50 protein-coding genes, 2 tRNA genes and 1 other RNA gene (1 of these 53 only partly in view) are annotated in these 57,502 nt (G+C 70.9%); 41 read left to right on the forward strand and 12 right to left on the reverse strand.

Going from position 1 to position 57,502, the window contains the following annotated elements; genetic code table 11:
* Positions 1–95: 95 nt before the first annotated feature.
* The 7 genes from AB0310_RS15045 to AB0310_RS15075 all read left to right on the forward strand — a co-directional run bounded on the left by AB0310_RS15045 (position 96) and on the right by AB0310_RS15075 (position 7,914).
* Positions 96–1,418: an ABC transporter substrate-binding protein gene (locus tag AB0310_RS15045; RefSeq protein WP_315637825.1), complete on the forward strand. Its 1,323-nt coding sequence runs from the start codon at positions 96–98 to the stop codon at positions 1,416–1,418.
* Positions 1,419–1,528: 110 nt separating this feature from the next.
* Complete coding sequence (locus AB0310_RS15050) at positions 1,529–2,866, forward strand: carbohydrate ABC transporter permease (protein ID WP_187662184.1); 1,338 nt, start codon at positions 1,529–1,531, stop codon at positions 2,864–2,866.
* Positions 2,866–3,834, forward strand: coding sequence for a carbohydrate ABC transporter permease (locus AB0310_RS15055; RefSeq protein ID WP_187662183.1), 969 nt, complete (start codon positions 2,866–2,868; stop codon positions 3,832–3,834). Before AB0310_RS15050 ends, AB0310_RS15055 begins: the two co-directional genes overlap by 1 nt.
* Positions 3,835–4,018: 184 nt before the next feature.
* Positions 4,019–5,389, forward strand: coding sequence for a cystathionine beta-synthase (locus tag AB0310_RS15060; protein WP_268776699.1), 1,371 nt, complete (start codon positions 4,019–4,021; stop codon positions 5,387–5,389).
* 54 nt (positions 5,390–5,443) lie between these two features.
* Complete coding sequence (locus tag AB0310_RS15065) at positions 5,444–6,604, forward strand: cystathionine gamma-synthase (RefSeq protein WP_366237543.1); 1,161 nt, start codon at positions 5,444–5,446, stop codon at positions 6,602–6,604.
* A 47-nt stretch (positions 6,605–6,651) separates the two neighbouring features.
* Positions 6,652–7,293, forward strand: coding sequence for a phosphatase PAP2 family protein (locus AB0310_RS15070; RefSeq protein ID WP_232089083.1), 642 nt, complete (start codon positions 6,652–6,654; stop codon positions 7,291–7,293).
* Positions 7,294–7,311: 18 nt separating this feature from the next.
* Positions 7,312–7,914: a GNAT family N-acetyltransferase gene (locus AB0310_RS15075; protein WP_187662180.1), complete on the forward strand. Its 603-nt coding sequence runs from the start codon at positions 7,312–7,314 to the stop codon at positions 7,912–7,914.
* A 52-nt stretch (positions 7,915–7,966) separates the two neighbouring features.
* Here the strand turns inward: AB0310_RS15075 and AB0310_RS15080 are convergent.
* Positions 7,967–8,054 (reverse strand) — tRNA-Ser (locus tag AB0310_RS15080).
* Positions 8,055–8,219: 165 nt separating this feature from the next.
* Here AB0310_RS15080 and mpaB point away from each other — a divergent pair.
* The 11 genes from mpaB to trhO all read left to right on the forward strand — a co-directional run bounded on the left by mpaB (position 8,220) and on the right by trhO (position 17,826).
* Positions 8,220–9,287, forward strand: a complete 1,068-nt coding sequence (gene mpaB, locus AB0310_RS15085; RefSeq protein ID WP_366237544.1) for a daptide biosynthesis RiPP recognition protein — start codon at positions 8,220–8,222, stop codon at positions 9,285–9,287.
* Positions 9,284–11,713 (forward strand): daptide-type RiPP biosynthesis aminotransferase, encoded by a 2,430-nt coding sequence (gene mpaD, locus AB0310_RS15090; protein WP_366237545.1) that lies wholly within the window; start codon positions 9,284–9,286, stop codon positions 11,711–11,713. Before mpaB ends, mpaD begins: the two co-directional genes overlap by 4 nt.
* Positions 11,714–11,718: 5 nt before the next feature.
* Entirely contained in the window at positions 11,719–11,853 is a 135-nt protein-coding gene (mpaA1, locus tag AB0310_RS15095) for an MpaA1 family daptide-type RiPP (RefSeq protein ID WP_259951368.1), read from the forward strand.
* Positions 11,854–11,897: 44 nt separating this feature from the next.
* Positions 11,898–12,023: an MpaA2 family daptide-type RiPP gene (gene mpaA2, locus AB0310_RS15100; RefSeq protein ID WP_257721411.1), complete on the forward strand. Its 126-nt coding sequence runs from the start codon at positions 11,898–11,900 to the stop codon at positions 12,021–12,023.
* Positions 12,024–12,033: 10 nt separating this feature from the next.
* Positions 12,034–12,153 (forward strand): MpaA3 family daptide-type RiPP, encoded by a 120-nt coding sequence (mpaA3, locus tag AB0310_RS15105; RefSeq protein ID WP_292788270.1) that lies wholly within the window; start codon positions 12,034–12,036, stop codon positions 12,151–12,153.
* Positions 12,154–12,221: 68 nt separating this feature from the next.
* Entirely contained in the window at positions 12,222–13,034 is an 813-nt protein-coding gene (mpaM, locus tag AB0310_RS15110) for a daptide-type RiPP biosynthesis methyltransferase (protein WP_366237546.1), read from the forward strand.
* Positions 13,031–14,716, forward strand: a complete 1,686-nt coding sequence (gene mpaP, locus AB0310_RS15115; protein WP_366237547.1) for a daptide biosynthesis intramembrane metalloprotease — start codon at positions 13,031–13,033, stop codon at positions 14,714–14,716. Before mpaM ends, mpaP begins: the two co-directional genes overlap by 4 nt.
* Positions 14,713–15,435 (forward strand): ATP-binding cassette domain-containing protein, encoded by a 723-nt coding sequence (locus tag AB0310_RS15120; protein ID WP_363446815.1) that lies wholly within the window; start codon positions 14,713–14,715, stop codon positions 15,433–15,435. Before mpaP ends, AB0310_RS15120 begins: the two co-directional genes overlap by 4 nt.
* Positions 15,432–16,160: an ABC transporter permease gene (locus AB0310_RS15125; RefSeq protein ID WP_366237548.1), complete on the forward strand. Its 729-nt coding sequence runs from the start codon at positions 15,432–15,434 to the stop codon at positions 16,158–16,160. The genes AB0310_RS15120 and AB0310_RS15125 overlap by 4 nt, the downstream gene beginning before the upstream one ends.
* Positions 16,157–16,888, forward strand: coding sequence for a hypothetical protein (locus tag AB0310_RS15130; RefSeq protein ID WP_366237549.1), 732 nt, complete (start codon positions 16,157–16,159; stop codon positions 16,886–16,888). Before AB0310_RS15125 ends, AB0310_RS15130 begins: the two co-directional genes overlap by 4 nt.
* A 29-nt stretch (positions 16,889–16,917) precedes the next feature.
* Complete coding sequence (gene trhO / locus AB0310_RS15135; RefSeq protein ID WP_366237550.1) at positions 16,918–17,826, forward strand: oxygen-dependent tRNA uridine(34) hydroxylase TrhO; 909 nt, start codon at positions 16,918–16,920, stop codon at positions 17,824–17,826.
* 18 nt (positions 17,827–17,844) lie between these two features.
* Here trhO and AB0310_RS15140 read toward each other — a convergent pair whose 3' ends face one another.
* From AB0310_RS15140 to AB0310_RS15155, 4 genes are all read right to left on the reverse strand, one after another.
* A complete protein-coding gene (locus AB0310_RS15140) occupies positions 17,845–20,112 on the reverse strand; it encodes a transglutaminase TgpA family protein (protein ID WP_366237551.1) in 2,268 nt (755 codons plus the stop codon).
* Positions 20,099–21,289, reverse strand: a complete 1,191-nt coding sequence (locus AB0310_RS15145) for a DUF58 domain-containing protein (RefSeq protein WP_366237552.1) — start codon at positions 21,287–21,289, stop codon at positions 20,099–20,101. Before AB0310_RS15145 ends, AB0310_RS15140 begins: the two co-directional genes overlap by 14 nt.
* Positions 21,290–21,299: 10 nt before the next feature.
* Positions 21,300–22,289, reverse strand: coding sequence for an AAA family ATPase (locus AB0310_RS15150; RefSeq protein ID WP_187662170.1), 990 nt, complete (start codon positions 22,287–22,289; stop codon positions 21,300–21,302).
* Between the two features lie 109 nt (positions 22,290–22,398).
* The gene (locus AB0310_RS15155; protein WP_366237553.1) at positions 22,399–25,332 is read right to left on the reverse strand and encodes a DEAD/DEAH box helicase family protein; all 2,934 of its coding nucleotides are present in this window, start codon (positions 25,330–25,332) and stop codon (positions 22,399–22,401) included.
* Between the two features lie 65 nt (positions 25,333–25,397).
* Between AB0310_RS15155 and ffs the strand changes: the two genes are divergently transcribed.
* From ffs to AB0310_RS15235, 16 genes are all read left to right on the forward strand, one after another.
* Positions 25,398–25,494: signal recognition particle sRNA small type (gene ffs / locus AB0310_RS15160), an RNA gene on the forward strand.
* A gap of 48 nt (positions 25,495–25,542) precedes the next feature.
* On the forward strand, positions 25,543–26,151 hold the full coding sequence (locus AB0310_RS15165; RefSeq protein ID WP_366237554.1) for a rhomboid family intramembrane serine protease: 609 nt from the start codon (positions 25,543–25,545) through the stop codon (positions 26,149–26,151).
* On the forward strand, positions 26,148–26,846 hold the full coding sequence (locus AB0310_RS15170) for a hypothetical protein (RefSeq protein WP_366237555.1): 699 nt from the start codon (positions 26,148–26,150) through the stop codon (positions 26,844–26,846). Before AB0310_RS15165 ends, AB0310_RS15170 begins: the two co-directional genes overlap by 4 nt.
* Positions 26,847–26,908: 62 nt before the next feature.
* Positions 26,909–29,038 (forward strand): phosphate acetyltransferase, encoded by a 2,130-nt coding sequence (pta, locus tag AB0310_RS15175; protein WP_366237556.1) that lies wholly within the window; start codon positions 26,909–26,911, stop codon positions 29,036–29,038.
* Entirely contained in the window at positions 29,035–30,255 is a 1,221-nt protein-coding gene (locus AB0310_RS15180; RefSeq protein ID WP_366237557.1) for an acetate/propionate family kinase, read from the forward strand. The genes pta and AB0310_RS15180 overlap by 4 nt, the downstream gene beginning before the upstream one ends.
* A 99-nt stretch (positions 30,256–30,354) precedes the next feature.
* Positions 30,355–31,113 (forward strand): beta-phosphoglucomutase family hydrolase, encoded by a 759-nt coding sequence (locus tag AB0310_RS15185; protein ID WP_187662165.1) that lies wholly within the window; start codon positions 30,355–30,357, stop codon positions 31,111–31,113.
* Positions 31,110–33,617, forward strand: a complete 2,508-nt coding sequence (locus AB0310_RS15190) for a glycoside hydrolase family 65 protein (RefSeq protein ID WP_366237558.1) — start codon at positions 31,110–31,112, stop codon at positions 33,615–33,617. The genes AB0310_RS15185 and AB0310_RS15190 overlap by 4 nt, the downstream gene beginning before the upstream one ends.
* A gap of 126 nt (positions 33,618–33,743) precedes the next feature.
* Complete coding sequence (locus AB0310_RS15195) at positions 33,744–36,026, forward strand: DNA polymerase III subunit gamma and tau (protein WP_366237559.1); 2,283 nt, start codon at positions 33,744–33,746, stop codon at positions 36,024–36,026.
* Entirely contained in the window at positions 36,026–36,619 is a 594-nt protein-coding gene (recR, locus tag AB0310_RS15200) for a recombination mediator RecR (RefSeq protein WP_025104255.1), read from the forward strand. The genes AB0310_RS15195 and recR overlap by 1 nt, the downstream gene beginning before the upstream one ends.
* Positions 36,616–37,530, forward strand: a complete 915-nt coding sequence (locus AB0310_RS15205; RefSeq protein ID WP_366237560.1) for a DMT family transporter — start codon at positions 36,616–36,618, stop codon at positions 37,528–37,530. The genes recR and AB0310_RS15205 overlap by 4 nt, the downstream gene beginning before the upstream one ends.
* A gap of 81 nt (positions 37,531–37,611) precedes the next feature.
* Positions 37,612–38,892: an aspartate kinase gene (locus AB0310_RS15210; protein WP_025104257.1), complete on the forward strand. Its 1,281-nt coding sequence runs from the start codon at positions 37,612–37,614 to the stop codon at positions 38,890–38,892.
* Positions 38,893–39,237: 345 nt separating this feature from the next.
* Complete coding sequence (locus tag AB0310_RS15215) at positions 39,238–40,308, forward strand: aspartate-semialdehyde dehydrogenase (RefSeq protein WP_268776716.1); 1,071 nt, start codon at positions 39,238–39,240, stop codon at positions 40,306–40,308.
* A 46-nt stretch (positions 40,309–40,354) separates the two neighbouring features.
* Positions 40,355–41,827, forward strand: a complete 1,473-nt coding sequence (locus tag AB0310_RS15220) for a malate:quinone oxidoreductase (RefSeq protein ID WP_366237561.1) — start codon at positions 40,355–40,357, stop codon at positions 41,825–41,827.
* Between the two features lie 9 nt (positions 41,828–41,836).
* Entirely contained in the window at positions 41,837–42,490 is a 654-nt protein-coding gene (locus tag AB0310_RS15225) for a thymidine kinase (protein WP_366237562.1), read from the forward strand.
* Positions 42,491–42,648: 158 nt separating this feature from the next.
* Positions 42,649–43,371, forward strand: a complete 723-nt coding sequence (locus AB0310_RS15230; RefSeq protein ID WP_259951383.1) for a FadR/GntR family transcriptional regulator — start codon at positions 42,649–42,651, stop codon at positions 43,369–43,371.
* 10 nt (positions 43,372–43,381) lie between these two features.
* The gene (locus AB0310_RS15235) at positions 43,382–44,659 is read left to right on the forward strand and encodes an alpha-hydroxy acid oxidase (RefSeq protein ID WP_259951384.1); all 1,278 of its coding nucleotides are present in this window, start codon (positions 43,382–43,384) and stop codon (positions 44,657–44,659) included.
* Positions 44,660–44,744: 85 nt separating this feature from the next.
* Here AB0310_RS15235 and AB0310_RS15240 read toward each other — a convergent pair whose 3' ends face one another.
* The 5 genes from AB0310_RS15240 to AB0310_RS15260 all read right to left on the reverse strand — a co-directional run bounded on the left by AB0310_RS15240 (position 44,745) and on the right by AB0310_RS15260 (position 49,708).
* Positions 44,745–45,512, reverse strand: a complete 768-nt coding sequence (locus AB0310_RS15240; RefSeq protein ID WP_187662156.1) for an HAD-IIB family hydrolase — start codon at positions 45,510–45,512, stop codon at positions 44,745–44,747.
* Positions 45,509–45,985 carry a VanZ family protein gene (locus tag AB0310_RS15245; protein WP_366237563.1) on the reverse strand — a complete coding sequence of 159 codons (477 nt, stop codon included), beginning with the start codon at positions 45,983–45,985 and terminating at the stop codon, positions 45,509–45,511. The genes AB0310_RS15240 and AB0310_RS15245 overlap by 4 nt, the downstream gene beginning before the upstream one ends.
* Positions 45,986–46,053: 68 nt before the next feature.
* Positions 46,054–46,130, reverse strand: a tRNA-Pro gene (locus AB0310_RS15250).
* Between the two features lie 84 nt (positions 46,131–46,214).
* Entirely contained in the window at positions 46,215–47,156 is a 942-nt protein-coding gene (locus AB0310_RS15255; protein ID WP_187662154.1) for a metallophosphoesterase, read from the reverse strand.
* Positions 47,147–49,708: a transglycosylase domain-containing protein gene (locus AB0310_RS15260; RefSeq protein WP_259951387.1), complete on the reverse strand. Its 2,562-nt coding sequence runs from the start codon at positions 49,706–49,708 to the stop codon at positions 47,147–47,149. The genes AB0310_RS15255 and AB0310_RS15260 overlap by 10 nt, the downstream gene beginning before the upstream one ends.
* Before the next feature lie 89 nt (positions 49,709–49,797).
* Here AB0310_RS15260 and sp36 point away from each other — a divergent pair, with 89 nt between their 5' ends.
* Together sp36 and AB0310_RS15270 are read left to right on the forward strand one after the other, a co-directional pair.
* On the forward strand, positions 49,798–50,022 hold the full coding sequence (sp36, locus tag AB0310_RS15265) for a Sp36 family protein (RefSeq protein ID WP_060921874.1): 225 nt from the start codon (positions 49,798–49,800) through the stop codon (positions 50,020–50,022).
* Positions 50,019–50,477 (forward strand): RidA family protein, encoded by a 459-nt coding sequence (locus tag AB0310_RS15270; RefSeq protein ID WP_187662153.1) that lies wholly within the window; start codon positions 50,019–50,021, stop codon positions 50,475–50,477. The genes sp36 and AB0310_RS15270 overlap by 4 nt, the downstream gene beginning before the upstream one ends.
* Before the next feature lie 98 nt (positions 50,478–50,575).
* Here the strand turns inward: AB0310_RS15270 and acs are convergent, their stop codons facing one another.
* On the reverse strand, positions 50,576–52,543 hold the full coding sequence (gene acs / locus AB0310_RS15275) for an acetate--CoA ligase (RefSeq protein ID WP_187662152.1): 1,968 nt from the start codon (positions 52,541–52,543) through the stop codon (positions 50,576–50,578).
* Between the two features lie 398 nt (positions 52,544–52,941).
* Here acs and AB0310_RS15280 point away from each other — a divergent pair, with 398 nt between their 5' ends.
* From AB0310_RS15280 to AB0310_RS15300, 5 genes are read left to right on the forward strand one after another with little or no spacing between them, the layout of a single operon-like run.
* Positions 52,942–53,946 carry a TadA family conjugal transfer-associated ATPase gene (locus AB0310_RS15280; RefSeq protein ID WP_280568348.1) on the forward strand — a complete coding sequence of 335 codons (1,005 nt, stop codon included), beginning with the start codon at positions 52,942–52,944 and terminating at the stop codon, positions 53,944–53,946.
* The gene (locus AB0310_RS15285; RefSeq protein WP_366237564.1) at positions 53,940–54,839 is read left to right on the forward strand and encodes a type II secretion system F family protein; all 900 of its coding nucleotides are present in this window, start codon (positions 53,940–53,942) and stop codon (positions 54,837–54,839) included. The genes AB0310_RS15280 and AB0310_RS15285 overlap by 7 nt, the downstream gene beginning before the upstream one ends.
* 38 nt (positions 54,840–54,877) lie before the next feature.
* Complete coding sequence (locus AB0310_RS15290; RefSeq protein ID WP_366237565.1) at positions 54,878–55,006, forward strand: hypothetical protein; 129 nt, start codon at positions 54,878–54,880, stop codon at positions 55,004–55,006.
* Between the two features lie 38 nt (positions 55,007–55,044).
* Positions 55,045–56,640 carry a recombinase family protein gene (locus AB0310_RS15295; RefSeq protein ID WP_366237566.1) on the forward strand — a complete coding sequence of 532 codons (1,596 nt, stop codon included), beginning with the start codon at positions 55,045–55,047 and terminating at the stop codon, positions 56,638–56,640.
* 40 nt (positions 56,641–56,680) lie between these two features.
* Positions 56,681–57,247: a hypothetical protein gene (locus AB0310_RS15300; protein ID WP_366237567.1), complete on the forward strand. Its 567-nt coding sequence runs from the start codon at positions 56,681–56,683 to the stop codon at positions 57,245–57,247.
* 29 nt (positions 57,248–57,276) lie between these two features.
* Here the strand turns inward: AB0310_RS15300 and AB0310_RS15305 are convergent, their stop codons facing one another.
* Positions 57,277–57,502 carry the final stretch of a hypothetical protein gene (locus AB0310_RS15305; protein ID WP_366237568.1) on the reverse strand. It continues 680 nt past the right edge of the window, so the window shows 226 of its 906 coding nt (coding positions 681–906); its start codon lies off the right edge, out of view; the stop codon is at positions 57,277–57,279.

Raw genomic sequence — 57,502 nt, forward strand, 5'->3', positions numbered from 1 at the left:
GAACCCGAGTAGGTTGGCCTGGAATCGGTTCCCCAATGGTTGCGGCGATTGCTCTCCTTGGGCGGACTGAAGATCCACCTGAAGAGGAGAAGTACATGGCTTTGTCACAGCGATACCGCCTGCTCGCCCCCATCGCACTCGTCGGCGTCGCGTCTCTCGCGCTCGCCGGCTGCGCCGAGGGCGGGGGCGACGAGGGCGGAGAGACCAAGGACACCGTCCGGATCTCCGGCGGCATCACGGGCGTCGAGGCCGACGACCTGAACGCGTCTTTCGAGCAGTTCACGAAGGACACCGGTATCAAGGTCGAGTACACCGGCGACAAGGGCTTCGAGGGCAACATCGTCACCAAGGTGACGGGTGGAGACGCCCCGGACATCGCGATCGTCCCGCAGCCCGGTCTGCTCAAGACCCTCGTCGACACGGGCAAGGTCATGCCGGCCCCCGAGGCCGTCGAGTCCGCCGTCGACGAGAACTGGTCCGAGGACTGGAAGAAGTACGGCACGTTCGACGACACCTTCTACGCGGCGCCGATGCTGGCGAACCTCAAGGGCTACGTCTGGTACTCGCCGAAGCAGTTCGCCGAGTGGGGCGTCGAGGTCCCGGAGACCTGGGACGACATGATCGCCCTCACCGACACGATCGTCGAGAAGACCGGCGGTCCGGCCTGGTGCGCGGGCTTCTCCTCCGAGGCGGCATCCGGCTGGCCGGGAACGGACTGGATCGAGGACCTCGTCCTGCGCCAGTCGGGCCCCGAGGTCTACGACGACTGGGTGGCCGGCGACGTGAAGTTCACCGACCCCGAGATCAAGCAGGCCTTCGACGCCGTCGGTGAGATCCTGCTTAACCCGGAGTACGTCAACGCCGGCTACGGCGACGTCAAGAGCATCAACTCGACCGCCTTCGGTGACGTCGCCAACGCGGTGGCCAAGGGCGACTGCGCACTGACCCACCAGGCCTCGTTCCTGTCGGCGAACTTCCTCGACACGGAGACCGCGGACGGCAACGTCCCCGAGGTCGCACCGGACGGCGACGTCTACGCGTTCATCATGCCGGGCGAGACCGCGGGCGAGCTCCAGGTCGAGGGCGGCGGCGAGTTCGTCGCGGCGTTCTCGGACGACGAGGCCACCCAGAAGGTGCTCGAGTTCATGGCATCGCCCGAGTTCGCCGACGCGCGTGTCGAGCTCGGCGGCGTCATCTCCGCCAACAAGAACGCCGACCCGAGCCTCGCTTCGAGCGAGTTCCTCCAGGAGGCGATGACCATCATGCAGGACGACGCGACGACCTTCCGGTTCGACGCTTCCGACCTGATGCCGTCGACCGTCGGCTCGGGCTCGTTCTGGAAGGGGATGGTCGACTGGATCGACGGCAAGGACACCGACACGGTGCTCTCCGACATCCAGGCCGGCTACGAGAACTGATCGCCTCGACGCGATCTTCGTAGGCAGAGCGGGGCCGGGCTGCACAGCCCGGCCCCGCTCCACCGATCCGTACTGCGCGGGAACCCAGCACGATCCAGAAGGGGACGTTCATGTCGCACGCGACCATCGAGAAACCCGTCGAGGCTGACGCGCCGCCGACGACGCATGGCACCGACGAGAAGGGGAGGAAGGCCACGCGGACGGTCCTCGCGATCGGCTTCGTCGTCGTCGCCGCCCTCGCTCTCCTCCTCGTCTTCACCGCCCCGACCGAGGAGTCCTCGCGGATCACGATCGGGTTCTCGCTCAACAGCTTCTTCCTGTGGCTGGGCGGTCTGAATCCGTTGGTGCAGATCCCCGCCGTGCTGCTCGTGTTCGGCGTGGTCGTGGCGATCATCCTCGTGCTGATCGAGTTCGCGCCCCGCCCCGGTCGCGGCTACTCGATCATGCGGCTGGTCGCGTGCCTCGTCATCCCGGTGCTCGCCCTGCTGCTGCTTCGTCCCTACGCGAACGCCGTGGTGTACGTCGTCGCGATCGCACTGCTCGTCGGTGCGCTCCTCTTCTTCGCCGACTTCCGCGCCCGACAGGGAGCCGGTTACCTGTTCCAGCTCGTGCTGTTCATGGCTCCCGCGGCGATCATGCTGCTGCTGGGCCTCATCTACCCGGCGATCTCGACGATCTTCAAGTCCTTCTTCGACAAGTCGGGGAACCAGTTCGTCGGACTCGAGAACTACATCTGGGTCTTCACGAACCCGGTCGGTACGTCGTCGGTGATCAACACCATCATCTGGGCGCTGCTCGCTCCGGTGATCTCGGTGGTCATCGGTCTCGCGTACGCCGTCTTCATCGACCGTGCGCGCGGTGAGAAGTTCCTGAAGGTGCTCGTGTTCATGCCGGTGGCGATCTCGTTCGTCGGCGCCGGCATCATCTGGAAGTTCATGTACGACGCCCGCCAGGGCGACCAGATCGGTCTCCTCAACGCCATCGTCACCGCTTTCGGCGGCGACCCCGTGCAGTGGCTGGCCATCAAGCCCATCCTCAACACGCTCATGCTGCTCATCGTGTTCATCTGGACCCAGACCGGCTTCGCGATGGTCATCCTCTCCGCCGCGATCAAGGCCGTGCCGATCGAGCAGATGGAGGCGGCCGAGCTCGACGGCACGAACGCCTGGCAGCGCTTCCGCAACGTGACGGTGCCCGGCATCCGGTCGTCGCTGATCGTCGTCCTCACGACCATCACGATCGCCTCGCTGAAGGTGTACGACATCGTCGCCGTGATGACCGGCGGTCGTGACGAGACCAGCGTGCTCGGTTTCGAGATGGTCAACCAGCAGCAGCGGTTCCAGAGCTACGGGCACTCGTCGGCGCTCGCCGTCGTGCTGTTCCTGTTCGTGTTGCCGCTGATCGTCTACAACGCCCGATCGATGGCCAAGCAGAGGGAGATCCGCTGATGAGTGCAACCCAGGCCACCGTCGTGGACAACCGCACCAAGCGCCAGGTGGCGCGCGACACGCGTCGTAACGAGGCGACCGCCCACAAGAAGCTGACCTCGAAGGGGGCGACGATCGCGGCCGCGGTCATCGCGCTCTTCTGGACGATCCCGACCTTCGGCCTCTTCGTGACATCGTTCCGCCCGGGCGCCGACACGCAGAACAGCGGCTGGTGGACGGTCTTCTCCAACCCGGAGTTCACGTTCGACAACTACGTGCAGGCGTGGAACTCGGGCGGGACCTCGACGACCCTCGCGACCGCGTTCATCAACTCGCTGGCCATCACGATCCCGGCCACCGTGTTCCCGATCGTGATGGCGGCGCTGGCCGCGTACGCGTTCGCATGGATCGACTTCAAGGGTCGGAACATGCTCTTCATCTTCGTGTTCGCGCTGCAGATCGTGCCGCTGCAGATGGCCCTCGTACCGCTGCTGAGCCTGTTCTCGGACGGGCTGACGATCAACGACGTGCCGATCTTCCCCGGGTTCGGGCTGAACGAGGTGCAGTACAGCTTCGCCCGCGTCTGGATCGCGCACGCGATCTTCGCGCTGCCGCTGGCGACGTTCATGCTCCACAACTTCATCTCCGAGATCCCGGGCGAGATCATCGAGGCGGCCCGCGTCGACGGTGCCGGACACGGACAGGTGTTCTTCCGGATCATCCTGCCGCTGGCGGCTCCGGCGATCGCGTCCTTCGCGATCTTCCAGTTCCTCTGGGTGTGGAACGACCTGCTGGTCGCGACGATCTTCGCCTCGCCCGGCGCCCTGCCGATCACCCAGGCGCTGAACTCGCTCTCCGGGACCTGGGGCAACAAGTGGTTCCTGCAGTCCGCGGGAACGTTCATCTCGATCATCGTCCCGCTGATCGTGTTCTTCGCCCTGCAGCGCTTCTTCGTCCGCGGCCTGCTGGCCGGCGCGACGAAGGGCTGACCCTTCGACGGGCTCATGCCCTTCGACGGGCTCATGCCCTTCGACGGGCTCAGGGGCCCAGGCCCTTCGACGGGCTCAGGGCCCTTCGACGGGCTCAGGGACCCAGGTTCTGGGTCGCTGAGCCTGTCGAAGCGCGGGTGAAACACAGCCCCGGCGGCGGGATCCCGCGCCGTACCCTGAACAGATGAAGTACGCAGACTCCATTGTCGACCTCGTCGGCGACACGCCCCTGGTGAAGCTCCAGCACGTCACCGAGGGCATCGCGTGCACGGTGCTCGTGAAGCTCGAGTACCTGAACCCGGGCGGGTCGGCGAAGGATCGGATCGCGGCCCGGATCATCGACGCCGCCGAGGCCGCGGGGGACCTGCAGCCCGGCGGGACGATCGTCGAGCCCACGAGCGGTAACACCGGCGTCGGGCTCGCCCTCGTCGCCCAGCAGCGCGGCTACCGCTGCGTCTTCGTGCTCCCGGACAAGGTGGGCGAGGACAAGATCGACGTGCTCCGCGCGTACGGCGCGGAGGTCGTCGTGACCCCGACCTCGGTCCCGGCTGACAGCCCGGAGTCGTACTACAGCGTGAGTGACCGGCTGGCACGGGAGATCCCCGGGGCGTTCAAGCCGAACCAGTACGAGAACCCGAACGGGCCGCGCAGCCACTACGAGACGACGGGACCGGAGATCTGGCGGGACACCGACGGCCGGGTCACCCATTTCGTCGCCGGCGTGGGGACGGGCGGCACGATCACCGGCACCGGCCGCTATCTGCGCGAGGTGTCCGACGACGCGGTGCGCATCATCGGCGTCGACCCCGAGGGCAGCGTCTACAGCGGCGGCACCGGTCGGCCCTACCTCGTCGAGGGCGTGGGCGAGGACATCTGGCCGGGGGCGTACGACCCCGCGGTCCCGCACGAGATCGTCGCGGTCGGCGACGCGGAGTCCTTCGCGATGACGCGGCGCCTCGCCCGCGAGGAGGGCATCCTCGTCGGCGGCTCCAGCGGCATGGCCGTGGTCGGCGCGCTGCGGGTGGCGAAGGACCTCCCGGCGGACGCGGTCATGGTCGTGCTCCTCCCGGACGGCGGGCGCGGCTACCTGGGCAAGATCTTCAACGACGGGTGGATGCGTTCCTACGGTTTCAGCGAGGTGGAGGAGGGGGAGACGGTCGCCGACGTGCTCGCGGCCCGGTCCTCCCGCCACGGCCTTCCCGACCTCGTGCACGCACACCCCACCGACACGGTGCTCGAGGCGATCGGCATGATGACGGAGTACGAGGTGTCGCAGCTCGTCGTCCTCAGCGCCGAGCCGCCGGTGATGATGGGCGAGGTCGTCGGCACCGTCGACGAGAAAGGCCTGCTCGACCTGCTCTTCCGTGGCGACGCCGAGCCGAGCGACGCCGTCGGCGCGCACGTGGGGGAGCGGCTGCCGCTGATCGGCATCCATGCGCCGGTCGCGCAGGCACGGGCCGCGCTCGCCGACGCCGACGCCCTCCTCGTCACCGAGGACGGCAAGCCCCACACGGTGCTGACCCGGCAGGATCTGCTCGGCTACCTCTCGCGGTGACGCGGGACGTAACAGGCCGGGACCCGTCGGAGGACCCGGACGTAGGCTGAGAGCATGTCCGACCACGCCCACGCCTTCGCCACACGAGCCATCCACGCCGGACAGGCGCCCGACCCGATCACCGGGGCGATCATCCCGCCGATCTATCAGGCGTCGACGCACGTGCAGGACGGCATCGGAGCGTTCCGCGAGGGCTACGAGTACAACCGCGCGGGCAACCCGACGCGCTCCTCCTTGGAAACGCAGCTCGCCGCTCTCGAGGGCGGGGTCGGGGCCCTGTCGTTCGCCTCGGGGCTCGCGGCGGAGGACGGTCTGCTCCGCGGCATCCTCAAGCCCGGCGACCACGTGCTCCTCGGCAACGACGTGTACGGCGGCACCTACCGTCTGCTCACGAAGGTGCTCGCGCCGTGGGGGATCGACACGACCACGGTCGAGCTCTCCGACGTCGAGGTGATCCGGGCGGCCATCCGTCCCGAGACCCGCATCGTGTGGCTGGAGACGCCGAGCAACCCGCTGCTGAAGGTCATCGACATCGCACTCATCGCCGAGGTGGCGCACGCGGCCGGGGTGCTCGTCGTGGTCGACAACACGTTCGCCTCGCCGGCTCTGCAGCAGCCGCTCGCGCTCGGCGCCGACCTCGTCGTGCACTCGACGACGAAGTACCTCGGCGGGCACTCCGACGTGCTCGGCGGCGCCGTCGTCTTCGGCGACGACCGCTTCGTCGAGGCCGTGAAGTTCCAGCAGTTCGCGGTGGGCGCGGTCTCGGCGCCGCTGGATGCCTGGCTGACGACCCGGGGCATCAAGACCCTCGCCGTGCGGATGCGGCAGCACTCCGAGAACGCGCAGGCGATCGCCGAGTGGGCGCAGGCACGGCCGGAGTTCGCGCAGGTCTTCTACCCGGGCCTCGCCTCGCACCCCGGTCACGAGATCGCCGCGCGGCAGATGAGCGGCTTCGGCGGGATGCTGTCGCTGGGCCTCGCCGCGGGTGCGGACGCTGCCCGGGCCTTCGCCGAGAGCACGACCGTGTTCCAGCTCGCCGAGTCCCTCGGCGGCGTGGAGTCGCTCATCGGCTACCCGCCGGAGATGACGCACGCGTCGGTCCGCGGAACCGAGCTCGCCGTCCCGGAGAACGTCGTGCGTCTCTCCGTCGGCATCGAGGACGTGGCCGACCTCATCGCGGATCTCGAGGAGGGGCTCGCCCGCATCGCCCGCTGACCGGCACGCCGACCCGCGATCGCGGGGGCGTCCGTCACAATGGGACGATGAATCGACGGATGCTGCTGTGGTGGGGCGTCGCCTGCCTCCTCCTGGCCACTGCCCTCGGCGCTCTCGTCGTCTTCGTGTATCCGCAGACGCCGGGCCTCGACCAGTGGTGGAACGACACGATCGCCGCGGTCCGCGCGGACTGGATGCTGAGCTTCGCCCTCGCGCTGAACTGGATCGGCGGCGGCTGGGTCGCCATCCTCGCCGTGCCGCTGGGGACGATCCTCGTCCTGCTGCTCCTGCGGCGATGGCGGGGTGCGCTGTTCGCCGCGCTCTGCTTCCTCGTCAGCGCGGGCGCCGTGCAGCTCCTGAAGAACATCTTCGGCCGTGCCCGACCGCACGACATGCTCGTCGTGAGCGATTACGGCTCGTTCCCGTCCGGCCACACCGCGAACGCGGCGACCATCGCCCTCGTGCTGTGGGTGCTCTTCCCGCGGGTGTGGGTGGCGATCGTGGGGGCCGCATGGATCGTGCTCATGGCTCTGTCGCGCACCTTCCTGTCGGTGCATTGGGCGACGGACACGCTCGGGGGTGCGTTCGTCGGGGCCGGGGTCGTCCTCGTGCTGGCGGCCTGGCTGGTGCCGTGGGTGCGACGCGACGTCGAGGCGACCGCACGCGCCGATAGGCTGAGCGGAACCTGACCTGCCCGAGGAGCCTCCGTGTCGCGTATCCGTCCCTACCGTCCGACCGATCGCGCGGCGATGTTCGAGATCTGCCTGCGGACGGCCGACGCCGGGGGAGACGCCACCGGGGTGCTGTCCGATGACGAGCTCTGGGGGAACCTCTTCGCGGTGCCGTACGTCGAGCGGCACCCGGACCTCGCCTGGGTCGTGGAGGCGGAGGACGGGCGCACCATCGGCTACATCGTCGCCACCGACGACACCGACGCGTTCTACGCCTGGTTCCGTGATGAGTGGTGGCCCACCCTTCACGCGCGCTATCCGCGGTCGGCCGACCCGCAGACACGCGAGCAGAAGCTGATCGAGTACGGGTACACGAGGGAGCCGGGCGTCGAGCCGAACGCGGCGGAGTATCCGGCGCATCTGCACATCGACCTGCTGCCGGAGACCCAGGGGCAGGGGCTGGGGCGCGGTCTCATCGAGACGCTCTTCGCCGAGTTGCGCCGACGCGGTGTCCCGGCCCTGCATCTGGGGATGGACCCCGCGAACAGCGGCGCGGCCGCCTTCTACGAGCGGCTCGGCATGACCCGGCTGCCGTCCGGACCGGGTGGTCTGACGTACGGGGTGCGCTTCGACGGCTGACGGCACCCGAAACGAGAGAAGACCTCCGCGATGCGGAGGTCTTCTTCGTCTGTGGCGGTGACGGCGGGATTCGAACCCGCGGTTGCTTGCACAACACACGCTTTCCAAGCGTGCTCCTTCGGCCGCTCGGACACGTCACCAGGGAACAACCTGTCCATCCTATCCGATGTCCCGCCGACCTCGTGACATACCGGCGATCACCGGGCGCGGCGGTGAAAGCTGTTATATTGCACGTCACCAGAGGTCTGGATATCTTCATATGAAGACGCAAAGGCGTCAGACGGATCCGGTTCTCTGGGGGGATCATGGGGACGAGTGCGACGACGGCACGACGCGACGAGGGACCGACGGGCGAAGACCCGCTCCTCGGCCCGCACGCCCTGCGGGCGTGGGTCACGGGAGCGCGGGAGGCCCGCACCCGCGTGTTCCTGCGGGAGGCCGAGGCGGGGGCGGAGGCTGTCGCTGCGGCGGCAGGGCCCGAGGATGTGATCTTCCAGCCCCTCGAATCGACGTCGCGGCCGGGGACGGCGAGGATCGTCGGTTACAGCGGAACGCTCGCCGACCTCGGCGACGAGTTCTTCCTGGGGGAGCGCGGCGTCGAGCTCCAGGACTACATCGCGGCCTCGTTCGTCCAGATCATCGGACCGACGGCCGTGCGCTTCTTCGACGAGGCGAGCTGGCGCGCCTTCCTCGACGACGCCGATCTCGCCCGCAGCACCGGGGTCTTCGCCGCCGCGATGCTCGACCCCCGGGTGCTGCTCGCGGGTCGCCACGTTCTCGCGCGGCCACACGAGGTGGAGACTCCGAGCGCCCTGCGCATCGACGCGGACGGTGGCGTGCACCTCGGGCTGCAAGGGCAGGAGATCGGTCACGTGCGCGACCTCCCCGCCGTCCTCGGGCAGGCCCTGCCCGAGGCATCGGCGCTGGGCGGCGTGCCCGGCTCGGCCGACCTCATCACCGAACTCGACGCCCGGCTGTGGATCGGCCGGTACCTCGATGCGGCCGATCTCCGGAAGATGCTCCGCCTGCCGAACGGCACCGGCCGGATCGCGGGCTTCGGATGGACACTCCTCGACGACGGCCTGGCGGATGCGGAGCCCGAGGCCACCGATCCGTTCCTGCTCGACACCGCCGAGGGGTTCCTGCTCGCCGATGTCGGGACGCGGCGCCGGCACCTGCTGTCCCCGCTGACCGCCACCGTGGTCGACGCGATCCAGACCTCACGGACGCGCGGGCTTGCGGCGGCTCGCGTGGCACGGGCGTGCGGAGTGCCCGACGCGCATGCGCGGCGACTCTGCCTCGAGGCGCTGGAGGTGCTCGGCCTCCATCTCGGCCGTCCGGTCGAGAGCGGCCAGAGCGGCGGCACCCGATGAGCGTGCCGCACGCGCTGTGGACATCCATGCTCCCCGCCGACACCGCCTTCCCTCCGGATCGCGTGGCGGTGGGCGCCTCCGGGCATCGGATCTCCTACGCCGACGGCTCCCACCGTCTGTGCGCGACGAGCGGGCTGTGGAACGTCCCCCTCGGCTTCGGCAACCCCCGGGTCGCCGAAGCGGTGAACAGGGCCGCGCACGACGCCTCGTATCTGTCGCTGTTCCGCGCACCGCACCGGTACGCCGAGGATGCCGCCGACGCCCTCATCGCCCTCGCGGGTTCCGAGCGCTACCGCCGCGTGATCTTCTCCACATCGGGCGGGGCGGCCAACGATGCCGCGATGAAGCTCGCGCGGCAGTACTGGGCGCAGCAGGGCGCGGGCTCTCGATCCCTCGTCGTCGGTCTCCGCGGCAGCTATCACGGCACGATGTACGGCAGTCACGTGCTGAGCGGCGACGACCTGCTGCAGTCCGTCTACGGCGTCGACCGGCGGACGGTGCGGCACGTGTCGCACTCCGACGACGGGGAGGAACTCGCGGCGCTGCTGGAGCGCGAGGGGTCCCGCGTCGCCTCGGTCGTGGTGGAGCCGGTCCTGGGCAGCGGCGCCCACGCCCTGTCCGACGCCTTCGTCCACCGTCTCCTGGAGCTGCGGGAGCGGCACGGGTTCCTGCTGGTCGCGGACGAGGTCGCGACCGGCTTCGGCCGCACCGGCTCGCTGTTCGCCACCGACCGCTGGGCGTCCGCTCCGGACGTCCTCATCCTGTCGAAGGCGCTGACGAACGGCGCGATGGGGGCCGCCGTGCTCCTCGTCGGACACCGCATCGCGATGGCCTACGCGCGCGGCGGGTGGACCTTCGTCCACGGGGAGACGCAGGCGGGCACGCCGGCCTGCGCCGCGGCGATCCTCGCCGTGATCGACGAGCTCCGCCGTATCGACGTCGAGGCGACCGCCCAGGCACTGGCGACCGCGCTGCACCGCCTCGCCCGGAGCTGGCAGGACGAGGGCATCGTCACCGATGTCACCGGCTCCGGCTGCTTCGTCGGCCTGGGGCTCCGCCGGCCCGACGACTCCCCGCTCTCCGGCACCGAGGTCCTGGAGGTGGTGTCCGCCATCTCCGACAGCGGCGTCGTGGTCCACCCCGGGTCCGAGCTCCTTCCAGCTCATCCCCGCCTACGGCTTCTCGCCGGCGGAACTGGCCGAGACCGATCGTGCCGTGCGGGCCGGTCTGGCGCGCGTGCGGGAGGCGGCGGCATGAGCGCGCCCTTCGCCGGCCGCGTCCCCACACTGTGGCACGGGCCCCGCGCCCGAGAGACGACGGGGCGTCTGACGGCGGGGCGGGACACGCTCGTGATCGCCGACGCGGCCGTCGCGCACACCTTTCCGACCGCACAGCAGGTGCGGAGGATGACGGTGGACGCCTCCGCGGTGGACGAGGTCGGGGTCCTCCTGATCGCCGACGAGATCATCCGGCGCCCGCCCGAGGTCATCGTGGCCGTCGGAGGCGGGAGCGTCCTCGATGCGAGCAAGATCGCGGCCCTGGCGCTCAGCCCCGGACGCCTCTTCGACTTCGCCCTCCGGCACGCGGCGACGGCAGCGCTCACGGTCCTGCCCGACGCGCCTCCGCCCGTCGACATCATCGCGATGCCGTCGACACTCGGCACGTCCTCGGAGACGAACAGCGTCGCCATCCTCCGGAACAGGTACGGGTCCCGGCTCCTCATCGGTCGACCGCTGCGCCCGCGTCACGCCGTCCTCGATCCCGAACGGCTCGCCACGCTCAGCCCCGCTGCCGTGCGGGAAGGGGCGCTGGAGGCCTTCCTCCGGGTGGCCGGAGCGTCGACGAGCCCGCGGACGGAGCGAGCGGAGCGCGACGCGAGGCTGCTCGGCCGCGCTCTCCTCGAGGTCGCAGCCGGCGAAGCGATATCGGCGGCGGGGCGCCTGCGTCTCGCGCGCCTGAGCGCCGCCACCCAGCGCACGGCAGCGCTCCGCGGACCCGATCCGTACAGCGCCCGACACTGGTACCTCGCGAACGAGGTCGCCTTCCATCTCGGCGTCCGCAAGATGACGGCCACCGTGGCGGTCATCGCCGCGGTCTGGCGTCGGATCGGCGCGGGCGATCTCCGCTGGGGTGATCGCGTCAGCCTCGACGCGTTCTGGACGGGCGTCGTGGGCGCGACCGGGCTACCCCGCGAGCCGGCCGACGGCATCGCCGCGCTCGTCGATCAGGCAGACCTCCCGTCACCGCCGCGCCCGAGCGCACGGGAGATCGATCGGGTCGCCGCTGCGGTCGAGACCGCCTGGGGAGACCACCGACCCATGCTGCGCGGAATCCGTGCCGCGGACATCCGCGCCGTGCTCCACGACTCCCGGTGGAGCACGCCCCCGGTCGGCGATCGCCGGCCCCGAACGGCCGAGAGGAGGTGATGTGAATGAACGACAGCACGGAGATGAGCATCCGGTTCCAGGAGCTCGACCCGATGGAGGCGCCCAGCTGGGACAGCTTCTACCAGGGCGTGATCGGCGCGCTGGTCCTCATCGGGATCGGCGCGGCAGCCGCCACCTGATGCCGCCTGGCCGTATCCGGATCAGACAGAGGAAGGAGGGACGCATGACCGCAGCACTGCCGGCGCTCGAGTTCACCGAACTCGAGGCCATGGATGCGCCGGGCGATGCCGACGACTACATCCGCGGCTTCGCCGTGGGCGTGATCATCGGAATTCTCGCTCTGACCTAGGAGGTGCACGTTGCAGACCACGTCGCTGGAGTTCCTGGAACTCGAACAGATCGACACCCCGCTCGAGTGGTGGGAGCACGCGAGCTACATCATCGCGATCATCGGCGGAGCCGCCGCCATCGCGACCTGACAGAGGGTGCGGGCGGGATCGTCCGCCCGCACCCCCCGACCATCCCTGCGAGGAGAGGCGATGCACGGATGACATCCCTGATCACCGAGACCGTGGCAGCACGGCTCGACCTGGTCGGCGCGACCGCCCGCGGGCAGGATCTGTACGCCGGGGTCGGCACAGACTTCTACGACCGGCTCGTCGGCCCGGACCGGGCGGAGGTCCGGGAGGTCCTGGCGCTCGCGCGCGCGGTCCCCGGTCCCGTCCTCGACCTCGCGGCCGGGAGCGGACGGCTGACGGTGCCGCTCGTGCGCTCCGGGCACCACGTCACGGCGGTCGATCTCTCGGCGGACATGCTCGCGCGCCTCCGCGGAGCCGTTCCGCACGGCGCGACGGTCGAGTGCGTCGTCGCGGACATGCGCGACCTCGCGCTCGACGGGCGGTACGGTCTGGTCATCCTCGGGGCGACCTCCATCACGGTGCTCGACCGGGAGGGCCGGGCGCGTCTCTACGCGGGTGTCCGACGTCATCTCGACTCCACCGGTGTCTTCGCCCTCACCGTCGCGGGCAGAGCGTCGGCGGACCGCCTCGCGGTGACGACCGACCGCGAGATCGTGGTTCCCGGAAGCGCCGGAGACGAGCCCTACCTCTTCGCCCAGCAGATCGAGGACGACGGCGCCGTACGGGTGGTCAACTGGGTCCGTCTCGCCGACATCGCCCCGGGCGCGGAGGTGCCGGTGCTCACGAGCCGGCTGCACGTGCTGAGCCCCGAGATCCTGGCCGACGAACTCGTCGCGGCCGGCTTCACGGCCCCCCGGATCTCTCCGGTGCGGACGCCAGTCCCCGGGGAGATCCTGCTCCTCACGACGTCTCCCTCCGGGGATCGAGGGGGTGCGCGATGACCACCGCGGGTTCCCGGTCCCTGTGGCGACAGCGCGGACGAGGGCGGGACCCCCTCACCGCGGAGACGTGTCCCGCTCTGGCGACCGGCGTGGACTTCGAGCCCACCGGCGAGGGCTCCGCGTGGCTCGCCACGGTGCAGGGTGTCCCGTCCGCGCGGCTGTCCCGGGCGGCGGTCGACCTGCTGACGGCGATGGACGGCCGGACCCCGGTCTCCGCGCTGCGGGTACGCTTCGCGCCGGAGGCGACCGACGAGAGCGTGCTGCGACTGGTGGAGCGCTTCCGCGACAACGGTCTCTTGGACGGGGGCGCGTCCCGCCCGCCCGGCCGCGTCGCCTACCGGCCGCCGTTCACCCTGCAGTTCGCGACGCTCCGTGCGCCCGCCCTCTTCGCGCGCCTGGACCGGCTGGTCGTCCCCGTCCCGGGCCGAGCAGCCCTCGCGGCCGTCGCCGCGGTGCTCGTCGCCGGGGCCGTCGCCGCGATCCTGCAGGCCGGCGATCTCAGGAACGTGCTCACGCGCCCCCTACCGCTCACCGGCTTCGTCGTCGTCGTCGTGGCGCTGGGACTCGCGACGCTGTTCCACGAGGCCGCGCACGGGCTCACCCTCACCCGGCTGGGCGGTCGGCCCCGACGCGCCGGGTTCATGCTCTTCTATCTCACGCCCGCGTTCTTCGTCGATGTGACGGACGGATGGCGGCTCGCCGACCGTCGGCATCGTGTGGCGATCGCGCTCGCCGGTCCGGCCGTCCACGCCACCGCGGCGGCGGTGGCGATGCTCGCGGCTCTCGGCCTGCCGGCGTCGACGGCCCGCGAGACGCTGCTGCTCCTCGCGATCTCCTGCACTGTCGTCGTCCTCGTGAACCTGATCCCGTTCGTGCGGTTCGACGGGTACATCGCGTTGATGAGTGTGCTGGACGAGCCGAATCTCCGGGGGAGGACGGTCCGCGACGGCGCGGGCTTCCTCGCCCGTGTCCTGTTCGGCGGCCCGCGGCAGCCTCGGGCGCTCGAGCGGTGGTGGAGTGTGCCGTTCGGCCTGTGCTGTCTGATCGCGCCGGTCGTGATGGTGCTGTTCGCGGTCGTGCGGACCGCACAGCTGCTCGCCGGAGGCGGGCCGGGGGCGAGCCTCGTCGTGCTCGCCCTGGAGAGCGTCGTGGTCGTGGTGGGCGTCGCCCTCCTGGTGCGCGCACTGATCCGTGTGCGGCGATCCGGTGTCTCCCGGACTCGTCTCGTCGCGGTGACCGCCGCGCTCGCCGTCGGCACGGTGGCCGCCGGCATCCTCATCCCGGTCCCGACGGCCGCGACACTCGGGTACTGGGTGGACGACGACCGCGTGGTCCTGGTCCGCGGAGGATCGGACGCCGGTGCAGACATCCCGGACGGTGCACGCGTCATCCTGTCGACGCGGGGGATCCTCGCGAACGAGGACCGGGGTGAGGGGAGGACCGCGGTCCAGCCTGCGGCGGAGGCCGAGGTCCCGATCGAGGCGCTGTACCCGGTCAGGGTGCCCGGGGTGACTGTCGCGGCGACGGCCGTTGCGGAGGTCGAGGTGACCGGGGACAGAAGCGCCCTGCCGGCAGCCGGACAGGCGCGGGTCGAGCTGGGCACGACCCCGCTGTGGCATGCGCTCTGGGCCGCGGCCGTGTCGCCGCTGGCGACCCCCACGAGCGAGGAGGAGAGAGGATGACCATGAATCAGCACGCCATCGAGGTGCGCGGCCTCACCAAGAGGTTCGGACACCGCACCGCCGTCGAGGACCTGTCGTTCGCCGTGCCCCGCGGAGCGATCGTCGGGCTGCTCGGACCGAACGGCGCAGGGAAGTCGACGACGCTGCGCGCGATCGTCGGCCTCGTGCGCCCGACCGGCGGAGAGACCCTCATCGACGGGGCGCCGTTCGGTGCGCTCGACAACCCCGCCGTGCACGTCGGCGTCCACATGGACGGGTTCGGCTTCGAGCCGGGCATCTCGGGGCGACGGCATCTGGAGATCTGCCGCCTCGCCGCCGGGGCGCCCCGCGACCGCGTCGACGAGGTCCTCGCCGAGGTCGGCCTGGCCGCCGATGCGCGTCGGCGCGTGAAGACGTACTCGACGGGCATGGCCCAGCGGCTCGGGCTGGCCGCCGCATTGATCGGCGCGCCGCGGACGCTCATCCTCGACGAACCGGCCAACGGGCTGGATCCCGACGGCATCCGCTGGCTGCGCCGGTTCCTCCGCGGTTTCGCCGAACGCGGCGGCACGGTCCTCGTCTCCAGTCATCAGCTCCCCGAACTCGAGCAGGTCGTGGACGAGGTCGTCGTGATCAAGCGTCGGGCGCTCTTCGCCGGACGGCTGGACGATCTGGTCACCGGCGGGGCCGACTCGCTCGAGAGCCGGTACTTCGACCTCGTCGAGGGAGCCCCGGCATGAGCGACGTGATCCGCAGCGAGCTGCTGCGCGCGGTGAGCGGGCTGTCGATCCTCGCCGTGTACCTCGTCGCCGTCCTCATGCCGACGTTCGTGCTCTTCTCCGACGGCTCGCGTTTCGCTCTGGACGGCCTCGACGCCGACGCGGCGACGGCGCGACTGCTGGAGCCGCTCGCGTGGTCGGTCATCTCGGCGGCGTTCGTCGGTGCCTACCCGGTGACGCGGGAGTACTACTACGGCTCCATGGACCGCACGCTCACGGCGGTCGGGTTCCGTCGCGCCTTCCGCGGGAAACTGGTCGCCGGCGTCCTCATCGCCCTGGCGCTGGCCGGCGTCGTCTTCCTGCTGTGGACGCTCGCGATCTCCCTCCTGCTCGCGCGCCACGGGCTCGCGCTCGTCTTCACCGCCGAGGCATGGCGGATCATCGCCGGGGCCGTGGCCGGGGTCGTCCTCGGTGCTCTCATCGGCGGGGCGATCGGCTGGATCACCCGGAATTACTACGCGACGGCGATCATCGTCCTCGTCTTCCCGATGGCGCTGGAGTTCGCGCTGCTGCGGACGGCACCGGAGATCGCGCGGTTCTCACCCGGGATGGCCATCGCCGCGCTGAGCGTGCCGGAGTACCAGGGACGACTGCTCGCCTTCGTGCCTGCCCTCGGCATCGGGGTGGCATGGGCGATCGGCCTCGTCGCGCTCGCCGCCGTCCGGGGACGCCGGAGCGTCGCGTGATCGGTCGGGCGCTACGGGCGCAGGCGCGCGGCGCGGTCGGGGATGTCGTCCTCCTCGGGATGGCGCTGGCGGCCTTCGTGCTGTCCCTGTCCCTGGCGACCAGCGTCCCGGCGGAGCTCGGCGATGCGCCACGGGAGGCGCGGGAAGGACTGGTGGCACCCTTCGACGGCGTGCTCGCGACCTACGCCGGCATCCTCGCCGCCGTCTACGGTTCCTTCCGCTACACGATCGACCGGCGGGACGGTGTCGTCGCGCAGCGACTGATGCTGGAGTCCCGGTGTGCGATGCTCGTCGTCCGTATGCCTGCCTCGGCGCTGGGCGGCGCGGTCGTCGCGGTCGCGGCCGTCCTCGGCGGCCGCGCGGCGCTGTTCGTCACGATGGGCGGGATCCCCGTGCATCCGTCCGCCGTCATGGCCGCCCTCGCCCTCGGCGCGGCCGCCGCCCTCTGGGGCCTGGGGGTCGGCATCGTCGTGCAGGCGCATCTCGCGGCGCTGTTCGTCACCGCGTTCTCGATGGGGGTCGGGCTGCTCGTGGCGATGTTCTGGAGCGCCGGCGCCGTCTACCTGCCTCTTCCTGCTCTGCTCGACGCCTTCCGGTTCGACGGGTCCGCCATCGGGATCCCGGCGGGCGGAGGACTCGGGCTGCTGGCGGCGCCGATCGCGGCGGGCTGGATCCTCCTCGCGGTGGGGGCGGGATCGGCCGTGTTCCTGCGGCGGGACGTGACCTAGGCCCGCGGGAGGCGACGTAGGATTCCTGGGTGGCCACCCCCAAGATCCTCCTCTTCTACGCGTTCACCCCGCTCGCCGACCCGGAGGCCATCCGCGTCTGGCAGCGCGATCTCGGCGAGGCGCTGGGGCTGCGCGGTCGGCTGCTGATCTCGTCGCAGGGCATCAACGGCACTCTCGGCGGCGACCTCCCGGTGCTGAAGAAATGGGTGCGGTCATTCCGCTCCTATGCGCCCTTCCGCGACGCCGACATCAAGTGGAGCGAGGGCACCGGGCTCGACGCGTCGGGCCGCAGCCTCGACTTCCCGAAGTTGAGTGTGAAGGTGCGCGACGAGATCGTGTCGTTCGGGGCCCCGGACGAGCTGCGGGTGGACGCGGACGGCGTCGTCGGCGGGGGCGTGCGGCTCACCCCCGAACAGCTGCACGCCCTGGTCGCCGAGCGCGGGGACGAGGTCGTGTTCTTCGACGGACGGAACGCGCTGGAGGCCGAGATCGGACGCTTCCGCGGCGCCGTCGTGCCGGATACGGAGACCACCAGGGACTTCGTGCGCCTGCTCGACTCCGGCACCTACGACGACCTGAAGGGCAAGCCCGTCGTCACGTACTGCACCGGCGGCATCCGCTGCGAGGTGCTGTCGAGTCTCATGGTCGCCCGCGGCTTCGGCGAGGTGTATCAGCTGGAGGGCGGCATCGTCCGCTACGGGGAGACCTTCGGCGACGACGGCCTCTGGGACGGATCGCTCTACGTCTACGACGGGCGTGGATCCGTCGACTTCTCGGACCACGCGCGGGTCATCGGTGTGTGCGTGGGATGCGGCGCGGCGACCAAGCGCACCGCCAACTGCCCTGACCCGTCGTGCCGCGTGCAGTCCGTCGTCTGCGCGGACTGCGAGGCCGTCGCGTGCCCGGCGCATGAGGCCACCGTGCCGACGCGGGCCTGAGCGGCGCGACGACGACGGTCACACCAGGAGCCGGGCGTCTGATCCGCGCGGGGCGTAGAGCGACCGCGGCAGCAGCAGTGCGCGTGCCCGCGTCGACCCGTCGACATGCGCGCGGAGACTGGCGAGCACGGACTGCAAGGGCGCGCCGAGGTCGTCCTCCGCCGCGGACGCGCGGGCGTAGTTGGCGCGCTCCACTGCCGCGATGAGCCGCCCCAGCGCAGCCTCGTCGGCTCCCGCATCCCTGACGAGACCGGCGGCCCGCATCCGCGGACTGTCCGCATCCGAGACCGCGATCCGGAGATCGATCAGGGTGTCGCGCAGTTCCGCCCAGGCCGCGGCAGCGTCTCCGCGAGCGGCACGGCGCATCCGGAGGCGCCGCTCGACGAGCCGGACGAGCGCGGGAAGGAGGAGGAGCGCCACGACGCCGAGAACGGTGAGGACCACCGGCGTCGGGTCCAGCCGGCGCAGCTCTCCGGAGTCCGTCGAGCCGGCATCGGCATCCCGCCGATCGACCTCGGGGCCGGAGGTCTCCTCCGTCTGGGGTGCGGTCGTCGGCGCAGGAGTGGCGGGGCCTCCGCCGGTCCCGCCTGCGGTCGTGCCCGCCCGGAAGGCCGTGGGGACGCCGAGCGAGGCGGTCGGCTCGAACGGCACCCAGCCGATCCCGGGGAACAGCACCTCGGGCCAGGAATGCAGCTGATCGCTCGACACCGAGAAGATCGACTCGTCTCCGCGCTTCTCGTCCGTGAGGGACCCGGGGAGGTAGCCCACCACGATGCGCACCTGCATGCCCAGGCTCTCGGCCATGAGGGCGAAGGAGCCGGCGAAGTGCACGCAGTATCCGGACCGCTCTTCGAGGAATCGTGCCACCGCGTCCGCGCCGGTCCCGTCGAACCCCTCGTCGACCGGCGTCTCCAGCGAGTACTCGAACTGCGACCGGAACCAGTTCTGCAGGGCGACGAGGCGGTCGTAGTCGGTCGCCTCGTCCGCGGTGACCTCCGTCGCCAGCCGGGAGATGATCCCCGGAAGCTCGACGTCCTCGTCCTCCGCGTCCGCGAGGGGCGGGGCGGCCTCCGCGGCGCGGATCTGCTCCAGGGTCGGCGTCACGCGGAGCGAGGTGACCGTGTAGTCGTTGCCGACCGCATCGGCGCGGCGGGAGAAGAGGGTGCGGTTCTCGGGCGACACGCGCCACGCGGCGCTCAGACCCTGCACTTCCGTGGCCGGATACGGCAGCGGGAGCCAGGAGCTCGACATGCGCAGCACCCGGATCGAGGTCGTCTGCTCCGCGGTGGTGATGTCGTCCCCCCACTCCGGATCCCCGAAGCCGTCGACCTGAGACTGCAGGTCCCCGCGATCCGGCTGCCAGACGCGGCCGTCGAACCGGGAGAGCGTCGTGAGGCGGAGATACGGGGCGGTGTCGGTCTTCGCGGCCACGGTCAGCACCTCGACCGGACTCGGCTGCCGCAGGTCGTCGCCGAGCCGTAGCGAGGCATCGACGGTCACGCCGACCCCGGTGCCGGTGATGGTCGAGCCGACCGGGAGCAGCGGCGTCACGACGAAGGTGGTGGCGAGGGCGGCGGCACCGACGGCGACCGCGACGCCGGCCGACGCGCGGCGCGGTGACTCCGGATGCCGACGCGCGGTGAAGCGGAACACGAGGAGCGCCACGACCGCCGCGAGGGCGAACCAGGCCACATTCGGGGCACCCAGGGTGATGATCATGGGCACCGCACCGGTGACGCCCAGCAGAACGGTCGTGAGCACGGCGGAGCGACTCGCGATCAGGAGATCGAGCAGGATCGCGACGACCGCGAAGCCCGCTCCGAGGGCGGCCGCAAGCCCCGGGGAGGCCTCCAGCGGGGCCGAACCGAAGACGATCTCCTCCGCCGCGGCGGAGGCGAGGGCCTGGAACAGGCCGAAGGTGCGGGGCGTCGGCACGACCCCCGCGATCGCGGTGTCTCCGGCGAGGAGCAGCGTGAGGACGCCGACCGCCACGATGACCTGCGCCACAAGGGCGAGCAGCCCGGCGATACCCTCCGAACGCCCGCGTAGGAGATGACGCACGAGCGCGCCGACCCCCACGACCGCGATGATGACGACGGTCGCGACGAACGACCAGGTCCCCGGAGCGATGACGGCGGTGAACGGCCACAGCGCCGTGAGGGCCGCGAGGCCGGCGAGGGCCGCCGGAGCGAGGACACCGGACGGCGGATCCTCCCAGTCACGGTGCCAGCGTGCGCGGGTGTCGGCGGGCACGGGGGCGGGTCGCGTGCGCTCAGCGCGGAACATCGGCGGTTCCCGTCCGCGCCGACAGCGCGTCGTCCCAGGCATCCGCGACGTCGACGCCGAGCCGGGTCACGGTCCAGCCGTGCTGGCGGGCGGCGTCCTCCGTTCCCGGGAGCGGATCGGTACTGAACAGCAGCGGCGCTGCGGCCCCCGCCGGACGCAGGAGCGCGGCGTCCTCCTCGTCCAGCCGACCGGTCACGTAGACGAGCGGCCCCGGCGGTGTCCCGCCCAGGAGCGCGGCGAGGTCGCGCCTCTCGCCGCGCGGCGTCACCATCGCCAGGGAGACCAGCAGGCCGTCCCTGTCGTCCTCGTGTCCGCGGAGCACGCCGAGGAGCGTGCCGGCGCTGTCCAGCACGTCGACGCTGTACCCCTCCGCAGCGAGGTGCACGGCGGCGGACGCGCACAGGGAGACCGCGGCCTCGAACGCCGGGTCGACGGCATCGGTCCCCGTGGTCCAGCCGCCGGCGGCGCGGTCGAGCACGACGACCGCGTCGGGGCTCGACTCCTCCTCCTCCTGCCGGACCATGAGTTCGCCGCGGTGCGCCGTCGCCCTCCAGTGGATGCGTCGCATCGAGTCACCCGGTGCGTAGCCGCGGGGGGAGAGGTTGTCGCTGCCCTGGCCCAGGCGGGTGGACGAGGTGTGCGCGGTCCCGCCCGCGGCGCCGATCCGCACGGCGAGCGGGGTGAGCGCGAAGACCTCCGGCACGACCGTGATGGTGCGCGTGTCGCCGAAGGCCTGCTCGCGCTGGGCGAGACCGAACGGGTCGACGGTGCGCAGCAGGAGGGGGCCCAGCGGCCAGACACCCCGGCGGACACCGGTGATGAGGTAGTTCAGCTGGGGTGTGTCCCCGGGATACTCGCCCCCCGAGTCGCCGGCGACCGCGGTGGGGAGGACGTCGTGCCAGAGCCCGTGCGGGACCCGGAGGGCGCGCAGCGTGAAGCGGACCGTCACCCGCGAGGTCTCCGAGACCGTGAGCAGGTCGGTCGAGATCTGTCGGCTGACCGTTCCGGAGCGTCGCGGGAGACGCACGGCGAGGGCGGCGAACAGCGTGAGCGCAGCCAGCAGGATCCCGAGGTACAGGAGGATCCTGGCGCCGAGGACGTTGGCCGCGATCACGCACCCGAGCGCGGCGACGAGCGCACCGGTGCCGCGCGGCGTGAGCAGTCGACGTCGGCGCATGATCGCGTCCTCAGGAGCGGGTCGCGACGGGGACGCGGACGCGCTCGGCGATCTGGGTGAGTGCGGCCTCGACCGGCTGCGCGCCGGCACGGTGGGCCCCGCGGGCGGGGAGCAGCCGGTGCGCGAACACGGGGATCAGCAGGTCGGTGATGTCGTCCGGGATGACGTAGTCGCGGCCGTCCAGCGCGGCCCAGACCTTCGCCGCGCGGACGAGCTGCAGCGTGGCCCGCGGGCTGGCGCCGAGGTGCAGGCTGGGGTCGTTCCGCGTCGCCTGGGCGAGGGAGACGGCGTACTCCTCGAGGGCGGGCGCCACGTGCACGGCGCGCGCCCACGCGATGAGCTGGGAGATCGCGGCGGCGTCCGCGACGGGGGTGACGGTCGCCAGCGGATTCACGACGTCGCGCTGCCGGAGCATGAGGGCCTCGGCCGCGGGGTCGGGGTAGCCCATCGAGATGCGCATCATGAAGCGGTCGCGCTGCGCCTCGGGGAGCGCGTACGTGCCCTCCATCTCCAGCGGGTTCTGCGTGGCGACCACGAGGAACGGATCGGGCAGCCGGTGGGTGGAGCCGTCGACCGTGACCTGCCCCTCCTCCATGGCCTCCAGCAGCGCCGACTGGGTCTTGGGGGAGGAGCGGTTGATCTCGTCGGCGATGACGATGTGCGCGAAGATGGCGCCGCGTTTGAACTCGAACTCGCGGTCGACGGGGTTGTAGACGGACACGCCCGTCACGTCGCCGGGAAGGAGATCCGGGGTGAACTGGATGCGCCGGACGGTGGCATCGACGGTGGCGGCGAGGGCGCGCGCCAGCATGGTCTTCCCGACCCCGGGCACGTCCTCGATGAGCAGATGGCCTTCGGCGAGCAGGCAGACGAGGGCGCTGCGCACGGCCTCGGGCTTCCCGTCGATCACCTGGCTGATCGAGCCGAGGATGGCCGCCGTCTGGGCGGCGAATCCGTCGGCGTCGATCGCGACCGGGCTCAGGGGGGCGTTCTCTGGCATGCGTTCCCTCTCGTCCGGCGCAACGATGCGCGTGCATCGATCGTACGCTTCGCACGGCCTGCGGGACCACGTCGGGCTGGCCGGTCTGCGGGGACGGCAGGGTCGGCCGTCAGCCCCAGATCCGGTACCGCGGCTCCGCGGGGTCGAGCAGCGCAGGGGTGAGGCGGGCGACCTGGAGCAGCGCGAGACCCGTCGTCCCCCGGAGTTCGTGGAGCTCGCACTGCCCGACCGTCTCCCGCCACCGCGCGGCGAAAGCCTCGGCGTCGGCTCGGCGGCGGGAGAGCGCTGCGGGAACCGGCAGCAGACGACGACCGGGGACGGCGCGGTCGACGATCGAGCGGATGCGGTCGAGCACGGGACCGGGCCGGCCGAAGATCCCCTGGTCGACCCGCAGGAGGAAGCGCGGGCTCTCGGCCACGGCGAACAGCTCCTGCAGGGCGTCGGCGATCAGTGCGCGGTCGCTCCGCGGTCCGGCGATCTCGATCCAGAAGTCGGCGGCGGAGCGGTTGCGCACCCGGACGGTCGAGGCATCGAAGGGCCCCACCCGTCCGGCGTCGTGGAGGGACCGGGCGATGGCCAGCGCGGCGCCGCCGTACAGAGCAGCGGGGTCACGGAGGCGGTGCAACGCGCGCAGCACGCTGGACCCGCACACCACAGCGGTCGCCAGCACGCCGCCGAGCGCCGCGACGGTGACGCCCGCCTCCAGCGGGAGGGAGACTGCGCCGATCGCCCCCAACGCCGCCGTTCCGAGGGCGATGCCGGTCGCGCTGAATCCGAATGTCAGGGGCACGGCAGCGGCGAGGGTCGGTCCCGTCCGCAGCAGGCGGGCCTCCGGCGTCGTGCGGACGGAGACCACGTCGCGCTCCCGGGAGTCGTGAGGCTCGCCGATCCGCCAGTCCGCTCTGGTCCGGGCGCGGGTGGGGAGCCGCGAGAGCGTCTCCTCGTTGATCCTCTCGATCGTGGCGCCGGGGACCTTCTCGAGGACGGCGTCGAGTGCGGCGATCGCGGCGGAGGGGAGCGCGTGGTCCAGTCCCGAGACGATCCGGGTGCCGTCGTCGGCGCTGAGCCCCCAGAGGTGTCCGTGTCGTCGTCGCAGGCGCTGCGTCTCGGCGGGGCTGTCCAGGTCGACGGACGCGGGGATGACGCACGCCACCGACCAGTTGTGCGCCACCTTCTCCGGCCATGCGGGGTCGAGACGCAGGGTGCGCCCCCGGAGCTGCTGGGTGCCGGTGCTCGTCGCCACCGCGGTCAGATCGATCAGCGTGTTCACCGACGGGCAGTCCCACCCCTCGCCGAGGAGTCCTCGGGTGCCGACGAGCACACGCACGGTGCCGCGTCGGATCAGCTCCGAGACGGCCGCGACGACCTGGCCCCGTCCGGCCTCGGCGACGCGGAGATCCCGCGCGCCTCCTGCTCCGTCGACGACCGTCACCTCGTCCCCGAGCACCGCGGACAGCTGCTCCGCGAGGTCGGCGGCATCGACGGCCCGCACCCGCAGATGATGGGCGGTCAGCAGCACCGGACGCAGCGTCCCTGTCACCTCGTCGGCGGCCAGGAGGTCGAAGACGCGGAGCGCGCCGGCGGGCTGCCCGGTGAGCCCGCGGCGGCTCCCGTGCTCGACGAAGTCGGTCACGACCACCGCCCGCATCTGGGCGCCGGCCTCTCCGCTCAGCTCGCGGCGCAGGATGTCCACGGCTGCGCGGTCCTTCGCCACCGAAGACGTCAGTGTGGTCTCCACCGGGTCCCGGCCGCGTCGCAGCCCCCGATCGGTGAGGTGCAGGCCGAAATCCGCGAGAGCTCCGCGCACGTGCTCCCATTGGCGCAGGGCGGTGGGGTCGGTGAGCAGGCGCGTCTGCGCGAAACGGGTGAGGACGGTGAGGAGGTCGTCGGTCGTGCAGCGGCCGAACAGCACCGGCGGCAGGAGCGCGCCGAGCGGATGCCCCGGCGCCGCGGCTCGGAGGACGACGCCGGCCGCCCGGGTGAGCGTGAAGTCCGTGGAGAGCGCGTGCTCCAGCCGTGCCCGCCGCGCGATGTCGGGGTCGTCCGTCGCCGTCGGTGGCACGGAGCCCGCCGCCGGCTCCGGCTGCAACGTCGCCTCCAGATACGCCACGCCGTCCGGCGAGGACAGCACCTGCCCGACGAGATCCGCCAGCAGGGCTTCGTGCCGCCGGATGAAGGCCGCCTCGGTCGGGTCCGGCTGGGTGAACCAGATCGAGTCCCGATAGGGCGCGAGGTGGCCCTCCTTCACCACCGCGGGGGCGGGCACCTCGTAGTCCACGTCTCCGAGCAGGCGCGTGTAGTTCTCGTACTCGACACCGTCGTAGGGGGAGGGGAGCGTCGCCGTCAGGCCGATCAGGACCGGGGGAGATCCCGCGGCCCGGATGCGCGCCGCCAGGTAGGCGACGACCAGCGCCCAGTGGTCGAGCAGGTGATGGCACTCGTCCAGGACGATCGTGCGCACTCCGGCGGCGACGATCGCGTCGATGAGCGCCACGGCGTTGGGGTGCAGCACCCGGGCCAGCTCCTCCGGGCGCTGCTGCGAGAACGAGCGGCGCACCCGGCGTACCCGCCGCCGCAGCCCTGAGCGGTAGCGGTCGGGGTTGTCGACCTCGAGTGTGGCGAGCCAGGTCGCCGCATCGGCCTCGGACCGATCGGTCTCGGCGAGCTCGGCGATCCACCGATGACGCGCCAGCTCCTCGAACGGCGAACCGTCGCCGGTGACGCTGAGGAGTTGGTAGGTCAGCACGGTGAGGTCCCCGAGCCGCCGCGGATCGTCTGAGACGGCGTCGTCCTCGGGGGCGAGCTTCCGCGCCTCCCGGAGCCATTGCTGGCGGATGGTGAGCGTCGGAGTCAGGACGAGCGTGCGGTGCCCCTCCCGCGCGGCGAGCAGCAGTCCGAGCAGGGTCTTGCCGGAACCCGGCGGTGCGACGACGTGCATCTTCTCGTCGGAGCCGACCTCGATGCGCTCCAGCACCTCGGCCTGGTACGTGCGCAGCGGTCCGCGGAACCGCCACGACGAGAGCGGGTGGGCGAGCGGATCCATGACCTGCACAGTCTCTCAAAGAGTGGGGTGTGTCATCGCGCCGGTCGGCGTCGGGTAGAGTGGACGACGGCTCTCCGCGTGGCGGCATCCAGGCCAATTCCCCCAGGGCGGAAACGCAGCAAGGGTAACCGGGCTCTGCTGGGTGCGCGGAGGGTCTTTTCTTTTGCCCGCGTCCAGCCGGCCCCAGGGTGCTCCTGCGACAATCGAGCGGTGACCGTTCCTCCGCCGGCCAGACCCGAGCATCCGCTGCGGCGATTCGCGTCGCCCGTGCTGCTGCTCGCGGCGATGTGGGCGGTGCAGTTCGCGGACGCCGTGCTGCCGGGCTCGTTCAGCGGCCTCGGCATCCGCTCGTGGGATCCCGCCGGGCTGCTCGGGATCGTGTTCGCGCCGCTGCCGCACGCGAGCTGGGCGCCTCTGATCGCGAACTCCGTCCCGTTCCTCGTGCTGGGCTGCCTGGTGGCCGTCGAGGGCACGCGCCGATTCTGGGCGGTCACCGTGATCGTCGCGGTCGTCGGCGGGCTCGGGACCTGGCTCGTGAACGCGCCCGGCACGCTGACGGTCGGCGCCTCCGGACTCGTGTTCGGCTACTTCGGCTACGTGGTGATGCGGGTGTTCGCCCCCGGCCGGGTGGCGCATCGCATCCTCTACGCGGTGATCGCCGTCGTCGTGATCGGCCTCTACGGCGGCACCATGCTGGCCGGGGTGTTCGGAGTGGCGGACGGCGTGTCCTGGCAGGGGCACCTCTTCGGCGCCATCGGAGGCGGTGCGGCCGCGCTCGCCGGACGGCGTCCCGACCAGCGCGGCGCCGTCGGACGATGACGGCTCCGCGCACGAGGAGGACGACGGGGACGCGGACCACGTCGACCCGGCGGCCCGCCGCGTCGCGCGAGGCCGCCAACCGCCGACGCCGCGAGGCCCGCCGTCGAGCCGCCCGGCGCGCACAGCGGAAGCGGACCCTGCGGCGCGTCGCCGTGTCCGCCGCCGTGGTGGCCGCGGGGGCGGCGCTGCTCGTGCTCATCCCGCTGGGGCTGGCGAGGGATCCGGCGCCGGTCTGCCTCGACCGTCCGTCGACCTTCCCCCAGGCAGGGGTGGCCGGATGGAGCGGTGAACAGCTCGAGAACGCTGCGACCATCATCCGCACCGCCGACGAGCTCGGGTTCGCGCGGGACGGCCAGATCCTCGGCGTCATGACCGCGATGGGCGAGAGCAGTCTGCGCAACATCGACTACGGGGACTGGGAGACGCGCGGCTGGACCAATCCGGATGGATCGCGCACGACGAGCATCGGCCTCTTCCAGCAGCAGGACTGGTGGGGGAGCGTGGAGCAGCGGATGGATCCGGCCACCGCCGCCCGGTTGTTCTTCGAGCGCCTCGGACGCGTGCCCGACTGGCCGTCGATGTCGCCCTCGCATGCCATCCACCGGGTGCAGGTGAACACCGATCGGGACTACTACACGCGGTATCAGGAGGACGCGACGGCGGTCGTCGACGTGCTCTCCGGCCCGTGCGAGTGACCGCCGCGATTGTCACGGCAGCTGTGGGGTGCGGTGTCGGGGCGCCCGCCTAAGCTGGAGCCGTGTCGCGGAGCATCTACATCACCTCGGCCGAAGGCCACACCGGGAAGTCGACGATCGCCCTGGGGGCGCTCGACGCGCTGATGCGCGTGTCACCGCGCGTCGGGGTCTTCCGCCCGATCGCCCGGGCGGTCGCGGAGCGCGACGAGATCCTCGAGCTGCTGCTCGCCCATGACGGCGTCCAGCTCGACTACGAGGACTGCATCGGCGTCACCTACGACGATGTGCGCGCCGATCCGGAGGGCGCGCTGTCGACCATCGTCGCCCGCTTCAAGGCCGTCGAGGCGCAGTGCGACGCGGTGGTGATCGTCGGCAGCGACTACACCGACGTCGCGAGCCCCGCGGAGCTCGGCTTCAACGCCCGGATCGCGGCGAACCTCGGCGCCCCCGTCCTGCTCGTGCTGAGCGGGCGCGACCAGCAGCGGCAGGCCGAGCAGCTCGGCACCACGACCGCGCGGGTGCCCGCCGCCGTCGGCCAGATCGCCGCCCTCGCGCTGCCGGAACTCGCCGAGGAGCGCGCGGAGCTGTTCGCGGTGGCCGTGAACAGGGCCGACCCGGACGGGCTCGATGCCATCGTCGACGCGGTGCGCGCCGTCCTCCCCGCCGGCACCCCGGTCTGGGCGCTGCCCGAGGACCGCGCGCTCGTCGCACCGTCCATCCGCGGCATCGTCTCCGCCGTCGACGGGACGCTGCTCAAGGGCGACGAGGATCGCCTGACCGCGGTCGCGCTGTCCATCGTCGTGGCCGGGATGTCGATGGTGAACGTCCTGCCGCGTCTCACCGACGAGGCCGTCGTCGTGATCCCCGCCGACCGCACCGAGGTGCTGCTCGCCGCCCTCCTCGCTGACTCCTCCGGCACGTTCCCGCGGATCGCCGGGATCATCCTCAACGGTCCCTTCCCCCTGCCCGGACCGATCCTCCAGCTGCTCGACGGCTTCGCCTCCTCGGTGCCGATCATCACCACCGACCTCGGCACCTACGACACGGCGGTACGGGTGATGGGCGCCCGCGGTCGCATCTCCGCCGACTCGCGCGGTCGCTACGACCGGGCACTCGGACTCTTCCAGGCGCATGTCGACGTGGCCGAGCTCACCGAGCAGCTCGGGCTCGCCGAGTCGCACGTCGTCACGCCGCTCATGTTCCAGTACGGACTGATGGAGCGCGCGCGGTCCGACCGTCGCCATATCGTCCTCCCCGAGGGCGACGACGACCGCATCCTCCGCGCGGCGGCGGCGCTGCTGTCCCGTGAGGTGGCGGAGCTGACCATCCTCGGCGACGACGGCGCGATCCGTGCGCGGGCGGCGGAGCTCGGCCTCGACATCGCCGGTGCGCACGTGGTGAGCCCCACCGACCCGGCCCTCGTGGAGCGCTTCGCCGCCGAGTACGCCCGGTTGCGCGCCCACAAGGGGATCACGCTCGCGCAGGCCGCCGACACCGTCACGGACGTCTCCTACTTCGGGACGATGATGGTGCACCTCGGACTCGCCGACGGCATGGTCTCCGGTGCCGCGCACACCACGGCGCACACGATCCGTCCGTCCTTCGAGATCATCAAGACGAAGCCGGGTGTGAACGTCGTCTCCAGCGTGTTCCTCATGGCCCTCGCCGACCGCGTGCTCGTGTACGGCGACTGTGCGGTCATCCCCGATCCCACGGCCGAGCAGCTCGCCGACATCGCGATCTCGTCCGCCACCACCGCCCGGCAGTTCGGCATCGACCCCCGCGTGGCGATGCTGTCGTACTCCACCGGTGAGTCCGGGTCGGGAGCCGACGTCGACAAGGTCAGGGCGGCGACGGCACTCGTGCGCGAACGCGCTCCCGAACTCCTGGTGGAGGGCCCCATCCAGTACGACGCCGCCGCCGACGCGGCGGTCGCCAAGGCCAAGCTGCCGGACTCGGCTGTGGCGGGGCGGGCGACCGTGTTCGTCTTCCCCGACCTCAACACCGGCAACAACACCTACAAGGCGGTGCAGCGCTCCGCCGGCGCCGTGGCCATCGGTCCAGTGCTCCAGGGGCTCAACAAGCCCATCAACGACCTGTCCCGCGGTGCGCTCGTCGACGACATCGTGAACACGGTGGCCATCACGGCGATCCAGGCCCAGGGCGACGAGCGATCGGGGGAGGAGGCGTGAGCGCGATCCTCGTCATCAACAGCGGGTCGTCCTCGCTGAAGTACAGCCTCATCGACACCGCGCACGAGGACGAACTCGCCAGCGGGCTCATCGAGCGCATCGGACAGGAGTCCAGCCCTGTCGCCCACACCGTGCGCCCGGAGCCGGGTGACGGACCGTCGGCCACGATGCTCGACGCCACCTACCGCGACGGGCAGCCCATCCCCGACCACGCTGCGGCCTTCGAGGTCATGCGCGCGCAGTTCGCCGCGCACGGTCCTTCGCTCGATGCCCATCCGCCGGTCGCGGTGGGGCATCGGGTCGTGCACGGTGGGGCGCGCTTCTACGCGCCGACCCTGATCGACGCCGACGTCGAGCGGCAGATCGACGAGCTCGCCGTGCTGGCGCCGCTGCACAACCCCGCGAACGTCGCCGGCATCCGGGCGGCCCGCGCCGTGTTCGCCGACGTCCCGCACGTCGCGGTGTTCGACACGGCGTTCCATCAGACGCTCCCGCCGGCGGCCTACACCTACGCGATCGACGCGCAGCTCGCCGCCGCGCACCGGGTCCGTCGATACGGCTTCCACGGCACGAGCCACCAGTACGTCAGCGCGGCCGCCGCGCGTTTCCTCGGGCGCGATCTCGGCTCCCTGCGGCAGCTCGTGTTCCACCTCGGCAACGGCGCCTCGGTCACCGCGATCGACGGCGGCCGTTCGGTGGAGACCTCGATGGGCCTCACCCCGCTCGAGGGGCTCGTCATGGGGACGCGCTCGGGCGACCTCGATCCGGCCGCCCTCGTGCACCTGTCGCGCCGTGCCGGCTACACGATCGACGACCTCGACGCGCTCCTGAACACCCGCAGCGGGCTGGCCGGCCTCGCCGGTCGCAGCGACATGCGCGACATCCTCGCCGGGGTCGCTGCGGGCGAAGAGGCCGCGACACTCGCTTTCGACGTGTACGTCCACCGTCTCCGGGCCTACGCCGGCGCCTACATCGCCCAGCTCGGCGGGGTCGACGTCGTGTCCTTCACCGCCGGCGTGGGCGAGAACGCGGCCCCTGTGCGGGCAGCGGCGATGGCGACGCTCGGCTTCGCGGGGATCGAGATCGATGCCGCCCGCAACGAGGCGAAGGAGCGCGGCATCCGTGTCATCTCCACGGATGCGTCCGCCGTGACGGTCCTCGTCGTCCCCACCGACGAGGAGCTGCAGATCGCCAGGCAGACCGCCGAGCTGCTCTGATCCCGGTCCGGGGTTACCCCGCGCGCGCCACCGCCATTACGCTTGCACAGTGGCACGGAGAGGTGCCGACCCGACCCTCGTCCTTCTCCTGGAGGCTCTGTGCCACACGCGCTGCCCGACCTGTTCCACGCCGACGGTGTGCTGTTCGACCTCGACGGCGTCCTCACGCCGACCGCCGAGGTGCACATGCGCGCCTGGAAGGCGGTCTTCGACGACGTCTTCGCCCGCTGGGACATCACTCCGCCGTACACCGACGAGGACTACTTCGCCTACGTCGACGGCAAGAAGCGCTACGACGGCGTCGCGAGTCTGCTGCGCAGCCGCAACGTCGAGGTGCCGTGGGGCTCGGTGGACGACGACCCGTCGGCCGAGACCATCTGCGGGATCGGCAACCGCAAGAACGCCGCGTTCGCGACCTCCCTCCGCAGCCAGGGCATCGCTCCGTTCCCCGGCTCCCTCGCCGTGGTCGAGGCGCTGCACGCCGCCGGGATCCCGCTCGGCGTCGTCTCCAGCTCGAAGAACGCCGAGGAGGTGCTGGCGGCCGCCGGCATCCGCTCCTTCTTCCGCGTCGTGATCGACGGCGTCGTCGCCGAGCGCGAGCACCTCGCCTCCAAGCCCGCTGCCGACATGTTCGCCGCCGGCGCCACGGCCCTCGGCGTCGACCCGGCCCGCAGCATCGCCGTCGAGGACGCCACCTCCGGTGCCGCCTCCGCCGCCGCGGCGGGGTATGCCGTGGTCATCGGCGTCGACCGCGGAGCGGGCGCCGACGCGCTCCGGGCCGCCGGAGCCACCCACGTCGTCGACGACCTCGGCGTCCTGCTTCCCGCCACCCGTACCGACACCCCGGAGACCGCATGATCGACCGCGACCGCTTCCCCGTCGACCCGTGGCGTCTCATCGAGACGCGCTACTCGGAGGAGGGCGTCGGCGAGACGCTGTTCTCGGTCGGCAACGGCTACCTCGGGCTCCGGGGCAACCACATCGAGGGGCGTGGCGCGCAGGAGCACGGCACCTTCATCAACGGTCTGCACGAGACCTGGCCCATCCGGCACGCCGAGCAGGCCTACGGCTTCGCCGAGGTCGGCCAGACCATCGTCAACGCCCCCGACGCCAAGGTGATGCGGCTCTACGTCGACGACGAGCCGATCTCCCTCGACGACGCGGACGTGCGCGAGTACGCCCGCAGGCTCGACATGCGCACGGGCGTGCTGGAGCGGCGCGTGGTCTGGGAGACGCCTTCCGGCAAGCGGGTGCGCATGCGGGATCAGCGTCTCGTGAGCTTCGAGGAGCGCCACCTCGCGGTGCTGCGGCTCGAGGTCGTCGTCGAGAACGCCAACGCCCCGGTCACGATCAGCTGCCAGCTCCTCAACCGTCAGGACGGGGCGGGCGTGTATGCCGGCTCTCCGATGACGACCAAGGGCGCCGCCTTCGACCCGCGCAAGGCCGAGCGCATCGCGGACCGTGTGCTGCAGCCGGCCGAGCACTGGCAGGACGGCCTGCGCTCCGCCCTGTCGTATCGGGTCGCCGCGTCCGGGATGACCGTCGCCGTCGTCGCCGATCACATCATCGAGACGGAGAACGACTACAACGTCCGGACGCTCATCGAGCCGGACATCGCCAAGAACGTCTTCCGTGTGCAGGCGAAGGCCGGCGTCCCCATCACGATCACCAAGCTCGTCAGCTACCACTCCTCCCGCGGGGTGCCCCCGCGGGAGCTCGTCGACCGCTGCCGTCGGTCCCTCGACCGGGCCGCGGACGAGGGCGTGGAGACGGTGTTCCGTCGTCAGCGCGAGTGGCTCGACGCGTTCTGGGAGCGCAGCGACGTGCAGATCGGCGGGCGCGACGACCTGCAGCAGGCCACCCGCTGGTGCCTGTTCCAGCTCGCGCAGGCCTCGGCAAGGGCCGACGGCGCCGGCGTCCCCGCCAAGGGGCTGACCGGCTCCGGCTACAGCGGCCACTACTTCTGGGACACCGAGATCTACGTGCTCCCCTTCCTCACCTACACGACGCCGCGGTGGGCCTACAACGCGCTGCGGGCCCGGGTGAAGATGCTCCCCGCCGCGCGTCGCCGGGCCGCCCAGCTCAACGAGGCCGGCGCACTGTTCCCGTGGCGCACGATCAACGGCGAGGAGGCCTCGGCGTACTACGCCGCTGGCACGGCGCAGTACCACATCAACGCCGACATCAGCTTCGCGCTGGGCAAGTACGTGCGGGCGACCGGGGACGAGGCGTTTTTGCGTCGCGAGGGTGCCGACGTCGCGATCGAGACCGCGCGGCTCTGGGCCACCCTCGGCTTCTGGCGGGGGTCGCGGCTCGTGGAGCAGTCCGGTGCCGGCGATGGCCTCCAGACGTTCCACATCCACGGCGTCACCGGCCCGGACGAGTACACGACCGTCGTGAACGACAACCTGTACACGAACGTCATGGCGCGGTACAACCTCCGCTACGCGGCCAAGGTCGTGCGGGAGATCCGCGACAGCTACCCGGAGGACTACGCGGCCCTCGTCGAGCGGACGGGTCTCGGATCCGGTGAGGCGGAGTCGTGGGAGCGGGCGGCGGAGGCGATGTACATCCCGTACAGCGAGAGCCTCGGCATCCACCCGCAGGACTCGCTGTTCCTGGAGCGGGAGGTCTGGGACCTCGCGAACACCCCGGCCGACCAGCGTCCGCTGCTGCTGCACTTCCACCCGCTCGTGATCTACCGCTTCCAGGTGCTCAAGCAGGCCGACGTGGTGCTGGCGCTGTTCCTGCAGGGCAACCACTTCTCGCCCGAGGAGAAGAAGGCCGACTTCGATTACTACGACCCGCTGACGACGGGCGATTCGACCCTGTCGGCGGTCGTGCAGTCGATCCTCGCGGCGGAGGTGGGCTACCAGGACCTCGCGCAGAAGTACTTCGAGCAGTCGCTGTTCGTCGATCTGCACGACCTGCACCACAATGCAGCCGACGGCGTGCACGTCGCCTCGGCAGGTGGGGTCTGGACGGCGCTCGTGTGCGGCTTCGGCGGCATGCGCGACTACGGCGGCGACCTCAGCTTCGACCCGCGGCTCCCGGAGTCCTGGCCCTCGCTGTCGTTCCCGCTGCAGTGGCAGGGCACGGCGATGCAGGTGACCGTCACGCGGCACGAGCTGCGGGTGCAGGTGCGCAGCGGTCCTCCGGTGCCGTTCAGCGTGCGCGACAACGCCTACATCGCGACCCTGGAGGACGACGTCATCGTCCCTCTCGCGAACCAGGGACCCGTGATCCCCGGTCGCCCGACGCTGCAGGAGTTCGCCGACGCCCGCCGCGACGACGGCACCCGGCTCTCCGCCTCGGTCCCGGTGATCACGAGCGCCATCCCCGTCATCGAGCCGATCGACTGACCGCCGACCCACCCCGTTGCGTGCGTCCCACCCCGTTGCGGACGTCCGCAACGGGGTGGTTCGCGTTAAAGAGGCCGGGTCGAGCGAGAGGGGAGCAACGTCGGTGGCACGCCGTAGGCTGGAGGGGTGACCACAGCCCTCTACCGCCGCTACCGACCCGAGACGTTCGGCGAGATGATCGGGCAGTCGCAGGTGACCGATCCGCTCATGACCGCGCTGCGCGGCGACCGTGTGGGTCACGCCTATCTGTTCTCCGGTCCGCGGGGCTGCGGCAAGACCACCTCGGCGCGCATCCTCGCCCGTTGCCTGAACTGCGCGGAAGGGCCGACCGACACCCCCTGCGGGACGTGCCCGAGCTGCGTCGAGCTGTCCAGGGCGGGCGGGGGATCGCTCGACGTCGTCGAGATCGACGCGGCGAGCCACAACGGCGTCGATGACGCCCGCGACCTGCGGGAACGGGCCACCTTCGCTCCGAGCCGCGACCGCTTCAAGATCTTCATCCTCGACGAGGCGCACATGGTCACCCCGCAGGGCTTCAACGCGCTGCTGAAGCTGGTGGAGGAGCCCCCGCCGCACGTCAAGTTCATCTTCGCCACGACGGAGCCCGAGAAGGTGCTGGGCACGATCCGCTCGCGCACCCACCACTATCCGTTCCGACTGGTCCCGCCCGCTGCGATGCTCGAGTACGTCGAGAAGCTGTGTGCGGAAGAGGGCGTGATCGTCGAGCAGGGTGTGCTGCCGCTCGTCGTCCGCGCCGGAGGAGGCTCGCCCCGCGACACGCTGTCGCTGCTGGACCAGCTCATCGCGGGCTCGGACGCCCCGGCCGGCTCGGAGACCGTCACCGTCGGCTACGCGCGCGCGGTGGCGCTGCTCGGGTACACCCACGGGGCCCTCCTCGACGAGATCGTCGATGCGCTGGCGGCGGGCGACGCCGCGACCGCCTTCCCCGCCATCGACCGCGTCGTGCAGACCGGCCAGGACCCGCGGCGCTTCGTCGACGACCTGCTGGAGCGCCTGCGCGATCTCATCGTGATCGCCGCCGTCGGCTCCGGTGCCTCCGCCGTCCTCCGCGGCATCGCGGAGGACGAGCTCGACCGGATGCGCCGGCAGGCCGAGTCGTTCGGCGCCGCGCGCCTCTCGCGTACCGCCGACGTGGTCAGCGCGGCACTGGACGACATGTCCGGAGCCACATCGCCGCGGCTCCACCTCGAACTCATGGTCGCTCGTGTCCTCGCCGCCGCACCCGGAGGCTCGGCGGCGTCCGGCACCGCCGCGTCGGGCGCGCTGCACCCGCCGGCCACCACGCACCCGCCGGTGGTCCCGCCGGCGACCGCGACGCCGTCTCCGACCGTCGCATCCGACACGGGGAGGACGCCCGCTCCGGCGGCGCCCTCGGCGCCCGCGGCGTCGGCTCCGTCTGCTCCGACCGCCCCTGCAGACGCGCCCGAGCCTGCGCCCGCTCCGGAGCCTGAGCGCACCCCGGAGCCCGAGAGCACTCCCGAGCCCGGCCACGCTCCGGAGCCCCAGCCCGCTCCGACCCCGCAGTCGTCCTCCGCGCCGTCCGCTCCCGTCACGTTCGAGCGCGTCCGCGACGCCTGGCCGGCCGTGCTGAAGCGTCTGGAAGGCATCAGCCGCACGTCCTGGCTGCTCGCGACCGCCGTGCAGCCCCTCGCCTACGACGGTGATTCCGAGGTGCTGACCCTCGGGTTCACGAGCCAGCATGACGTCGCGAAGTTCAAGGGGACCACGCCGGGATCCGGCCCCTCCGACCACCTCCGCACAGCCATCGAGCAGGAGGTCGGGGTACGTGTCAAGTACCTCCCGGCACCGATGCCACCCGGCGGTGCGCCGCGGCAGCCGGCCTCGTCCGGATCCACCGCGCCGGCCGACGCCGCTCCCGCATCGGAGCCTGCGTCAGCACGGCCCTCCCGCCCGCAGACGCGCGCCGCCACCGCTCCCGTGACGGAGTGGGCGGTCGCCTCCATCCCGACCGCTGACGCCGCGACACCGGCCGCCGCCCCCGCGGCGCCCCTCGCCGTCGACGACGAGCCGGAGGAGGTCGAGGCCGCCTCCGCCGCCCCGACCCCGCCGGCCGACGGCAGGGTCGACCGCGACGAGCCGCCGCTGCCGGGCGATGACGACGCTCCCGCGTTCGACGAGGAGCCGCCGTACGATCCGGCCTACGAGCCCCCGGCTCCGTACGACCGCCCTCCCTCCCCGCGGACGACACCGACGGCGGCCCCGCAGGCTGCCGCGCGCACGGCCCCCGCGGCTGCTCCGCCGGTCGTCATCGAGCGCACCCCCGCCGCGGGCGGCGTGCAGCGCTACGGTGAGGCCGTGATCCGCCAGGTGCTCGGCGCGACGTTCCTTCGCGAAGAGCCCTACGAGCCCCCCACGAGGTTCTCCTGATGTACGACGGCATCGTCCAAGAGCTGATCGACGAGTTCGGCCGCCTTCCCGGTATCGGCCCGAAGTCGGCGCAGCGCATCGCGTTCCATATCCTGCAGACGCCGACGTTCGACGTCGCCCGTCTCGCGGAGCTGCTGACCGAGATCCGCATCCGCGTCCGGTTCTGCGAGATCTGCGGCAACGTCGCGGAGCAGGAGCGGTGCGCGATCTGCCGCGACCCCCGCCGCAACCAGGCGCTGATCTGCGTGGTCGAGGACGCGAAGGACGTCGCGGCGATCGAGCGCACACGGGAGTTCCGCGGCCTGTACCACGTGCTCGGCGGCGCGATCAGCCCCATCGCGGGCATCGGGCCGGACGACCTCCGGATCGCCCAGCTCATGACGCGACTCGCCGACGGCACCGTGCAGGAGGTCATCATCGCCACGAACCCCAACCTGGAGGGGGAGGCGACGGCGAGCTATCTGAGCCGGCTCCTCACGACGATGCAGATCACGGTCTCACGGCTCGCCTCGGGCCTCCCGGTCGGCGGCGACCTCGAGTACGCGGACGAGGTGACGCTGGGCCGGGCCTTCGAGGGCCGGCGCGTGCTGTGACCCCGCAGTCCGGCTTCTCCCGCCGGGGCTGGCTGCTCTTCGGGGCCATGGCCCTGCTGTGGGGCGTGCCCTACCTCTTCATCAGCGTGGCGGTGGACTCGATCTCCCCGCCGGCGATCGTCGCCGGACGGACGCTGATCGCCGCGCTCCTCCTGCTGCCGTTCGCCCTGCGCAGCGGCGCCCTCCGTGCGGCGCTCCGGCACTGGCCGTGGGTGCTGGCGTTCGGGGCCGTGGAGATGGCCGGACCGTTCCTCCTCCTCGGACACGCCGAGATGACACTGCCCTCCGGCATGACCGGACTCCTCGTGGCCACGGTGCCGCTGTTCGCCGCCCTCATCGCGCTGGGCGGCGGCGACCGCGGCGTGCTGCGTCCCGCCCGCGGCATCGGTCTTCTGGTCGGCTTCATCGGTGTGGCCATCGTCGTGGCGGGTCCCGGGCTCTTCGGGGGAGAGGTGAGCCTGCTCGCGGCCGGGGAGGTGCTGCTCGTCGCGGTGCTCTACGCGATCGCGCCGTTCATCGTGGCGCGCAAGCTGAACGACGTCCCCTCACTCGGCACGATCACGCTGTCGCTGCTCATGATCGGCCTCTTCTACCTCCCGATCGGTCTGCTCACGCAGCGTGAGGTGCCGACGCTCCCGTCGATCGGTGCCCTGCTCGCCCTCGCCGTGATCTGCACGGCGCTGGCCTTCCTGGCCTTCTTCGCGCTGATCCGCGAGGTCGGGCCGGTCAGGGCGCCGCTGTTCACCTACGTGAACCCGGTCGTGGCGATCGTCCTCGGCGCGATCGTACTCGCCGAACCCCTCACCCCTGGACTCCTCCTGGGGTTCCCGCTGATCATCATCGGGTGTTGGTTCGCCGCCACCGGAGGACGCCTGCGTCCGGTGACGCCCGTTCCGCCCGCGCCGGCCTGAGCCGTCACATGCGCGGGGCGGCATGCGCGCCGATCGTAGAATGACCGTAGGCGGATCCGCCCGACACCCCAGGGAGTGAACGTGGCCCTCATCGTGCAGAAGTACGGCGGCTCGTCCGTCGCCGACGCAGAGAGCATCAAGCGCGTCGCCAAGCGCATCGTCGACACCCGTCGCGCCGGTCACGACGTCGTCGTCGCCGTGAGCGCGATGGGCGACACGACCGATGAGCTGCTGGACCTCGCGAACGAGGTCGCGCCGATCCCGGCTCCGCGCGAGCTCGACATGCTCCTGTCCAGCGGCGAGCGGATCTCGATGGCGCTGCTGGCGATGGCGATCCACTCCATGGGCTTCGAGGCGCGGTCGTTCACCGGCAGCCAGGCCGGCATGATCACCGACTCGCAGCACGGCGCGGCGCGCATCGTCGACGTCACGCCCGTCCGGCTCCGCGAGGCGCTCGACGAGGGCGCGATCGTCATCGTCGCGGGCTTCCAGGGCTTCAACCGCGATACCCGCGACATCACCACGCTCGGCCGCGGCGGGTCGGACACGACGGCCGTCGCGCTGGCGGCCGCGCTGTCCGCCGATGTCTGCGAGATCTACAGCGACGTCGACGGCATCTTCACGGCCGACCCGCGCGTGATCCCGAAGGCGCAGAAGCTCGACCACGTCTCCAGCGAGGAGATGCTGGAGCTCGCCGCCAACGGTGCCAAGGTCCTCTACATCCGTGCCGTGGAGTACGCCCGCCGGCACGGCGTCCTCATCCACGCCCGGTCGACGTTCTCGTCGGCCGAGGGCACATACGTTCTGGGCGAGGGCATGAAGAACCCTCGCGAAGCCGAGGGAGCAGTCATGGAAGAACCGATCGTCGCCGGCGTCGCCACCGACTTCAGCCAGGCCAAGATCACCGTCGCCGGGGTGCCGGACGTCCCGGGCAAGGCCGCCGAGATCTTCAAGATCGTCGCGAAGTCCGGCGCCAACGTCGACATGATCGTCCAGAACGTGTCGGCGACGGGACGCACCGACATCTCCTTCACGGTTCCCAAGGCCGACGCCGCTGCGGCGCTCAAGGCCCTCGCCGGCGAGCAGACCGAGGTCGGCTTCCAGAACCTCATCCACGACGACCAGATCGGCAAGCTGTCCGTGGTCGGCGCGGGGATGCGCACGCACTCCGGCGTCTCGGCGACCCTGTTCGAGGCCCTGTCCGCCGGCGGCATCAACATCGAGATGATCTCCACCTCGGAGATCCGCATCTCGGTCGTGCTCCGCGACACCGACCTCACCGAGGCCGCCCGCACGGTGCACACCGCCTACGGCCTCGACGGCGACGCGGAGGCCACGGTCCACGCCGGCACCGGTCGCTGACCCCCTCACGAGCTCCCTCTTCTCCCGCCAGCGCAGGCTTTCGCGCCTGGTCAGGCCGTGCTGCCCACGCTCGCCTGCTGTCGCGCGCTCGCCTGTCTCCGCGGGTCTGCCTGTTTTCGCGCGCTCCCGCCACCGCAGGCTTTCGCGCGGGCGCAGGCTCTGTCGTCCACGCTCGCCTGTGCTCGCGTGTCAGCCTGCTCTCGCGAGCGGCGTACGAGGAGAGCCGAGGGGAGCGTGGCGCGATAGACTCGCGGAAACCCTGACACCGGCGCCAGGCGCAGCCTCAGCATCCCGACGCCGCGCCCGAAGCCTCGTACGCCGTACCGCACGAAGCCAAGGAACATCATGACCCGCATCTCCGAATCAGGACTCTCCGTCGCCATCGTCGGCGCCACCGGCCAGGTGGGCACCGTGATGCGCGAGATTCTCGCGGAGCGTTCGTTCCCGATCCGCGAGCTGCGGCTGTTCTCGTCGGCGCGTTCCGCCGGCACGGCGATCGAGTTCGGCGGGCAGACGGTGATCGTGGAAGACGTCGAGGCGGCCGACCCGTCGGGCATCGACATCGCCCTGTTCTCCGCCGGTGCCACCGCCAGCCGGGCATACGCGCCGCGCTTCGCCGAGGCCGGCGCCGTGGTCGTCGACAACTCCAGCGCCTGGCGCATGGACCCCGAGGTCCCGCTCGTCGTCAGCGAGGTCAACCCACACGCGATCGACGACCGCCCCAAGGGCATCATCGCCAACCCGAACTGCACCACGATGGCCGCGATGCCGGTGCTGAAGGTCCTCGACGCCGAGGCCGGCCTCGAGCGCCTGATCGTGTCGACCTACCAGGCGGTGTCCGGCTCCGGACTCGCCGGCGCGCAGGAGCTGCTCGGTCAGGTCGAGGGCGTGCTCGCGCAGGGCGACACCCTCCGCCTGGTCCACGACGGCTCCGCGGTCGACTTCCCCGAGCCCGAGAAGTACGTCGCCCCGATCGCCTTCGACGTGATCCCGCTCGCCGGCAACCTCGTGGACGACGGGGACAACGAGACCGACGAGGAGAAGAAGCTCCGCAACGAGAGCCGGAAGATCCTCGAGCTGCCCGACCTCCGCGTCGCCGGCACGTGCGTCCGGGTGCCGGTGTTCACGGGCCACTCGCTGTCGATCCATGCCGAGTTCTCCCGCGATCTGACGCCCGACCGCGCCAGGGAAGTGCTGAGCGCGGCGCCCGGTGTCGTGCTCGACGAGGTGCCGACCCCGCTGCAGGCCGCGGGCAAGGACCCGAGCTTCGTGGGCCGCATCCGCGCCGACCAGTCGGCTCCGGAGGGCAAGGGCCTCGTGCTCTTCATCAGCAACGACAACCTCCGCAAGGGGGCGGCGCTGAACGCGGTGCAGATCGCCGAGGTGCTCGCGGAGCGTCTCGCCCCGGTCTCCTGACGGCCGCATGGTCTGCGGTGTCCTGCCCGCGAACTAGACTGTTCGAGTGACTGAAAACGTCGATGTCGTCCTGATCGGCGGTGGCATCATGAGCGCCACCCTGGGTACCCTGCTGCACGAGCTGCAGCCGGACTGGAAGATCGTCGCCTTCGAGCGGCTGTCGGACGTGGCGCAGGAGAGCTCGAATCCCTGGAACAACGCCGGGACCGGGCACGCCGCGCTGTGCGAGCTGAACTACATGCCGCAGCAGGGTGACGCGCCGCTCGACCCCGCCAAGGCGATCTCGATCAACGAGCAGTTCCAGCAGAGCCGCCAGTTCTGGTCCTCCCTCGTCGAGAAGGGCGTGCTGGACGAGCCGTCGACCTTCATCAACGCGACGCCGCACATGACGTTCGTGCGCGGCGAGAAGGACGTGGCGTACCTCAAGAAGCGTTACGAGGTGCTCAAGGAGCAGCCGCTGTTCGCGGGCATCGAGTACAGCGAGGACTCCCGCGTCATCAACCAGTGGGCGCCGTTGCTCATGCAGAAGCGTCGCAAGGGAGAGCCGTTCGCGGCCACCCGGGTGCCCGCCGGCACGGACGTCGACTTCGGTGCGCTCACGCATCAGCTCTTCGACCACCTCCGCGACTCGGGCGTCTCGGTCCGCACGAACCACGAGGTCAAGTCCCTCACGCGTCAGAAGGACGGCACCTGGCTCATCAAGTACCGCACGACGATCGGCCGCACTCCGAATGAGATCAAGGCGAAGTTCGTGTTCGTCGGCGCGGGCGGGTGGGCGCTCAAGCTCCTGCAGAATTCCGGAATCCCTGAGATCAAGGGCTACGGCGTCTTCCCGATCGGTGGACAGTTCCTCAAGACGACCAACCCGAAGATCGTCGCGCAGCACAAGGCCAAGGTCTACTCGCAGGCCTCGGTCGGCGCCCCGCCGATGTCGGTCCCGCACCTCGACACGCGTGTCGTCGACGGCGAGGCCTCGCTCATGTTCGGCCCGTTCGCGACGTTCAGCCCCAAGTTCCTCAAGAACGGGTCGATGCTCGACATCGTCACGCAGGTCCGTCCGCACAACCTCTGGCCGATGCTGCGGGTGGCTTTCGCGAACCCCGACCTCATCACGTACCTCATCAGCGAGCTGATGAAGAATCACCGCAAGAAGGTCGACAGCCTCCGCACCTTCATGCCGACGGCGAAGGATGAGGACTGGACGCTCATCGACGCCGGTCAGCGCGCCCAGGTCATGAAGAAGGACCCGAAGAAGGGCGGCGTGCTCCAGTTCGGAACCGAGGTCGTCGCGGCCGGTGACGGCTCGATCGCGGGCCTCCTCGGTGCGTCGCCCGGCGCCTCCACGGCCGTGCCGATCATGCTCGACCTGCTGAAGAAGTGCTTCCCCGGCGAGTACCCGGGCTGGGAGTCGCAGCTGCGCGAACTCATCCCCACCTTCGGCCGGAAGCTCAACGGTGACGCGGAGCTCGCGGAGGAGTCCACCACCGCCACTGCCGCCGTCCTCGGCATCAACGCCTGACCCGGGACCGTGGCGAAGCTCTACTTCCGCTACGGCGCGATGAACTCGGGCAAGTCGACCGCCCTCCTGCAGGCTGCCTACAACTATGAGGAGCGCGGCCAGCACGTGCTGCTCGCCAAGCCCGCGATCGACACCAAGGGTGCGGGGGAGATCGAGAGCCGCCTCGGGGTCACGCGTCCCGTCGACGTCCTCATCGGTCCGGAAGACGACGCCCGCGCGCTCTTCGCGATCCATCGGGAGCGCATGCGTCGGTCGACGGAGGAGGAGCTCATCCCGACGGGGCCCGTCGACGTGGCCTGCCTGCTCGTCGACGAGGCGCAGTTCCTGACGCCGCCCCAGGTCGACGACCTCTTCCGGATCGCGGTGGAGGACGGCATCCCGGTGATGGCCTACGGGATCCGCAACGACTTCCGCACGCACGCCTTCCCCGGATCGGCCCGGCTCCTCGCCATCGCGCACTCGCTCGAGGAACTGAAGACGATCTGTCGCTGCGGGCGCAAGGCGGTGTTCAACGGCCGGGTGGTCGGCGGCCGGTTCGTGTTCGACGGCGACCAGGTCGCGATCGACGAGGGCGCCGACGGCTCTTCCTCGCCCGAACTCACGACCTACGAGTCGCTGTGCGGCACCTGCTACCTGGAGGAGTCCGGCGGCCGTCTCGGCTGATCCCACCTCCGACCCACCCCCTTCCGGTCGACCCACCCCTCTGCGCGCGTACGCAAGCGGCCGGGGCGCACGAAACGGGGTGGGTCGGCGGTGCAGCGGTCCCGCATTGCGTGGTCTGACCACACGCGCTAACCTGTGGTCTGACCACAGGAGGCGGGATGACCGAGCAGCCGGCGCGTGCATGGCGACTCGTGCTCGAGCACATCGAGCGTGATCTGCTCGACGGTCGCCTCGGCCCGGGCGACCGGCTGCCGTCGGAGCGCGACCTCGCCAGCGACCTCGGCGTCGGGCGATCGAGCGTGCGGGAGGCCTTCCGGGTACTCGAGGTGCTCGGGCTCATCCGCACCGCGACCGGCTCCGGCCCCCAGTCGGGCGCCATCGTCATCGCCACCCCCACCGGCGGCATGTCCGCGTTCCTGCGCCTCCAGGTGGCCGCGCAGGGTTTCCCGCTCGACGACGTGGTCCGCACGCGTCTCGTGCTGGAGGACGCGGTCGTCGAGGCCATGGCCGCCGCCTCAAACCGCGACACCTCCCGGGCACACGAGCTGCTCACCGCGATGGATGACGGTGCCCTCACGCCGGCCGAGTTCCTGGCCCTCGATGCGCAGCTGCATCTCTCCCTCGCCGAGGGCAGCGGCAACACGGTCATCGCGGCGATGATGGCGGGGCTCCGTTCCTCCATCGAGTCCTACGTGCTCGCCGGGGCTGCGACCGTCGACGACTGGGATCGGATGGCCGCCCGCCTGCGCTCCGAGCACCGCGCTCTGGTCGCGGCGATCGACGACGGCGACGCCGACACCGCCCGCCGTCTCGTCCGCACCCATATCACCGGCTACTACACCGCCGCGGGTCTCACCCGTGCCATCACACCGCAGAACTGAGAGGCAGAACATGGTCCAGCGCCAGCTCCCCAACCCCGCCGAGCTGTTGGAGCTCATGAAGTTCAAGAAGCCGGAGCTCGACGGGCGCAAGCGGCGCCTCGACGCCGCGCTCACTATCGACGACCTGCGGAAGATCGCCAAGCGCCGCACGCCGAAGGCCGCCTTCGACTACACCGACGGTGCCGCCGAGGGCGAGCTGTCGCTGAGCAGAGCACGCCAGGCGTTCCAGGACGTCGAGTTCCACCCCGGGATCCTCAAGCCGGCCCCGGACGTCGACACGGCCGTCGACATCCTCGGTGGCCCCTCCGCGCTCCCGTTCGGCATCGCGCCGACCGGCTTCACCCGCCTCATGCAGACGGAGGGCGAGGTCGCGGGCGCCGGAGCCGCGGCCGCCGCGGGCATCCCGTTCACCCTGTCCACCCTCGGGACCACGTCGATCGAGGACGTCAAGGCGGCGACGATCCGGGAGCCGCAGGGGCCCGTGCCCGGTCGGAACTGGTTCCAGCTCTACGTGATGCGTGACCGCGAGATCTCCTACGAGCTCGCCCGTCGTGCCGCGTCCGCCGGCTTCGACACCCTGCAGTTCACCGTCGACACCCCGGTCGCCGGTGCCCGTCTCCGTGACAAGCGCAACGGCTTCAGCATCCCGCCGCAGCTCACGCTCGGCACGATCATCAACGCGATCCCGCGGCCGTGGTGGTGGTTCGACTTCCTGACCACCCCGAAGCTGGAGTTCGCGTCGCTGAGCACGACCGGCGGCACCGTGGGCGAGCTCCTCGACGCGGCGATGGATCCGACCATCAGCTACGACGACCTCGCCGTCATCCGCGACATCTGGCCCGGCAAGATCGTCATCAAGGGCGTGCAGAACGTCGAGGACTCCGTGCGCCTGCGGGATGCGGGCGTGGACGGCATCGTCCTGTCGAACCACGGCGGCCGTCAGCTCGACCGCGCGCCCATCCCGTTCCACCTCCTGCCCGAGGTCCGTCGTGCGGTCGGCGACGACTTCACGGTCATGATCGACACCGGGATCATGAACGGCGCCGACATCGTGGCGTCCGTCGCGCTGGGCGCCGACTTCACGCTGATCGGCCGCGCGTACCTCTACGGCCTGATGGCGGGCGGACGGCAGGGCGTCGACCGCACGATCGCCATCCTGCGCAGCGAGATCGAGCGCACGATGCGGCTGCTCGGCGTCGCGTCGCTCGCGGAGCTCGAGCCGGCCCACGTGACCCAGCTCACGCGCTTGGTGCCCGTCTCCCGCGCCGCCGGCATCGAGGTGCACTGACCCACCTGCACGGCCAGGTCACGCCTGCACGACGGACTCCGCCCTCCCGTCGTGCAGGCGTGCCGAAATCGTGCGGGCGAGCGTGTCAGACCCGGGTGGAGAGGGTCGGCAGCAGCTCCTGCAGGCGGGCGGCCGTGTCCTCCCAGCCCTCGACGGCCACCGACGGCACTCCGAGCGCGAGGACGGGGTAGTCGTTGCCGCCCTCGTCGAGGCGGTCGCCGTAGAAGAGCATCGCGGTCAGGTCGATGCCGGTGTGGGTGGCGAGCTGCCGCATGCCGAACGCCTTGTCGATCCCCGCGCGGGTGATGTCGATCGAGGTCGAGCCGCCCGAACGCACCTCGAGGCCCGGGAGCCGTGCGGCCACAGCATCGCGGAGGGCTCCGCGCTTCGAGCCCGTCGGATCCCACGCGTGCTTCGCGTCGCGCGGCGCCTGCTGACCGAGCGCGGAGAACGTGATCTGCGAGCCGCGGTCTTCCAGGATCTCCCCCCAGGGCTCCGCCTCCCACAGTCCGAGGCGCTCCGCCTCCTCGCGCAGGGCGGTGAGGGCGGCGGTCTTCTCGTCGTCGCTCAGGTCATGCGCGTACACCGCGACGAAGTCGGTGCCGTCATGCCGCAGGTAGCGCGTGCCGCAGGTCGGCAGCAGGTGCAGGCGGGCGAGCGCCTCCGGATCGGCATCCGCGAGCTGAGCGACGACCTGCGAGCGGAACTGCGCCTCGTTGCCGCCGGAGATGATCGCGACCTCCACCGACCGCAGCAGCTCACCCAGAAGCGCGGCGATCTGCGGGTCGATCGTGCCCTTGGACGGCGCGAGCGTGTCATCGAGGTCGAAGGCGACGAGAGAGGGCGATGTCATGATGCCTCCACTGTAGGTGTTCGCGGCCGGGAGGACGGTGTGGCGGCGAGCAGCGTGCAGAATATCGCGAGGACGACGCCGATGGTCGCGCCGGCGGAGTTGGCCGCCACGTCGCTCACGGTCGCGGCGCGATGGGGGAGGGCGACATACTGCGCGGTCTCGATGGCGAGGGAGAGCGCGGGGCCGACGAGCAGCGACAGCGGCCACGTACGACGGGGGACGAGCAGGAAGGCGAGGACGCCGACGGGGATGAAGACGGCGATGTTCGCCAGCACCTCGAGGCGCGTGAAGTCCAGGCTCGTCCAGCCGAGCCGCTGGACAGCGCGAAGGAGGAGATCGAGCAGATTGGGCATCGTCTGCTCCACGCGGGCAGGCGTGAGGGTGAGGAGGGCCACCCCGATGAGGAAGGGGAGCCCGAGGGCGACGGCCCACACGCGCGTCGAACGTCGCGGCGGTGGCAGGAGCCTCCCCATGCGTTCCCCTCTCGCACGACATCCCGATACAGAGAAGGCCGCCCCTGCGGGCGGCCTTCTCGTGTCACTGGTCGGGGTGACAGGATTTGAACCTGCGACCTCTTCGTCCCGAACGAAGCGCGCTACCAAGCTGCGCCACACCCCGTTTTGCAACCCTCCGAGTCTACAGCGAAATGCCTCCAGCACCGAATCGAGCCCTCCCACCCGCGTGGCGGATCCGTCTCGCGGGTCAGGCGCGCGGGGTCAGGGTGAGCAGTGTCGCCTCGGGGCGGCACGCGAAGCGGACCGGCGCGTAGATCGAGTGTCCGCAGCCGGCGCTGACGTTCAGGGGTACGGAACGGTCGCCGTGCGTCCAGGTGCTGAGCCCCTTGGCCTGCTTCAGTGGGATGTCGCAGTTGGCCACGATGGCCCCGAAGCCGGGGAGGCAGACCTGCCCGCCGTGCGTGTGCCCGCCGAGGATGGCGTCCGCGCCGAGGTCGACGAAACCGTTGAGCACGCGCTGATACGGCGCGTGCGTGACTCCGAGCACCGGCGTCGCATCCGTTCGGGGGCCCAGCGCCTCGAGGGCCGCAGGCAGCACGTCCAGCCGCTCCCAGTCGCGGTGGGCGTCGTCGACGCCGAACAGGTCGACGGCGGCGCCCCGCACCGTGAGGCGCGTCGCCGTGTTGTTCAGGTCGGCCCAGCCGAGCTCGTCCGTGAAGTAGCGGTCCATCGCTGCCGTGTCGAGCAGCGTGGGCTCGCGGTGCTTCTGCGACGGTCCGGAGAAGTACCGCAGCGGATTCCGGGGGGAGGGGCCGTTGACGTCATTGGAGCCGTGCACGAACACCCCGGGAATACCGGCGAAGGGAGCGAACGCCCGGCGGATGCCCTGCAAGCCCTCTTCGTGCCCGAGGTTGTCGCCCGTGTTGACGATGAGGTCGGGCTTCAGGTCGGCCAGGGACGCGAGCCAGTCCTGCTTCCGGTGCTGCCAGGGCGCCATGTGCGCGTCGGAGAGATGCAGGATGCGCAGCGGCGCCGCGCCCGTCGGAAGCGCCTCTGCCGAGACCTCCCGCACCGTGAACAGATACCGCTCGATGCCGATACCCCAGATCGCCGCGGCCGCACCGACGGCCCCCACCGCGCCGAGCGCGATGAGGGCCGGGTGCGCCGCGCGGGACGCGCCTACTTGCACGACACTCGGATCGGCGTGGCCTTCGTGGCCGCGGAGTTCGCAGCGGGGGTCGTCGCGGTCACGGTCGCCCCTTCCGCGTTGCAGGATCCTTCTCGCTCGACCGTCGTGAAGCCGGCGGCGACGAGGGCGGCGTTCGCCTCGGTCGGACTCTGCCCCGTCACGTCGGGGACGGTCGCGCCCTTGCCGTTGCTGGGCGAGATCGTGATCGTGGCTCCGGCAGCCGCCTGACCGGACGGGTTCTGCTCGACGACGATGTTCGTCGCCTTGTCGCTGTCCACGGGGGCGCCCACGGAGACATCGAAACCGGCGCGCTCGAGGGTCGCGGTCGCCTCCTCGACGGTCTGCCCGACGACATCCGGCACGTCGACCCGGATCTGTCGGATGAGGTTGCCGTCCGGCTCCGGGAACTGGTCGCCGCCGTACGCCTGGTTCGCGGCATGCTGCGCGGCCCTCGCGAGGGGGTACCGCACCTCGTTGAGCAGGTGACTGCCGGTCCAGACGTTGAACACGTTGTCGTGGTTGCCGTTCGAGCGGCCGGCCCAGACCGCGGTCGCGACCTTGGTGCTGGACTCGATCATCATGGTCGACCACAGGTCGTGTGTCCCGGTCTTGCCGATCAGCGGGGTGCCGTCGAACGGGTTGGCTCGCGCGCCGGTGCCGCCGCCGGCCATGACGCCCTGCAGTGCATAGGCCGCGGTCGCCGCGACCTCCTTCGAGAGCACGCCCTCGGTGCAGGACGCCTTGGGAAGCGGACGCTCCTTGCCCTCGGCGTCGATCACCTTGTCGATGGCGCGGGGCGTGCAGTACGTGCCGCCGCTGGCGACCGTCGCGTAGGCGTTGGCCATCGCGATGGGGGAGATGTTCTTCGGGCCGAGGACGTCGTAGGGGACGTTCTCCTCCGTGACCTTCTCGCCGCTGGCCAGGGTGACGCCCATCTTGTCGGCGACCTTGTTGATGTCGCAGACGTCGAGCTTGGAGGCCATCGCGAAGTACCCGCTGTTGAGCGACTGCGCGGTGAACGTCATCGGCGTCCCCGGATAGCCGCGGCTGCGGCCGAAGTTGCCGATCTTCGCGGTGTCCGTCGACTGCGGGCTGCCGCAGACCGGGATCTGCAGGTTGGTCTGCACGGTTCCGTTCAGGTTCTCCCGCACGGAGTGCCCCTTCTCGAGCCAGTCGATGAGCGTGAAGAGCTTGTAGGTCGACCCGACCTGGAAGCCGCCGGATTTGCCGTACTTCTGGTCACCGGCGAAGACGAGCGACGAGTACTGCTGGTCGGTGGTCGGGGTCTCCGAGAACTTCGTGTTCTGCGTGATGGAGAGGATGCGGCCCGTGCCGACCTCGATCGAGACGCCGGCAGCGCCGAAGTACTTGTTGTCGAAGTTCGCGGGGACGACGTTGGCCATCTCCTCGGCCGCCGGGTCCTGCACGCGGAAGTCCAGCGTGGTGTAGATCTTCAGGCCACCGCGGCGCAGGAGGTCACGGCGCTCCTGGATGTCCGCACCGAACGCCTCGTCGTTCTCGACGATCGACTTCACGTACTGGCAGAAGTACGCGTTGCGGCCGGCGGCCGCGCACCCCTGGGTGGGGACCTTGATGGCGGGCTCGATCGCCGCGGCCTTCGCCTCGTCATGCTGGGCCTGGGTGATCTTGCCGTCGGTGAGCATGCGGCCGAGCACGTAGTCGCGGCGATCCTTGGCGTCCTTGTAGCCGTCCTCAGCGGAGTTGTGCGCGACGCCGTCGTCGGTCGTGTACGTTCCGCCGGGCTTGTCGATGCGGTACGTGTTCGGGTTCTGCACGATGCCGGCGAGCGTCGCCGCCTGGCCGACGGTGAGCTTCGCCGCCGACGTCGAGAAGTAGTAGCGCGCGGCGGCCTCGATCCCGTAGACCGTGCCGCCGAAGTTCGCGATGTTGAGGTACCCGAGGAGGATGTCGTTCTTCGAGTAGTCCTTCTCGATCTGGATGGCGTAGCGCATCTCCTGGAGCTTGCGCTCGATGCCGTCCACACCGGAGGCGTTGGTGGCGTCCTGCCAGCACTGCTGCAGCTCGTCCGCATACGTCTCGGAAGCCGTGTTGACGTTCTGCTCGCACTGCTGGATGCGGACGTTCTTCACGAACTGCTGGCTGATCGTCGAGGCGCCGCGGCTGGAGGTGCCCCGCACGTTGTCGACGAGGGCCTTCACGGTCGCGCCGAGGTTGACGCCGCCGTGGGTGTAGAAGTTCTTGTCCTCACTGGAGAGGATCGCGTCGTAGAGGACCGGTGCGACCTGCTCGTAGGTGACCGGCACGCGGTTCTGCTCGTAGAACGACGCCAGCACGACCGGCTTGCCCTCGGGGTTGGTCGCGTAGATCGTCGACTGCTCCATCGGGGTGTCGACCTTGAGCACCTCGGGCAGCTCATCGAAGATCGTCAGTGCCGTGGAGCCGGCGACGCCGGTCATCGCGAGGACGGGGGTGACGCTGGCGGTGACCAGCAGACCGGCGATGGCGCTCAGTCCGACGAGCCCGACGAGACCGCCGAGCACGCCCTTCACCGTGCGGTTCTTTTGGGGCATACGCTTGATCGTAGGGGAGTTCCCTGAATACCGGCTTTGACGAGCGCGGCCCGGTCTGCCCTGGACGCGCCCTGATCGACAGGAGTGCCATGACCACGTGGGAGTACCTCACCACGCCGCTGCTGATCCACAACACCGCGGCCATCCTCAACAACTGGGGCAAGCAGGGCTGGGAGCTCGTCCAGGTGGTGCAGGGCCCCGAAGGCGGTCTGGTCGCCTACTTCAAGCGCCCCGTGACGACGGACGGCTCGGCCAACGCCGGTCTCGCCGCTGCCGCCGAGGCCTCGCGCCAGTTCGAGGGAGGCCAGGCATGAGCGTCGCCGCCCGTCTCTCCGAGCTCGGCATCGAGCTGCCCGCCGTCGCCGCTCCGGTCGCCGCCTACGTGCCGGCGGTCGTGCACGGCGGACTCGTCTACACGTCGGGCCAGCTCCCGTTCGTCGACGGCGCCCTCCCCGCGACCGGCAAGGTCGGCGCGGAGGTCTCCGCAGAGGACGCGAAGGCGTACGCCAGGACGTGCGCCCTGAACGCGCTCGCCGCGGCCGCCGATGTCGCGGGCGGTGTGGATCGGATCGCCGGTGTGGTCCGCGTCGGCGGCTTCGTCGGCTCTGCGGAGGGCTTCACCGGACAGCCCGCCGTCATCAACGGCGCGAGCGAGGTGCTCGGCGAGATCTTCGGCGAGGAGGGACGGCACGCTCGCGCTGCTGTCGGTGTCGCGGAGCTTCCGCTCGGCAGCCCCGTCGAGGTCGAGGTCACGTTCCGCCTCGCGTAGTCCCCGCGCCCGGCCCGCCGAGACCCCGCGCAAACGTCGAGACCCCCTGCTGCAGACATCTGCAGCAGGGGGTCTCGACGTGAACCCGGGGTCTCGCGTTACTTGACCTGGGCGGAGATGATGCTCATCACGGCGGTGTCGGCGAGCGTCGTGGTGTCACCGACCTCGCGGCCCTCAGCGACGTCGCGCAGCAGGCGTCGCATGATCTTCCCGGAGCGGGTCTTCGGCAGCTCGCCCACGATGTACACGTCGCGGGGACGCGCGATCGCGCCGATCTGCTCGCCCACCCAGAGCCGCAGCTGCTGCGCGAGTCCGGCCGGGTCGTGGGCGGAAAGGTAGCTCTCCTTGATGATGACGAACGCCACGACCGCCTGACCGGTGGTCTCGTCCGATGCGCCGACGACAGCGGCCTCGGCGGTGGCCTCGTGTGCCACGAGGGAGGACTCGATCTCCGCGGTCGACAACCGGTGGCCGGAGACGTTCATCACGTCGTCGACCCGGCCGAGCAGCCAGAGGTCGCCGTCCTCGTCGAGGCGGGCGCCGTCGCCGGCGAAGTAGTAGCCCTTGTCCTCGAACTTCTCCCAGTACGTCTCGCGGAAGCGCTCGGGGTCGCCCCAGATGCCGCGCAGCATGCTCGGCCAGGGCTCCGTGACCACGAGGAGACCGCCGTTGCCGTTACCGACCTCGACGCCCTGCTCGTCCACCACGTCGATCGAGATGCCCGGCAGCGGCACCTGCGCGGAGCCCGGCTTCGTGGCGGTCACGCCGGGGAGGGCGGACACCATGATCGCGCCGGTCTCGGTCTGCCACCAGGTGTCGACGATGGGGGCAGTGCCGGCGCCGATGACCTCGCGGTACCACATCCACGCCTCGGGGTTGATGGGCTCTCCGACCGAGCCGAGCAGACGCAGCGACGACAGGTCGAACTTCTGCGGGACGCTCCGGCCGATCTTCATGAAGGAGCGGATCGCGGTCGGGGCCGTGTAGAAGATCGAGACCTTGTACTTCTCGATGAGCTCCCACCAGCGGCCCGGGTGCGGGGTGTCCGGGGTGCCTTCGTACAGCACCTGGGTCGCGCCGTTGGCGAGGGGTCCGTAGGTGACGTAGCTGTGTCCGGTGATCCAGCCGATGTCGGCGGTGCACCAGTAGACGTCGGTCTCCGGCTTCAGGTCGAAGACGTTCTTGTGCGAGTACGCCGCCTGGGTGAGGTAGCCGCCGGAGGTGTGCAGAATGCCCTTCGGCTTCCCCGTCGTGCCCGAGGTGTAGAGGATGAAGAGCGGGTTCTCGGACGGGAAGGCCTGGGCGGTGTGGTCGGCCGAGGCCGCGGGAACGACGTCGTGCCACCACAGGTCGCGACCGTCCGTCCACTCCACGTCGTTCTCGCCGCGCTTGACCACGAGCACGTGCTCGACGGTCTGCTGCTCGCCCTCGCCGCGGTCGGCCAGGGCCTGGTCGACCGCAGGCTTCAGCGCCGAGACGCGGCCCTTGCGGTAGCCGCCGTCCGCGGTGATGACGAGCTTGGCGCCGGCGTCGTCGATCCGGGAGCGCAGGCTGTCCGCGCTGAAGCCGCCGAAGACGACCGAGTGGATCGCGCCGACGCGGGCCACGGCGAGCATCGCGGCGATCGCCTCCGGGATCATCGGCAGGTAGATCGCGACCCGGTCGCCCTGACCGATGCCGAGCCCCTCGAGCACGTTCGCGACGCGCTTGACCTCATCGGTCAGCTCGGCGTAGGTGATGCGACGGCTGTCCCCGGGCTCGCCCTCCCAGTACAGCGCGACGCGGTCGCCGTTGCCGGCCTCGACGTGACGGTCGAGGCAGTTGTACGCGACGTTGAGCTCGCCGTCGTCGAACCACTTGGCGAAGGGCGGGTTGCTCCAATCGAGGACCTGCGTGAAGGGCTTGTGCCAGTGCACGAGCTCGCGTGACTGGTCGGCCCAGAAGCCCTCGCGGTCCGCGGCTGCGCGCTCGTAGAGCTCCTGCGAGGCGACGGATTGGGCGGCGAACTCCTCCGACGGCGCGAAGCGCCGGGTCTCGTCGAGAAGGTGATCGATCTGACTGCTCATCGGCAGGCGCTCCTTTGCGGCGTTCGGGTCAGGCAGGCATGGCCGCAGGGGGAGTGCGACCAGGTCAGGGCGAATCTATCCCCGCCCCTGACCGCCGAATACTGCCGAAAGTCGGTACTCGGATGGGTTTTGTCAGGACGGTCGCCTTGCGTACACTCGACGACAGCCGAAATCTCATTCCGGCCCTGGCGCGCCCGATTCCCCCGATCGAGAGCCGCCGTGGGCGGCATCTCATTCCCCCCGTGAGGTGCCGCCCTTTCTCATGGGAGCGCTCTCTCCGGTTCGATGCCCTCCGCCCGCTCCTCCACTGCGGATCGGTCCGTGGGGTTGTGCACATCCTCTGTGAGCGCCCACGCACGTCCGCTGGCTGAGGTCCGCAGGCCGCCTAGCGTCGCCGTATGCCCGATCGATTCGTCATCCACCCGCGGCCCTCAGGGCCCACGGATCCGGTGCGCGCCCCGCAGGAGGCGCTCCGGAACGAGCCGGCGTTCGCGCCGCTCGCCGCCTTCCTCGACGAGGACGTCACGGACCTGTTCGTGAACGGCGCGGACACGCTGTTCGTGGACCGGGGAAGCGGCGCGGAGCGCGTGCCGTCCTGGCGCGCCACGGAGCGCGAAGTCCGTGACCTCGCCGTCGCCCTCGTGGCCCTCGGCGGCCGCCATCTCGATGACCAGACGCCGTGCGTCGATGTGCGGCTCGGTTCCGGGGTGCGCGTGCATACCGCATTGGCCCCTATCGCGGCGCAGGGCACCGCCATCTCTATCCGGGTTCCTCGCGTACACGTGGCTGACCTCGACGCCCTGGCGGAACGCGGTGCCTTCGACGCCCGGCAGCAGCGATGGCTCGGCGGACTCGTGCGCGACCGGGCGAACCTCCTCCTCACCGGGGGGACCGGAACCGGAAAGACGACGCTGCTGTCGGCGCTCCTTTCCGCCGCCCCACCCGGTGAGCGGATCGTCACCATCGAAGACGTGGCGGAGCTCAGACCCCGGCATCCGCACCACGTGGCGCTGGAGGCGCGTCAGGCCAACCTGGAAGGAGCGGGTGGGATCGATCTCGCGCGGCTGGTGCGGGAGTCCCTGCGGATGCGACCGGATCGGCTCGTGGTGGGAGAGTGCCGGGGCGAGGAGGTACGAGAACTCCTCACTGCTCTCAACACCGGACACGACGGCGGGGCCGGCACACTGCACGCGAGCGGCCTGGCCGACGTGCCGGCGCGGCTGGAGGCGCTGGGAGCGCTCGCCGGTATGGACGCGGTGGCCCTCGGGCGTCAGGCGGTGAGCGCGTTCACCATGGTGCTCCATCTCGAGCGGGCGCCGGGCGGGACGCGGCGACTCGCGAAGGCCGGCCGGCTCGTGATGGCGGCGGATCGTCTCGCGATCGAGGAGGTGCAGCCGTGGTGAGGCTCGTCGCGCACGCACCGTCGGCGGAGCAGGGATCCGACGTCGCCGATTCCGTGCAGACGCTCGCGGTGCTGCTCCAGGCCGGCGCGGTCCCGCTCGTCGCCTGGCGTCATCTGGCGAGCACCGGAGACCCGGTGGCCGTGGCGGTGCTGGCACGAACGGAAAAGGGTGTGCCGTTGGTCTCCGCGATCGAGGAGCAGGGCGGGATGTGGACGGAGTTGGCGGCGGCGTGGGAGATCGCCACCACCGTCGGGGCCCCACTGGCCGATGTGCTGCGCTCGATCGCCGAGGCTCTGCGCGACGCCGCATCCGCGGCTGACGACGTGCGGGTCGCGCTCGCCGAGCCTGCGGGCACGGCGCGCCTGCTGCTCTGGATGCCGTTGGCCGGTCTGCTGCTCGGCGTCGCGCTGGGATTCGACGCCTGGGGCGTCATCGTCGGGAACCCTCTGGGGGCCGCCTGCGTCGTCACCGGTCTGCTGCTCGTCGTCCTCGCCCGGCTCTGGACGCAGGCTCTGCTGCGCCGCGCGCGGCCGCAGCCGGGGACCCCGGGGATGGTTGCGGAGCTCGTGGGGGTGGCGTTGGCGGGAGGCGCACCGATCGACCGCGCTGTCGAACTGGTGGCAGAGACGAGGGTGGTCGATGCGGCCGGACGCGACCGTGTGCAAGAGGTGCTCGATCTCTCCCGTGCGGCCGGCGTCCCCGCCGTCGAGCTCCTCCGCGCGACCGCGGCGCAGGACCGGCACCGTGCACGGGTCCACGGTCGTCTTCGCGCTGCTCGGCTCTCCACGCGCCTGCTGCTTCCGCTCGGCGTCTGCACACTGCCGGCGTTCCTCCTGCTCGGCGTGGCACCGCTGCTGCTCAGCGTGTTCGCCGCCACACCGCTGCCGACCTGACGACCCCCTCCACACCGATGAAGAAAGAGGTACCGAAGATGAATGACACCCTTCCCACCCTGAACCGACGCCGCGCCCTCGCTCTCTTCGGGGACGACACCGGCGCGGCGACCGCCGAGTACGCCATCACCACGATGGCCACTGATGAGGGATTAACGCATACTTAGATGAACCCGCCGTTGACCCCTCCACCGAGGTAACCGCCATGACGCCGAAGAAGCACCAGACCCGCGCCGCGATCTACGCGCGGCAGTCCGTCTCTGATAGCGAGGGCATCGGCATCCAGCTCGAGAAGGGTCGGGCGCTGGCAGCGTCGCGCGACTTTGAGGTGGTGGGCGAGTACGTCGACGACGGCGTGAGCGGCTACAAAGCGCGCGAGGAGGGAACCGCGTTCGCGCGGATGCTCGACGACGCCCGAGCGCGCAGATTCGACGTCGTGATCGTCCGCAAGCTCGACCGCCTAGGCCGCTCGCTCTCCGCGCTTGAGGCGCTGACGGCGGCGAAGGCGCAGGTGGTGACCACCGACGGCGAGGTCGACCTCACGACGGTGAACGGCCGCCTCATGGCGAACCTGCTGACGTCGGTCGCGCGAGCCGAGAGCGAGACGAAGGCGGAGCGGCGGGTGAACCGCAACGACGAGCGCCGGAAGGACGGCGTCCCGACATCGGGGCGGGTGCCGTACGGCTACCGCTGGGTCACGACGAAGGAGCGCGCCGAGCGCGGCACGGAAGAGGCCTACGAGCTGGACGGCGGCCGCGCTGCGGACGTGCGCGGGATCTTCGAGGCCTTCCTCGGCGGCGTCCCGCTCGGATCGATCGCCCGCGATCTGAACACGGCCGGGAAGCGTACGATGCCGACGAAGCGGCACCCCGAAGGAGTGCCGTTCTCGCCGACGTCGGTGCGCCGCATGCTAATGAACCCGTACTACGCCGCGCTCCTGCCGCGCGAGGCACCGAAGGACGGCGCGCACTACGACCAGAGCAGCGTCGGCGTCGATGATTGCGTGCCCGGCCGGTGGCCCGCGATCGTGACCGCCGCGCAATGGCAGGCAGCGAAGAAGAAGCTCGAGCACCCCGAGCGGAAGACCTCGCCTGGTCCGACGCGGCGGTGGTTGCTCAGCGGCCTGGCGATCTGCGGAGGACAGGGCAAGCGCGACGACGCCGCGATCGAAGCGCGGGCGCTGCAGGCCACCGGCCGCACCGACGCTGCCGAGCTCACGCCGCAGGAGATCGCGGAGGCCGCGGTCGCGCTGGCCGAGCAGCGGTGCGGCATGCCGATCCGCGCAGGCGGCGGAGAGAAGGGCATCCACTCGTACCGGTGCGGTAGCATGGCGCACTTCATGCGGCGAGGCGACCCGCTCGACGACTTCATCAGCAGGCTCGTCGTCGCGCGCCTCGCAGCACCCGACGCGGCCGATCTGCTCATCGACCGGGAGCGGCCAGACGCGGAGACCCTGAGCGCCGAGCTGACCCGTCTGGAGGCCGTGCGTCGGGAGCTGGGCGACGACCGCGACGAAGGCCTCATCGGCCGCGCCGAGTACCAGCGGAGGCTCAAGCGCGTCGACGCGAAGCTCGCCGAGGTGCGGGGGAAGCTCGAGCGCGGCGCGGTCGTCGAGCCGCTGCGCGATCTGGTCGGCGCCGACGACGTGCGCAAGGTCTGGGACGGGCTGACGCTCGGGCGCAAGCGCGCGGTGATCGAGGCGCTGATGACGATCGTCGTCTACAGCGTCGGGCAGGGGAACCGGCGCAACATGCCCGACGCCGCCATGGCGGGGACCCTGAGCATCCTCTGGCACGTATAGCGCCGGGGCGGCTCGACGCACGATGCGCTAGACATGGAACATGCAGACGGCATCGGAATGGAAGCGTCACTTCGCTCGGCGGTTCAAGAGCCTCGACGGACACATCATCCGAGCGAGTAGTTTTGGCTCGGGACCAGGCACGATTCAATCGCTCGTTGGCTTTCTAGCTGAGGTCTGCCCGCCGCGCTCTCTCGAACTAGTCGAAACGATCGTGCGGAACACCGTCATGACGATCTCCGACCGCGCGATACCTGGACGGGCAGCATCTGCACCACGGGAAAGGCCCACCGATAACGTAGCCGTCCGAGCGACCGTTGAACGAGCGAACACATGGCTCACGAATGTCCAGAATGGGCGGACAGCCGGTGAAAGTGTGCGGCTTGTGGCCGACGACGAAGCGGGATCCATGATGACCGCTGGCACTCTAGTGGCGGGCGGCCTCATTCTCCTCGCACCGCCGGAAGCGGTCGAAGGTCTGAAACTCGCCCTGCGGCCGATACCGATGGAGACGATCTTCCGCTCGGAGAAAGTGAACGAGCTCGCTTTCGTATTGGATCTGGTCATGAATGACGCGCGGGCCCTCGCCCCGCTCTTCCGCGACTTGTGACAGGTGGTCTGCTCCGGCTGCGGATTCGGTCAGCGGTCCTCGTGGTAGGTCCAGCCGCTCTCGCGCCGCCAGCGCATGATGTAGCCGGTGCCGCCGTCGAGCCAGAGGTCGGTGAGATCGTCGGGCGCGATGAAGGTGCCGTCGGTGAACCAGCTCGGCGAGGTCGGCAACAGGTCGCCCCACTCCCCGGCGGAGGCGACGAGCAGATACAGGTGCCGCCGCTGCGCGCCCAGAGCGGCCGCCTCGCGGGCGAGC

It is taken from the genome of Microbacterium meiriae (genome assembly GCF_040702565.1).
GTDB classification, from domain to species: domain Bacteria; phylum Actinomycetota; class Actinomycetes; order Actinomycetales; family Microbacteriaceae; genus Microbacterium; species Microbacterium meiriae.

What these genes read in the sequence shown, in the direction of transcription:
- AB0310_RS15045 (WP_315637825.1), top strand. Translation starts at nt 96, where the DNA reads ATGGCTTTGTCACAGCGATACCGCCTGCTCGCCCCCATCGCACTCGTC.
- AB0310_RS15050 (WP_187662184.1), top strand. Translation starts at nt 1,529, where the DNA reads ATGTCGCACGCGACCATCGAGAAACCCGTCGAGGCTGACGCGCCGCCG.
- AB0310_RS15055 (WP_187662183.1), top strand. Translation starts at nt 2,866, where the DNA reads ATGAGTGCAACCCAGGCCACCGTCGTGGACAACCGCACCAAGCGCCAG.
- AB0310_RS15060 (WP_268776699.1), top strand. Translation starts at nt 4,019, where the DNA reads ATGAAGTACGCAGACTCCATTGTCGACCTCGTCGGCGACACGCCCCTG.
- AB0310_RS15065 (WP_366237543.1), top strand. Translation starts at nt 5,444, where the DNA reads ATGTCCGACCACGCCCACGCCTTCGCCACACGAGCCATCCACGCCGGA.
- AB0310_RS15070 (WP_232089083.1), top strand. Translation starts at nt 6,652, where the DNA reads ATGAATCGACGGATGCTGCTGTGGTGGGGCGTCGCCTGCCTCCTCCTG.
- mpaB (WP_366237544.1), top strand. Translation starts at nt 8,220, where the DNA reads ATGGGGACGAGTGCGACGACGGCACGACGCGACGAGGGACCGACGGGC.
- mpaD (WP_366237545.1), top strand. Translation starts at nt 9,284, where the DNA reads ATGAGCGTGCCGCACGCGCTGTGGACATCCATGCTCCCCGCCGACACC.
- mpaA1 (WP_259951368.1), top strand. Translation starts at nt 11,719, where the DNA reads ATGAACGACAGCACGGAGATGAGCATCCGGTTCCAGGAGCTCGACCCG.
- mpaA2 (WP_257721411.1), top strand. Translation starts at nt 11,898, where the DNA reads ATGACCGCAGCACTGCCGGCGCTCGAGTTCACCGAACTCGAGGCCATG.
- mpaM (WP_366237546.1), top strand. Translation starts at nt 12,222, where the DNA reads ATGACATCCCTGATCACCGAGACCGTGGCAGCACGGCTCGACCTGGTC.
- mpaP (WP_366237547.1), top strand. Translation starts at nt 13,031, where the DNA reads ATGACCACCGCGGGTTCCCGGTCCCTGTGGCGACAGCGCGGACGAGGG.
- AB0310_RS15120 (WP_363446815.1), top strand. Translation starts at nt 14,713, where the DNA reads ATGACCATGAATCAGCACGCCATCGAGGTGCGCGGCCTCACCAAGAGG.
- AB0310_RS15125 (WP_366237548.1), top strand. Translation starts at nt 15,432, where the DNA reads ATGAGCGACGTGATCCGCAGCGAGCTGCTGCGCGCGGTGAGCGGGCTG.
- AB0310_RS15140 (WP_366237551.1), bottom strand. Translation starts at nt 20,112, where the DNA reads ATGTTCCGCGCTGAGCGCACGCGACCCGCCCCCGTGCCCGCCGACACC.
- AB0310_RS15145 (WP_366237552.1), bottom strand. Translation starts at nt 21,289, where the DNA reads ATGCGCCGACGTCGACTGCTCACGCCGCGCGGCACCGGTGCGCTCGTC.
- AB0310_RS15150 (WP_187662170.1), bottom strand. Translation starts at nt 22,289, where the DNA reads ATGCCAGAGAACGCCCCCCTGAGCCCGGTCGCGATCGACGCCGACGGA.
- AB0310_RS15155 (WP_366237553.1), bottom strand. Translation starts at nt 25,332, where the DNA reads ATGGATCCGCTCGCCCACCCGCTCTCGTCGTGGCGGTTCCGCGGACCG.
- AB0310_RS15170 (WP_366237555.1), top strand. Translation starts at nt 26,148, where the DNA reads ATGACGGCTCCGCGCACGAGGAGGACGACGGGGACGCGGACCACGTCG.
- AB0310_RS15190 (WP_366237558.1), top strand. Translation starts at nt 31,110, where the DNA reads ATGATCGACCGCGACCGCTTCCCCGTCGACCCGTGGCGTCTCATCGAG.
- recR (WP_025104255.1), top strand. Translation starts at nt 36,026, where the DNA reads ATGTACGACGGCATCGTCCAAGAGCTGATCGACGAGTTCGGCCGCCTT.
- AB0310_RS15215 (WP_268776716.1), top strand. Translation starts at nt 39,238, where the DNA reads ATGACCCGCATCTCCGAATCAGGACTCTCCGTCGCCATCGTCGGCGCC.
- AB0310_RS15230 (WP_259951383.1), top strand. Translation starts at nt 42,649, where the DNA reads ATGACCGAGCAGCCGGCGCGTGCATGGCGACTCGTGCTCGAGCACATC.
- AB0310_RS15235 (WP_259951384.1), top strand. Translation starts at nt 43,382, where the DNA reads ATGGTCCAGCGCCAGCTCCCCAACCCCGCCGAGCTGTTGGAGCTCATG.
- AB0310_RS15240 (WP_187662156.1), bottom strand. Translation starts at nt 45,512, where the DNA reads ATGACATCGCCCTCTCTCGTCGCCTTCGACCTCGATGACACGCTCGCG.
- AB0310_RS15245 (WP_366237563.1), bottom strand. Translation starts at nt 45,985, where the DNA reads ATGGGGAGGCTCCTGCCACCGCCGCGACGTTCGACGCGCGTGTGGGCC.
- AB0310_RS15260 (WP_259951387.1), bottom strand. Translation starts at nt 49,708, where the DNA reads ATGCCCCAAAAGAACCGCACGGTGAAGGGCGTGCTCGGCGGTCTCGTC.
- sp36 (WP_060921874.1), top strand. Translation starts at nt 49,798, where the DNA reads ATGACCACGTGGGAGTACCTCACCACGCCGCTGCTGATCCACAACACC.
- AB0310_RS15270 (WP_187662153.1), top strand. Translation starts at nt 50,019, where the DNA reads ATGAGCGTCGCCGCCCGTCTCTCCGAGCTCGGCATCGAGCTGCCCGCC.
- acs (WP_187662152.1), bottom strand. Translation starts at nt 52,543, where the DNA reads ATGAGCAGTCAGATCGATCACCTTCTCGACGAGACCCGGCGCTTCGCG.
- AB0310_RS15280 (WP_280568348.1), top strand. Translation starts at nt 52,942, where the DNA reads ATGCCCGATCGATTCGTCATCCACCCGCGGCCCTCAGGGCCCACGGAT.
- AB0310_RS15290 (WP_366237565.1), top strand. Translation starts at nt 54,878, where the DNA reads ATGAATGACACCCTTCCCACCCTGAACCGACGCCGCGCCCTCGCTCTC.
- AB0310_RS15295 (WP_366237566.1), top strand. Translation starts at nt 55,045, where the DNA reads ATGACGCCGAAGAAGCACCAGACCCGCGCCGCGATCTACGCGCGGCAG.
- AB0310_RS15300 (WP_366237567.1), top strand. Translation starts at nt 56,681, where the DNA reads ATGCAGACGGCATCGGAATGGAAGCGTCACTTCGCTCGGCGGTTCAAG.